Source organism: Pseudomonas sp. TAE6080, from assembly GCF_018732265.1.
Classification (GTDB): Bacteria; Pseudomonadota; Gammaproteobacteria; order Pseudomonadales; family Pseudomonadaceae; genus Aquipseudomonas; species Aquipseudomonas brenneri.
This window is the reverse complement of the sequence record NZ_JAHIDY010000025.1, coordinates 1-57,671: the sequence shown is the minus strand read 5'-3', so window position 1 is coordinate 57,671 and position 57,671 is coordinate 1. Positions and strand designations below refer to the sequence as shown.

General features: G+C 61.3%; 54 protein-coding genes (1 of these 54 running past the window's edge). 33 read left to right on the top strand and 21 right to left on the bottom strand.

The window, feature by feature from the left end:
* From KL786_RS18740 to KL786_RS18730, 3 genes are all read right to left on the bottom strand, one after another.
* A protein-coding gene (locus KL786_RS18740; protein WP_215518570.1) for a nitrate reductase subunit alpha crosses the window boundary here: on the bottom strand, positions 1-3,678 show its 5' portion. Its footprint begins 96 nt before the window's first position; only the first 3,678 of its 3,774 coding nucleotides appear in the window; it begins with the start codon at positions 3,676-3,678; the stop codon falls past the left edge of the window.
* A gap of 69 nt (positions 3,679-3,747) precedes the next feature.
* Positions 3,748-5,145 (bottom strand): NarK family nitrate/nitrite MFS transporter, encoded by a 1,398-nt coding sequence (locus KL786_RS18735; RefSeq protein ID WP_215518569.1) that lies wholly within the window; start codon positions 5,143-5,145, stop codon positions 3,748-3,750.
* Positions 5,142-6,407 carry an MFS transporter gene (locus KL786_RS18730; protein WP_215518568.1) on the bottom strand — a complete coding sequence of 422 codons (1,266 nt, stop codon included), beginning with the start codon at positions 6,405-6,407 and terminating at the stop codon, positions 5,142-5,144. Before KL786_RS18730 ends, KL786_RS18735 begins: the two co-directional genes overlap by 4 nt.
* A 310-nt stretch (positions 6,408-6,717) precedes the next feature.
* On the opposite strand from KL786_RS18730, the gene KL786_RS18725 reads away from it, so the two are divergent.
* From KL786_RS18725 to KL786_RS18705, 5 genes are all read left to right on the top strand, one after another.
* On the top strand, positions 6,718-8,523 hold the full coding sequence (locus tag KL786_RS18725; RefSeq protein WP_215518567.1) for a HAMP domain-containing protein: 1,806 nt from the start codon (positions 6,718-6,720) through the stop codon (positions 8,521-8,523).
* A complete protein-coding gene (gene narL, locus KL786_RS18720; protein ID WP_215518566.1) occupies positions 8,520-9,167 on the top strand; it encodes a two-component system response regulator NarL in 648 nt (215 codons plus the stop codon). The genes KL786_RS18725 and narL overlap by 4 nt, the downstream gene beginning before the upstream one ends.
* Before the next feature lie 126 nt (positions 9,168-9,293).
* Entirely contained in the window at positions 9,294-10,313 is a 1,020-nt protein-coding gene (locus KL786_RS18715; protein WP_215518565.1) for a family 2 encapsulin nanocompartment cargo protein terpene cyclase, read from the top strand.
* A 219-nt stretch (positions 10,314-10,532) separates the two neighbouring features.
* A complete protein-coding gene (locus KL786_RS18710) occupies positions 10,533-11,213 on the top strand; it encodes a Crp/Fnr family transcriptional regulator (protein ID WP_215518564.1) in 681 nt (226 codons plus the stop codon).
* 49 nt (positions 11,214-11,262) lie between these two features.
* On the top strand, positions 11,263-12,411 hold the full coding sequence (locus tag KL786_RS18705) for a MalY/PatB family protein (RefSeq protein WP_215518563.1): 1,149 nt from the start codon (positions 11,263-11,265) through the stop codon (positions 12,409-12,411).
* 124 nt (positions 12,412-12,535) lie between these two features.
* Here the strand turns inward: KL786_RS18705 and KL786_RS18700 are convergent, their stop codons facing one another.
* The 5 genes from KL786_RS18700 to KL786_RS18680 all read right to left on the bottom strand — a co-directional run bounded on the left by KL786_RS18700 (position 12,536) and on the right by KL786_RS18680 (position 17,955).
* A complete protein-coding gene (locus tag KL786_RS18700) occupies positions 12,536-12,751 on the bottom strand; it encodes a TOBE domain-containing protein (RefSeq protein ID WP_003173733.1) in 216 nt (71 codons plus the stop codon).
* A 117-nt stretch (positions 12,752-12,868) separates the two neighbouring features.
* Positions 12,869-15,259, bottom strand: a complete 2,391-nt coding sequence (locus tag KL786_RS18695; protein ID WP_215518562.1) for a TonB-dependent receptor — start codon at positions 15,257-15,259, stop codon at positions 12,869-12,871.
* A gap of 193 nt (positions 15,260-15,452) precedes the next feature.
* Entirely contained in the window at positions 15,453-16,388 is a 936-nt protein-coding gene (locus KL786_RS18690; protein ID WP_215518561.1) for a FecR domain-containing protein, read from the bottom strand.
* A complete protein-coding gene (locus KL786_RS18685; protein WP_032861279.1) occupies positions 16,385-16,903 on the bottom strand; it encodes a sigma-70 family RNA polymerase sigma factor in 519 nt (172 codons plus the stop codon). The genes KL786_RS18690 and KL786_RS18685 overlap by 4 nt, the downstream gene beginning before the upstream one ends.
* A gap of 107 nt (positions 16,904-17,010) precedes the next feature.
* Positions 17,011-17,955 (bottom strand): LysR family transcriptional regulator, encoded by a 945-nt coding sequence (locus tag KL786_RS18680; RefSeq protein WP_215518560.1) that lies wholly within the window; start codon positions 17,953-17,955, stop codon positions 17,011-17,013.
* Positions 17,956-18,077: 122 nt separating this feature from the next.
* On the opposite strand from KL786_RS18680, the gene KL786_RS18675 reads away from it, so the two are divergent.
* The 9 genes from KL786_RS18675 (at position 18,078) to KL786_RS18635 (ending at position 27,571) form a co-directional block, all read left to right on the top strand.
* On the top strand, positions 18,078-19,373 hold the full coding sequence (locus tag KL786_RS18675; RefSeq protein WP_215518559.1) for an MFS transporter: 1,296 nt from the start codon (positions 18,078-18,080) through the stop codon (positions 19,371-19,373).
* Between the two features lie 16 nt (positions 19,374-19,389).
* Entirely contained in the window at positions 19,390-20,574 is a 1,185-nt protein-coding gene (gene rhmD, locus KL786_RS18670; RefSeq protein ID WP_215518558.1) for an L-rhamnonate dehydratase, read from the top strand.
* Positions 20,575-20,585: 11 nt separating this feature from the next.
* Entirely contained in the window at positions 20,586-21,386 is an 801-nt protein-coding gene (locus tag KL786_RS18665) for an aldolase/citrate lyase family protein (protein WP_215518557.1), read from the top strand.
* A gap of 10 nt (positions 21,387-21,396) precedes the next feature.
* Entirely contained in the window at positions 21,397-22,830 is a 1,434-nt protein-coding gene (gene aldA, locus KL786_RS18660) for an aldehyde dehydrogenase (protein WP_215518556.1), read from the top strand.
* 68 nt (positions 22,831-22,898) lie between these two features.
* A complete protein-coding gene (locus KL786_RS18655; protein ID WP_215518555.1) occupies positions 22,899-23,783 on the top strand; it encodes an amidohydrolase family protein in 885 nt (294 codons plus the stop codon).
* Entirely contained in the window at positions 23,783-24,103 is a 321-nt protein-coding gene (gene rhaM, locus KL786_RS18650) for an L-rhamnose mutarotase (protein ID WP_174553283.1), read from the top strand. Before KL786_RS18655 ends, rhaM begins: the two co-directional genes overlap by 1 nt.
* Before the next feature lie 43 nt (positions 24,104-24,146).
* Positions 24,147-25,205 carry an L-rhamnose/proton symporter RhaT gene (gene rhaT, locus KL786_RS18645; RefSeq protein WP_215518554.1) on the top strand — a complete coding sequence of 353 codons (1,059 nt, stop codon included), beginning with the start codon at positions 24,147-24,149 and terminating at the stop codon, positions 25,203-25,205.
* A 147-nt stretch (positions 25,206-25,352) separates the two neighbouring features.
* Positions 25,353-26,123 (top strand): L-rhamnose 1-dehydrogenase Lra1, encoded by a 771-nt coding sequence (gene lra1, locus KL786_RS18640; RefSeq protein ID WP_215518553.1) that lies wholly within the window; start codon positions 25,353-25,355, stop codon positions 26,121-26,123.
* Between the two features lie 125 nt (positions 26,124-26,248).
* The gene (locus tag KL786_RS18635; RefSeq protein ID WP_215518552.1) at positions 26,249-27,571 is read left to right on the top strand and encodes a carbohydrate porin; all 1,323 of its coding nucleotides are present in this window, start codon (positions 26,249-26,251) and stop codon (positions 27,569-27,571) included.
* Between the two features lie 88 nt (positions 27,572-27,659).
* Here KL786_RS18635 and KL786_RS18630 read toward each other — a convergent pair whose 3' ends face one another.
* From KL786_RS18630 to KL786_RS18620, 3 genes are read right to left on the bottom strand one after another with little or no spacing between them, the layout of a single operon-like run.
* A complete protein-coding gene (locus tag KL786_RS18630) occupies positions 27,660-27,857 on the bottom strand; it encodes a cytochrome C oxidase subunit IV family protein (RefSeq protein ID WP_275656696.1) in 198 nt (65 codons plus the stop codon).
* A gap of 20 nt (positions 27,858-27,877) precedes the next feature.
* On the bottom strand, positions 27,878-28,444 hold the full coding sequence (locus KL786_RS18625) for a cytochrome c oxidase subunit 3 (RefSeq protein ID WP_215518551.1): 567 nt from the start codon (positions 28,442-28,444) through the stop codon (positions 27,878-27,880).
* The gene (locus tag KL786_RS18620; protein WP_032861292.1) at positions 28,428-29,204 is read right to left on the bottom strand and encodes a CbbQ/NirQ/NorQ/GpvN family protein; all 777 of its coding nucleotides are present in this window, start codon (positions 29,202-29,204) and stop codon (positions 28,428-28,430) included. The genes KL786_RS18625 and KL786_RS18620 overlap by 17 nt, the downstream gene beginning before the upstream one ends.
* A 188-nt stretch (positions 29,205-29,392) precedes the next feature.
* Between KL786_RS18620 and KL786_RS18615 the strand changes: the two genes are divergently transcribed.
* The 11 genes from KL786_RS18615 to KL786_RS18565 all read left to right on the top strand — a co-directional run bounded on the left by KL786_RS18615 (position 29,393) and on the right by KL786_RS18565 (position 38,460).
* On the top strand, positions 29,393-31,075 hold the full coding sequence (locus tag KL786_RS18615) for a cytochrome D1 domain-containing protein (protein ID WP_215518550.1): 1,683 nt from the start codon (positions 29,393-29,395) through the stop codon (positions 31,073-31,075).
* A gap of 24 nt (positions 31,076-31,099) precedes the next feature.
* Positions 31,100-31,414 carry a c-type cytochrome gene (locus tag KL786_RS18610; RefSeq protein WP_032861294.1) on the top strand — a complete coding sequence of 105 codons (315 nt, stop codon included), beginning with the start codon at positions 31,100-31,102 and terminating at the stop codon, positions 31,412-31,414.
* 16 nt (positions 31,415-31,430) lie between these two features.
* Positions 31,431-31,757 (top strand): c-type cytochrome, encoded by a 327-nt coding sequence (locus KL786_RS18605; RefSeq protein WP_215518549.1) that lies wholly within the window; start codon positions 31,431-31,433, stop codon positions 31,755-31,757.
* Positions 31,754-32,926, top strand: coding sequence for a cytochrome D1 domain-containing protein (locus KL786_RS18600; protein WP_215518548.1), 1,173 nt, complete (start codon positions 31,754-31,756; stop codon positions 32,924-32,926). Before KL786_RS18605 ends, KL786_RS18600 begins: the two co-directional genes overlap by 4 nt.
* A 1-nt stretch (position 32,927) precedes the next feature.
* Positions 32,928-33,386: an Lrp/AsnC family transcriptional regulator gene (locus tag KL786_RS18595; RefSeq protein ID WP_215518547.1), complete on the top strand. Its 459-nt coding sequence runs from the start codon at positions 32,928-32,930 to the stop codon at positions 33,384-33,386.
* Complete coding sequence (gene ahbB, locus KL786_RS18590; protein WP_215518546.1) at positions 33,383-33,898, top strand: siroheme decarboxylase subunit beta; 516 nt, start codon at positions 33,383-33,385, stop codon at positions 33,896-33,898. Before KL786_RS18595 ends, ahbB (KL786_RS18590) begins: the two co-directional genes overlap by 4 nt.
* On the top strand, positions 33,891-34,334 hold the full coding sequence (locus KL786_RS18585; protein ID WP_215518545.1) for an Lrp/AsnC family transcriptional regulator: 444 nt from the start codon (positions 33,891-33,893) through the stop codon (positions 34,332-34,334). The genes ahbB (KL786_RS18590) and KL786_RS18585 overlap by 8 nt, the downstream gene beginning before the upstream one ends.
* Complete coding sequence (gene ahbB / locus KL786_RS18580; RefSeq protein WP_215518544.1) at positions 34,309-34,815, top strand: siroheme decarboxylase subunit beta; 507 nt, start codon at positions 34,309-34,311, stop codon at positions 34,813-34,815. The genes KL786_RS18585 and ahbB (KL786_RS18580) overlap by 26 nt, the downstream gene beginning before the upstream one ends.
* A 109-nt stretch (positions 34,816-34,924) precedes the next feature.
* Entirely contained in the window at positions 34,925-36,103 is a 1,179-nt protein-coding gene (nirJ, locus tag KL786_RS18575; protein WP_215518543.1) for a heme d1 biosynthesis radical SAM protein NirJ, read from the top strand.
* 66 nt (positions 36,104-36,169) lie between these two features.
* Positions 36,170-37,003, top strand: coding sequence for a uroporphyrinogen-III C-methyltransferase (cobA, locus tag KL786_RS18570; protein ID WP_215518542.1), 834 nt, complete (start codon positions 36,170-36,172; stop codon positions 37,001-37,003).
* Positions 37,000-38,460 (top strand): cytochrome D1 domain-containing protein, encoded by a 1,461-nt coding sequence (locus KL786_RS18565; protein WP_215518541.1) that lies wholly within the window; start codon positions 37,000-37,002, stop codon positions 38,458-38,460. Before cobA ends, KL786_RS18565 begins: the two co-directional genes overlap by 4 nt.
* Positions 38,461-38,604: 144 nt before the next feature.
* On the opposite strand, the gene KL786_RS18560 is transcribed toward KL786_RS18565, so the two are convergent.
* From KL786_RS18560 to KL786_RS18550, 3 genes are all read right to left on the bottom strand, one after another.
* Positions 38,605-40,047, bottom strand: a complete 1,443-nt coding sequence (locus tag KL786_RS18560; RefSeq protein WP_215518540.1) for an outer membrane protein transport protein — start codon at positions 40,045-40,047, stop codon at positions 38,605-38,607.
* A gap of 100 nt (positions 40,048-40,147) precedes the next feature.
* A complete protein-coding gene (praB, locus tag KL786_RS29620) occupies positions 40,148-40,657 on the bottom strand; it encodes an alkane oxidation protein activator PraB (RefSeq protein WP_252193769.1) in 510 nt (169 codons plus the stop codon).
* 729 nt (positions 40,658-41,386) lie between these two features.
* Positions 41,387-43,489, bottom strand: a complete 2,103-nt coding sequence (locus KL786_RS18550; protein WP_215518538.1) for a PTS sugar transporter subunit IIC/EAL domain-containing protein — start codon at positions 43,487-43,489, stop codon at positions 41,387-41,389.
* Between the two features lie 390 nt (positions 43,490-43,879).
* Between KL786_RS18550 and KL786_RS18545 the strand changes: the two genes are divergently transcribed.
* The gene (locus KL786_RS18545; protein WP_215518537.1) at positions 43,880-44,140 is read left to right on the top strand and encodes a hypothetical protein; all 261 of its coding nucleotides are present in this window, start codon (positions 43,880-43,882) and stop codon (positions 44,138-44,140) included.
* Between the two features lie 32 nt (positions 44,141-44,172).
* Positions 44,173-44,511 (top strand): DUF6388 family protein, encoded by a 339-nt coding sequence (locus tag KL786_RS18540; protein ID WP_215518536.1) that lies wholly within the window; start codon positions 44,173-44,175, stop codon positions 44,509-44,511.
* 96 nt (positions 44,512-44,607) lie between these two features.
* On the opposite strand, the gene KL786_RS18535 is transcribed toward KL786_RS18540, so the two are convergent.
* Positions 44,608-45,633, bottom strand: a complete 1,026-nt coding sequence (locus KL786_RS18535; RefSeq protein WP_215518535.1) for an AraC family transcriptional regulator — start codon at positions 45,631-45,633, stop codon at positions 44,608-44,610.
* A 217-nt stretch (positions 45,634-45,850) separates the two neighbouring features.
* Between KL786_RS18535 and KL786_RS18530 the strand changes: the two genes are divergently transcribed.
* Entirely contained in the window at positions 45,851-46,789 is a 939-nt protein-coding gene (locus KL786_RS18530; RefSeq protein WP_215518534.1) for a SphA family protein, read from the top strand.
* Between the two features lie 112 nt (positions 46,790-46,901).
* Here KL786_RS18530 and KL786_RS18525 read toward each other — a convergent pair whose 3' ends face one another.
* The 4 genes from KL786_RS18525 to KL786_RS18510 all read right to left on the bottom strand — a co-directional run bounded on the left by KL786_RS18525 (position 46,902) and on the right by KL786_RS18510 (position 50,935).
* On the bottom strand, positions 46,902-48,113 hold the full coding sequence (locus KL786_RS18525; RefSeq protein WP_215518595.1) for a DSD1 family PLP-dependent enzyme: 1,212 nt from the start codon (positions 48,111-48,113) through the stop codon (positions 46,902-46,904).
* A 68-nt stretch (positions 48,114-48,181) separates the two neighbouring features.
* Positions 48,182-49,510 carry a D-arabinono-1,4-lactone oxidase gene (locus KL786_RS18520; RefSeq protein ID WP_215518594.1) on the bottom strand — a complete coding sequence of 443 codons (1,329 nt, stop codon included), beginning with the start codon at positions 49,508-49,510 and terminating at the stop codon, positions 48,182-48,184.
* A 77-nt stretch (positions 49,511-49,587) separates the two neighbouring features.
* The gene (locus KL786_RS18515) at positions 49,588-49,956 is read right to left on the bottom strand and encodes a c-type cytochrome (RefSeq protein ID WP_215518533.1); all 369 of its coding nucleotides are present in this window, start codon (positions 49,954-49,956) and stop codon (positions 49,588-49,590) included.
* A 145-nt stretch (positions 49,957-50,101) separates the two neighbouring features.
* Entirely contained in the window at positions 50,102-50,935 is an 834-nt protein-coding gene (locus KL786_RS18510; RefSeq protein ID WP_215518532.1) for an arylamine N-acetyltransferase family protein, read from the bottom strand.
* Between the two features lie 161 nt (positions 50,936-51,096).
* Between KL786_RS18510 and KL786_RS18505 the strand changes: the two genes are divergently transcribed.
* Positions 51,097-51,339: a DUF6555 family protein gene (locus KL786_RS18505; RefSeq protein WP_032861322.1), complete on the top strand. Its 243-nt coding sequence runs from the start codon at positions 51,097-51,099 to the stop codon at positions 51,337-51,339.
* A 154-nt stretch (positions 51,340-51,493) separates the two neighbouring features.
* Complete coding sequence (locus tag KL786_RS18500; protein WP_065943113.1) at positions 51,494-52,015, top strand: DUF3087 family protein; 522 nt, start codon at positions 51,494-51,496, stop codon at positions 52,013-52,015.
* Positions 52,016-52,053: 38 nt separating this feature from the next.
* Here the strand turns inward: KL786_RS18500 and KL786_RS18495 are convergent, their stop codons facing one another.
* Positions 52,054-52,920, bottom strand: coding sequence for a Dyp-type peroxidase (locus tag KL786_RS18495; protein ID WP_215518531.1), 867 nt, complete (start codon positions 52,918-52,920; stop codon positions 52,054-52,056).
* A gap of 140 nt (positions 52,921-53,060) precedes the next feature.
* Between KL786_RS18495 and KL786_RS18490 the strand changes: the two genes are divergently transcribed.
* Positions 53,061-54,686 carry an NADP-dependent glyceraldehyde-3-phosphate dehydrogenase gene (locus tag KL786_RS18490; protein ID WP_215518530.1) on the top strand — a complete coding sequence of 542 codons (1,626 nt, stop codon included), beginning with the start codon at positions 53,061-53,063 and terminating at the stop codon, positions 54,684-54,686.
* 103 nt (positions 54,687-54,789) lie between these two features.
* Positions 54,790-55,854: an FUSC family protein gene (locus tag KL786_RS18485; RefSeq protein WP_215518529.1), complete on the top strand. Its 1,065-nt coding sequence runs from the start codon at positions 54,790-54,792 to the stop codon at positions 55,852-55,854.
* A gap of 202 nt (positions 55,855-56,056) precedes the next feature.
* Here KL786_RS18485 and KL786_RS18480 read toward each other — a convergent pair whose 3' ends face one another.
* Positions 56,057-56,812: a TetR/AcrR family transcriptional regulator gene (locus tag KL786_RS18480; RefSeq protein WP_215518528.1), complete on the bottom strand. Its 756-nt coding sequence runs from the start codon at positions 56,810-56,812 to the stop codon at positions 56,057-56,059.
* Positions 56,813-57,165: 353 nt separating this feature from the next.
* Here KL786_RS18480 and KL786_RS18475 point away from each other — a divergent pair.
* A partial coding sequence (locus KL786_RS18475; protein WP_215518527.1) for an ABC transporter ATP-binding protein occupies positions 57,166-57,671 on the top strand: 506 nt, incomplete at its 3' end.

Below are 57,671 nucleotides of genomic sequence, written 5' to 3'. Positions count from 1 at the left end.
GAATTCATCGCGGTTGCAGCCGACCGTGCCGTAATAGTTGAAACCGTAGGCCTGCTGGGCATAGCCGCCGATCATGTGCGTCGGCTTGAGCACCACGCGGGTCACCGAGTTGTGGTGGCCGCCACGGGTCTTGGTGGTCTCCGAGCCGGGCACGTTCACGATGCGTTCCTGGGCGTGGTACATCATCACCATGCCTTCCTTGACCCGCTGGCTGACCACCGCACGGGCGGTCAGGGCGCCGTTGACGTTGAAGCACTCGATCCAGTCGTTGTCCTCGATCCCGGCGCGCTTGGCGTCGATTTCCGAGAGCCACACAATCGGGCCGCCACGGCTCAGGGTGAGCATCAGCAGGTTGTCGCTGTAGGTGCTGTGGATCCCCCACTTCTGGTGCGGGGTGATCCAGTTCAGGACGATTTCGGTCTCGCCATTGCTGCGTTTGTCCTTCACGCCTTCGATGGTGCGGGTGTTGACCGGTGGCCGGTAGCTCATCAATTGCTCACCGAACGCCTGCATCCACGGGTGATCCTGGTAGAACTGCTGGCGGCCGGTGATGGTGCGCCATGGGATGTTTTCATGGACGTTGGTGTAGCCGGCGTTGTAGCTCACGTGCTCGTCTTCGAGGCCCGACCAGGTGGGGCTGGAGATGATCTTGCGCGGCTGCGCCTGGATATCGCGGAAGCGGATCGCTTCGTGGGCCTTGGAAATCGCCAGGTGGCTGTGGTCGATACCGGTGAACTCCGACAGCGCAGCCCAGGCTTTCAAGGCCACCTTGCCGTTGGTTTCCGGGGCCAGGGACAGGATCACTTCGGCGGCGTCGATGGCTGTGTCGATCTTTGGCCGGCCATGGCTGATGCCGGCATCGCCTTCGTGGTGGTTGAGTTCACCGAGGAACTCGACCTCTTCATCGGTGTTCCAGTTGATGCCCTTGCCGCCGTTGCCGAGTTTTTCCAGCAACGGGCCGAGGGACGAGAACTTCTTGTAGATGTTCGGGTAATCGCGCTCCACCACCGCCATGTTTGGCGCGTTCTTGCCCGGTATCGGCGCCACACCGGCGCTTTTCCAGTCGGTGCCGCCAAACGGCTGGGCCAGTTCGCCGACGCTGTCATGCATCAACGGCACGGTGACCAGGTCTTGTTCCACACCCAAGTGGCCGACCGACATGGCAGAAAACGCCTTGGCGATGCCTTTGTAGATTTCCCAGTCCGAACGCGACTCCCACGCCGGATCGATCGCCGCCGACAGCGGGTGAATGAACGGGTGCATGTCCGAGGTGTTCATGTCGTCTTTTTCGTACCAGGTTGCGGTTGGCAACACGATGTCGGAATAGACGCAGGTGGAGGACATGCGGAAGTCCAGGGTGGTCACCAGGTCCAGCTTGCCGATGGCGCCGTCTTCGACCCACTCGGCCTCGGTCGGCTTGCATTCGCTGCTGTGGCCGATGTCTTCGTTCATCACCCCGTTCTTGGTGCCCAGCAGGTACTTGAGCATGTACTCATGGCCCTTGCCCGACGAACCCAGCAGGTTGGAACGCCAGATAAACATGTTGCGCGGGAAGTTCACCGGGCTGTCCGGCTGCTCGCAGGCAAAGCGCAAGCTGCCGTCCTGCCAGGACTTGACCACGTAGTCTTTCGGGTCCATGCCAGCGGCCGCGGCGTCACGGCAGATATGCAGCGGGTTGGTATTGAGTTGTGGCGCGCTGGGCAACCAGCCGGCGCGTTCGGCGCGGATGTTGTAGTCCAGGGCATGCTCGGGGAACTGCGACTTGTCGGCCAGCGGCGAGAGGATGTCGTGCATGCTCATCTTCTCGTGGCGCCATTGCGAGCTGTGGCCATAGAAGAAGCTGGTGCCGTTCATTTGGCGTGGCGGACGATTCCAGTCCAGGCCGAACGCCAGGGGCAGCCAGCCACATTGCGGGCGCAGTTTTTCCTGGCCCACGTAGTGCGCCCAACCGCCACCGGTCTGGCCGACGCAACCGCAGAGCATGAGCATATTGATCAGCCCGCGGTAGTTCATGTCCATGTGGTACCAGTGGTTCATCGCCGCGCCGACGATGATCATCGAGCGTCCACGGGTCTTGTCGGCGTTGTCGGCAAACTCGCGGGCGATCTGGATCGCCTTCTCACGGCTGACGCCGGTGATTGCCTCCTGCCAGGCCGGTGTACCCGGCACGCTGGCGTCGTTGTAGTCCTTGGCCACGTTGCTGCCGCCCAGGCCACGGTCGATGGCGAGGTTGGCGGCGGACAGGTCGAATACTGTCGCCACTTTGGCCACCGTGCCATCGGCCAGGGTCACGCTGTGCACCGGCACCCGCCGGAACTGCACGGCATCGCCAGCCACGTGCTGGAAATAGTCGTGGGCTTCACCGGCAAAGTACGGGAACGCCACTTCGGCGACGTCATCGCCGATCAGGCTCAGTTTCAGGTCGATCTCGCGGCCTTCACCGCCTTCTTTGGCGAGGATGTTCCACTTGCCCTTCTCGCCCCAGCGATAGCCGATGGCGCCTTGTGGCGAGACCAGTTCGCCGCTCTCGTCAAGGGCGATGGTTTTCCATTCCGGGTTGTTGTCCTGGCCCAGATTGTCGACCAGGTCCGACGCGCGCAGAAAGCGGTCGGGCTGGAAGCCTGCGCCCGGGGCAAAGCCGGTCATGGGCTTGAGCATCACCAGCACCGGCAAGTCGGTGTAGCGCTTGGCATAGTCGGTGAAGTACGCGCTGGGCTTGTCCAGATGAAATTCTTTGAAGATCACATGGTTGAACGCCTGGGCCAGCGCGGCGTCGGTGCCCTGCTTGGGGTTGAGCCACAGGTCGGTGAGCTTGGCCACTTCCGAATAGTCGGGAGTGATGGCCACGGTCTTGGTGCCCTTGTAGCGCACCTCGGTGAAGAAGTGCGCGTCCGGGGTACGGGTCTGCGGAACGTTGGAGCCCCAGGCAATGATGTAGTTGGAGTTGTACCAGTCGGCCGATTCCGGCACGTCGGTCTGCTCGCCCCAGACCATCGGCGAGGCCGGTGGCAGGTCGCAGTACCAGTCGTAGAAGCTCAGGCACACGCCGCCGATCAGCGACAGGTAACGCGAACCTGCGGCGTAGCTGACCATGGACATGGCCGGGATCGGCGAGAAACCGACGATGCGGTCCGGACCATATTGCTTGATGGTGTAGACGTTGGACGCGGCGATGATCTCGTTGACTTCATCCCAGTTGGAACGGATGAAGCCGCCCATACCGCGTTTGCTTTTATAGGAGTCGGCCTTGACCTTGTCCTCGACAATGCTCGCCCAGGCTTCGACCGGCGACAGGGTCAGGCGCGCCTCGCGCCACAGTTTGAGCAATGGCTTGCGGATCTTCGGGTATTTCAGGCGGTTGGCGCTGTAGATGTACCAGCTGTAACTCGCGCCACGGGGGCAGCCGCGCGGCTCATGGTTGGGCAAGTCGTTGCGGGTGCGCGGGTAATCGGTCTGCTGGGTTTCCCAGGTGATCAGGCCGTTCTTCACGTAGATCTTCCACGAGCACGAGCCGGTGCAGTTCACCCCGTGGGTGGAGCGCACGATCTTGTCGTACTGCCAGCGCGAACGGTAGACGTTTTCCCAGTCGCGGGACTCTTTGCGGGTCTCGCCGTGACCGTCAGAAAACTCGTCTTGCTTGCGATTGAAGAACCGCAGTTGATCCAGTAAATGACTCATGGTGCTTTCCTCAGAGGCTTGCTGCGGGGTTCTGTGCCCCGCCCACGCAAGGTTTGAATGGGGGTCGACTCAGCAGGGGGTCTCGGCGCCTTTGCGCGCATACCACCACCACGTCACGACGATGCAGCTCAGGTAGAAGCCGACAAACATGTAGAAGGCCAATGCCGGGCTGCCGGTGTAGGCCATGGACGAGCCAAAGGTCTTGGGAATGAAGAACGCACCGAAGGCGCCCATGGCCGAGCTGAAGCCCAGGACTGCCGCTGATTCCTTGCTGGCATCCTTGAGGGCTTGCTCACGCACGGCGGCGGGTTTGCCGGCGCTGGCTTTTTCATGCTGGGTGCGGAAGATCACCGGGATCATGCGGAAGGTGGAGCCGTTGCCAATGCCGGTGGTGATGAACAGCAGCATGAACATGCCGAGGAAACCGTAGAAGCTACCGCCCTCGCCGTTCAGTGGCAGAAAGTGCAAGACGCCAAACACCATCACGATCATCAGCACGAAGTTCCACAGGGTCACCCGCGCACCGCCCAGTTTGTCGGCCAGCCAGCCGCCCAATGGGCGTACCAGTGCGCCTACCAGTGGGCCGAGGAAGGCGAATTTCAAGGCGTTGACGTCGGGGAACGAGGTCTTGATCAGCATCGGGAAGGCGGCCGAGAAGCCAATGAAGGAGCCGAAGGTCGCCAGGTATAGCCAGCACATCAGCCAGTTGTGCTTGCGCTTGAAGATCACCGCCTGCTCGCTGAACGAAGCGCGGGCGCTGGACAGGTCGTTCATGCCGAACCAGGCGAACAGGGTCACGGTGATGATGAACGGTACCCAGATGAAGCCGGCGTTCTGCAGCCACAACTGGCTGCCATCTTCCAGGGTCTGCGGCTGGCCACCGAGCAGGCCGAACACGCCGAAAGTAATCACCAGCGGTACGCAGAACTGCATCACCGACACCCCCAGGTTACCCAGGCCGGCGTTCAGGCCCAAGGCCGTGCCTTGCTGGGACTTGGGGTAGAAGAAGCTGATGTTGGACATGCTGGAGGCGAAGTTGCCGCCACCAAAACCGCAGAGCAGCGCGATCAAAACAAACACGCTGTAGGAGGTACTCGGGTCTTGCACCGCAAAACCCATCCACAGTGATGGAATCAGCAGCGACGCGGTGCTCAGGGCGGTCCAGCGACGACCACCGAAGATTGGCACCATGAACGAATAGAACACGCGCAAAGTGGCGCCGGACAAGCCAGGCAAGGCCGCCAGCCAGAACAGCTGGTCAGTGGTAAAGCTGAAGCCGATGGCATTCAGGCGCACGATCACCGTGCTCCACACCATCCATACAGCGAAGGCCAACAGCAGTGCCGGAATCGAGATCCACAGGTTACGGGTCGCGGTCTGCTTGCCGCTGGCGCCCCAGAACGCCGGGTCTTCAGGGCGCCAGTCGTGGATCACCGGGCCCGAGTTGGGCTTTTGCGCGATAGTCATGCGGATTCTCCTTGGAGAGGCTGGGCCGCTGCTTTACCGAGCAGCGGTTGCTTGCGGATTTCGCTGAAGTACATCCAGGTCAGGGATACCCAGACCACGCCGTACATCAACATGAAGCAGGAGGAGCGCACGCCGGTGAGATCCACCAGGGCGCCGAACATGATCGGCAGCACGAAGCCACCCAGGCCGCCCGCCAGGCCGACGATGCCGGACACCGCGCCCATGTTTTGCGGGTAGTCATTGGCGATGTACTTGAACACCGAGGCCTTGCCGAAAGCGAAGGCGATGCCCATCACAAACAGCAGGATGGTGAAGACGGTGGCGTTGAGGCCGATATGGAAATCCAGCGGGCCATTGACGGTCTGCACCTGCAATTGGGTCTGCGGGTAGCTGAGCAGGAACAGGCAGATCCAGCTCACCCACAGCACCCACCAGGTCACGCTCTGTGCGCCCCAGCGGTCGGACATCCAGCCGCCCACGGCGCGCAGCACCCCGCCCGGCAGGGAAAAACAGGCGGCCAGCAGCGCGGCGCTTTGCAAGCTGAAGCCGTATTCCTGCACGTAGTACTTGGTCGCCCACAGCGCCAGGGCTACGTAGCCACCGAACACAATCGAGTAGTACTGGCAGTAGCGCCACACGGCCGGGTCCTTGAGGCACAGCAACTGCTCACGAAAGGTCGCGCCACTGGCATTGCGGTGGGCCTTGTTTTCGCTGGTGAGGAACCAGAACAGCAGCGCGGTGATAAACAGGATCGCGCTGAACACCTTGGGCACCAAGTGCCAGGTGCCCAGGGCAATCAAGGCCGGCGCGAGGAACTTGGTGACTGCCGCCCCCGCGTTACCGGCACCGAACACGCCCATGGCAAAGCCCTGGTTGTCCTTGTCGAACCATTTGGCGACATAGGCGATGCCCACCGAGAACGAGCCGCCAGCCAGGCCGACAAACAGCCCCAGCACCAGGAACTGCCAGAAGGCGGTGGCGTAGGTAATCAGGTACAGCGGTAGCACGCAGGTGAGCATCAGCACAAAGAACACGATGCGCCCGCCGAAGCGGTCGGTCAGCAGGCCCAGGGGCAGGCGCACCAGAGAGCCGGTCAACACCGGGGTGGCAGCCAGCAGGCCGAACTGGGTTTCGTTGAGTTGCAGCAGCTCTTTGATCGGCACACCGAGCACGGCGAACATCATCCAGACCATAAAGCACACGGTGAAGGCCAGCGTACTCATGCCCAGCACCAGGCCTTGTCTTACACGGGGTTGAGTCACGTTTTGCGCTCCCAGAAATGAATCCATGAGCGCAGGTTAGGGGCGACGTCCTCGCAGAACTTGACCCAGATCAACGTCCACCTGGGGGGTATTGGCCTATGCTTGGCCCGTCTACCTCTAAGGAGGTAGGTCAAATAACAAGAGAAAGTCTTTATTTATCAATGGATTGATCTCTTGTGCCGGCTTTTTCCCGTGGGAGGGTGCGCCGGCAACTCTTTAGAGGTAGTGCGCCAGGGAATGCAGAATTCAATACTGTTTCCTATGCCAGGTGCCGCCATGCTGCTGTCCTTACCCCTTCGATTACGCCGTGATGTTTAACTGGCTGCGCAGCTCCCTGCCCGCGCGGGCCGGTGTCGCGGTGATCCTGATTGCAATCCTGGCCCTGGCCAGCTCCCTGAGCGCCGGTTTGATTGCCTGGTTCAGCCAGGGCGACGGCGCGGCCATCAACACCGCAGGCTCGGTGCGCATGGAGACCTACCACCTCAGTTGGAAGCTCGCCGACCATGCCCCGATTGATGAAATCCAGGCCATCACCCAAAGCCTGCAACGGCGCCTGGATAGCCAGTCGTTGAAAGCCGTGCTCGAAGACGGCCCGCACAGCGCCCTGCAACAGAGCTATCGGCAGATCCAGCAACACTGGAACCAGGACCTGCTCCCCGCCATCGAACGTGGCGACGGCACCTTCTTCCGTGAACGCGCGCCGGCCTTTGTCGAGCAACTCAACCAGTTCGTCAGCCTGTTGCAGCAACAGAGCGAGCACAAACAAGGCTGGCAACAGTTGATCCAGGGCCTGGCGCTGTTCAGCACGCTGATCATCCTGTTGATTGGGCTCTATGAGTTGCAGTACGGCGTGGTCACGCCGCTGAAGGAACTGGTGGACGCCACCCGGCGCTTTCGCGATGGCGACTACACGGCGCGGGTCAACCACCGCTCCCAGGACGAATTGGGGCAACTGGCCCTGAGCTTCAACACCCTGGCCGAAACCATCGAACAGTCCCACCGCACCCTGGAAAGCCAGGTGCAGCACAAGACCCTCAACCTGCAACAGGCCAACGCCGCCCTGGAATTGCTCTATGAGAGCAGCCGCAGCCTGGCCTCGCGCCTGGCCAATGCCGAAGGCCTTGACGAGCTGATCCGCCGCTTCCAGAACCGCCTGCCGGGCCTGCGCCTGTCACTGTGCCTGCAAGGGCACTTCCTCGCCCCGGCGCAACAGATGCTCGCGCTGCATGGCGAAAACAGCCGCAACGTCTGCGCCATCGGTGATTGTGCGACCTGCGAGCGACATCACGTCGCCCCGCCACAGGTGTTCAGCATCAGCAACCAGGGCGCGGAACTGGGCGAGCTCAAGGCACACTTTGTCGACGGCCATGCGCCCCAGGACTGGGAGCAGCAATTGATCCAGGCCTTGGCCAACCTGATCGGCACCTCGCTGTCACTCAAGCGCCAGCGTGAGCAGGACCACCGCCTGCTGCTGCTGGACGAACGCACCATCATCGCCCGCGAGCTGCATGACTCCCTGGCCCAGGCCTTGTCCTATATGAAGCTGCAAGTCAGCCGCATGCAGACCCTGCTGCGCCGCGACGAGCCCAAGGCCACCCTGGAAACCGTCACCGGCGAACTGCGCGAAGGCTTGAACAACGCCTACCGGCAATTGCGCGAGTTGCTCACCACGTTCCGCCTGCAAATCCACGACGCAGGGCTGGTACAGGAACTCAAGGACACGGCCGAGGAGTTCTCCCGGCGTGGCGAGTTCCAGGTGCATTTGCATGTAGATGCGCTGGCCTTCCAGCTGTCGGCCAGTGAGCAGATCCACCTGCTGCAAGTCACCCGTGAAGCGCTGTCCAACTGCCTGCGCCACGCCCATGCGCAGAATGCCTGGCTGCAACTGCGCCAACACGGCGAAACCGTGAGCCTGTGCATTGAAGACGACGGCCGCGGTTTCAGCGAAGTGGTGGACCAACGCGAACACCACGGCCTGACGATCATGGACGAACGCGCCCGCAGCCTGCACGGCCAGCTCGACATCTCTTCCCGCGAGCCCCAGGGCACGCGGGTGCACTTGCTGTTTCGCCCGGAATTCCTCGGGCACTCTTTACCAGAAGGTAGCTTGTCATGAACACCTCACTGCGCCACGGCATCCTGCTCGTCGACGACCACCCGATGATGCGCCACGGCATGCGCCAGATGCTTGAACTGGAAGACGACCTGCACGTAGTGGGCGAGGCGGGCAATGGTGAGGAAGCGCTGGGCTTGATCGAGTCACTGCAACCGGATCTGGTGCTGCTGGACAACAACATGCCGCAGATGAACGGCCTGGAAACCCTGCGCCGCCTGCGAGCGATGCAGTACGCCGGCAAGGTATTGCTGTTTACCGTGTCCGATGCCGAAGACGACATCCGCGATGCCCTGCGCCTGGATGCCAATGGTTATCTGCTCAAGGACATGGAGCCTGAGTTGTTGATCCAGTACATCCGCGATGCACTGCACGGTGTGCTGGTAATCAGCCCCGGCCTGACGCGCGTACTGGCCCAGGCACTACGCTCGCCCCAGCCCCATGCGGCGGTGGAATTGACCGAGCGCGAGCGACAGGTGTTGAAGACCATTGCCGGGGGCTACAGCAACAAGGTGATCGGGCACAAGCTGGGGATTACCGAGGGCACGGTGAAAGTGCATGTGAAGAATCTGCTGCACAAGCTGGGGTTGCGCTCGCGGGTGGAGGCTGCGGTATGGGCGATGGAGCATTTGCGCCAGGCTGGGTAGCATTGAAGCCAGCTCGGTTATCGCAAAAAACTATAAACCACTGTGAGAGTTGACAGTAGCAACGTCCGAGCATGCTTCCTAACATTGAAACCGGAACAGGCTTATTGGACACCGGGCTCTTGAACAGTGGAGGCCACTGACCATGAAGATCGCAATAACGTGAACCCGCACAACAGCTCTGCTGGCCGCCTGGTAATCCCCCCCATCTACTGCCCGCCTCCCGTGCGCATTGATGAGGCCTTGGGCAACCTGGTCAATGACCTGTTATTGCCATGGGTTGAACGCATGGGGATTTTTCCCGGCCAGCTGGAACGGGTTCGCGCCTCGAACTTCGGTCGGTTCGCCATGCTGTGTCACGCTGATACCGATAACCCGGACCGACTGTTGTTGTCGGCAACCTGTATCGCTGCGTTATTCGCGGTGGACGACCACTATTGTGACGATGAGCGCTGCGGCTCCAACCCCAGACTGCTTGGGCCACGCCTGTCGTTGGCACTGGCCGCCCTTGAGCCGGCCCACTTGACGCCTGCGTATGCTCAGGAACTTGCGCAAGCACTGGAGAAGGACCCCGTACTCAGGGGACTACGCGGATACATGCAGCATCTGGCCAGATATGCCACGCCCGCACAAATGGCCCGCGCCCGACAGGAAGTGGTCGCGATGTTCGTCACCATGGGCGCCGAGGCCACATGGCGTATTGAACATGCAGGCCCCATGCTATGGGAGTATCTGGCCCATCGACAGGTCAACAGCTTTCTGCCTTGCATGGCGCTGATTGACGTAGTCGGCGGGTATGAGCTGGATGCCAACGTTTATTCTTGTCCATCCGTGCGACGGGTCACCTGCCTGGCTGCCAGCGCGACCATCATCGCCAACGACCTGTATTCGGCGCCCAAGGAGAGCGTGCCCGAGATTGGCGACTTCAACCTGCCATTGCTACTGGCCAAGGAACACACATGCACACTCCAAGAAGCCATGTGGCTGACCGCAGCCGTCCACGATGACATCGTGCGTGCCTATGAGGCCGAGGAGCATCAGCTGCTTCAAGAAGCTACACCGGTGCTCAAGCGCTTTCTGGCCGGGGTCAAGGCCTGGCTGGGTGGCAGCAACGAATGGCATCGGCATAGCGGTCGTTACCAGAACTGACGTATCAGGAACGCCTGAAGAGACGCGCCCCGACAGTCCCGGCGCATACACCACACGCATCGACAACCTGCTTTACTGGCATGCCAACGCAGGCTGCCATCCGGCGCGGGACGCATTTTCGGCACTGCTGCAGGGCCACTGCCTCCACGGGGTTACCTCCAACGAGGCATAGGCCCCACCGGCCTCACGCTCTACCATGGACGGGAGCGGAGGTACGCCATGCTGACCCATCCATCCATCGTTTTAACCCTGCGCCGGCATCATCTGTTCAGCCCGTTGCCGGAGAAGATTTTCCAGGACGTCTGCACCCTGGCCAATCTCAAGCGCCTGCCCGGGCACGCGACCTTGATGCATCAGGGCGATCCTGCCGACCGGTTTTTCCTGCTGGTCAGTGGCCAGGTCAAGTTGCACCGGGTCACCGGCGAAGGCCAGGAGCACCTGGTGGAAGTCATCCGCCCCGGCCAGACCTTTGCCGAAGCCCTGCTGTTCAGCCAGGCCAAGGCGTATCCGGTGAGTGCCACGGCGCTCAAGGACAGCGTGCTGGTGAGCATCGAGGGGCATCACTACCGCAAGGCCCTGGAGGACCAGCCGCAGATCTGCCTGGCGATCCTCGGCACCATGAGCCTGCACCTGCATCAACGCCTCAAGGACATCGACACCCTGACCCTGGCCAATGCCAGCCGCCGGGTCATCAACTTTCTGATCCAGGAACGCGATACCATCAGCGGCGACGTGGTGCTGCAGGTGCCCAAGCGTCTGGTGGCGTCAAAACTGGGGATTCAGCCGGAGACGTTTTCGCGGATCCTGCACCGGTTGGTGGACGCCGGCTTGATCGAGGTGCAACGGCGTACGATCCGGATCCTGTGCGAGGAGCAATTGATGACCTATCAGGCCGGCTGACTTAGAATCGACGCCATTCCTCGCCCGCCTTCCTGACACGAGCGCCCCCATGAGCTTTGATTTCGACACGATCCACCCTCGACTCGGCACCGGCAGTACCAAGTGGAGCCGCTACCCAGAAGACGTCTTGCCGATGTGGATTGCCGACATGGATATAGCCGCCCCGCCGGCGATCCTCAAGGCCCTGCACGCGCGCCTGGACCAGCAGATGCTTGGCTACAGCGTCGCCCGCCCGCAAGTGCGCGAAGCGATCATCCGCGACCTGTGGGACAAGTACGCCTGGCGCGTGCAACCCGATGAATTGCTGTTCCTGCCGGGCGTCGAGCCGGGTTTCAACATGGCCTTGCACGCCTTTGTGCAACCGGGCCAGCCAGTGGTCTTGCAAACCCCCAACTACGCACCGCTGCGCCATGCGGCGGGCAACTGGAACCTGCCGAAGATCGAAGTGGCGTTTGAGCTGAGCGACCAGGGCGAATACCTCACCCCCCTGCCCGCTTTGCGCCAGGCCTTGCAGGGCGCTGGCGCACTGCTGTTGAGCAACCCCCACAACCCGCTGGGCAAGGTATTCGCCCGCGAAGAGTTGCTGGCCGTGGCCAACGCGTGCCTGGATACCGGTGCGCTGATCATCTCCGATGAAATCCATGCCGAGCTGTGCTTTGACGGGCGCCGGCATATCCCCACCGCCTCGCTGAGTGCAGAGATCGCCCGACGCACCATTACCCTGATGTCCGCCAGCAAGGCCTACAACGTCGCCGGCCTGAAGACCTGCTTTGCGATTGTCCAGGACCCACTCATCCGCGAGCGCTTCAACAAGGCACGCTGCGGCATGGTCGACAGCGTCAGCCCGTTGGGCCTGGAAGCCACCTGGGCGGCGTATAGCCAATGTGGTGAATGGTTGGAAGCGTTGGTCACGTACCTGCAAGGCAACCGCGACTACCTGCTGGACGCGGTGCAAAAACGCCTGCCCGGCGTGGTCATGCAGGCCCCTCAAGGCACCTACCTGGCGTGGCTCGATTGCAGCGCCCTGGGCCTGGATGATCCGCAGCGGTTCTTCCTGGAGCAGGCCAAGGTCGGCTTGAGTGCCGGCATTGAATTTGGCGATGACAGCCAGCAGTTCGTACGCTTGAACTTCGGCTGCCCGCGGGCATTGCTGGAAGAAGGTATTTCACGCCTGGAACGCAGCCTGCAAAACCGCTGAACACTTTGTAGGAGCTGGCTTGCCAGCGAAAATCGCCAACGATGAAGCGAGTTATCTGATACCCCGCAGCGTTCTCAGGCTTTTCGCCGGCAAGCCGGCTCCTACAAAGGTGTGCGGCTTGGTATCAGAGCTTGGCGATGGACACTTCGGTGGATTTGACGAAGGCAATCACTTCGCTGCCCACCTTCAATTCCAGGTCGCGCACCGAGCGGGTGGTGATCACCGAGGTGACAATCCCGGAGGCGGTTTGTACGTCGATCTCGGACACCACTTCGCCCAGCAGGATCTCCTTGATCACGCCCTTGAACTGGTTGCGCACATTGATCGCTTTGATGGTCATGTCGGCTTTCCTTTCACTGTTGGGTCAATCCGCACGAATGCGCAGGCCCTCAAAATGCGCCATTCACACAGACAACAAAAGGAATAAATAACTATTTATTTATTCCTTAATTGCATATCAAAATCCAACTGTTGCCGACACCAGCCACGTACGCGGCGTAGACAAGGTCAAGCCTGGCGCACTGTCGCTGGAGGTCGCAGCCGATGCCCAATACGTGGTGTCCAACACGTTCTCCACGGTGGCCCGCAGGGTTACGGGATTGTCCTTGACCTTGAAGGTGTAGCGCGCGCCCAGGTCATAGCGTTCCCAATTGTCGATCTTCTGTTGGTTGGCGGCATCCAGGTACTGCGCACCGGTATGGATCGCGCGGGCGGTCAGGGTCAGGCCTTGCAGGCGTGGGATATCCCATTCGGCGCCCAGATTGACGTTGGCAATCGGCGCGCCAGTACCGCGCTTGCCGTCCGTGAGCCCCTGGGCAGTCTTGGTCTGCTCGCTGTCGAGCAGCATCACCCCGCCAAGCAGGCGTACACCCGATACAGGCTCGCCAAACACGTTCAATTCCACACCCTGGTTACGCAACTCACCATTGGGTTTGAAGAAGCCCTGGGTGTCTATACCGTAGGACGGCTGCTTGATCCGAAACAGGCTGGCAGTCATGCCAAAGCTGCCCATGTCGTATTTGGCACCGACTTCCACCTGCTTGCTCTTGGTCGGCGGGAAGATCGCGTTTTCGTTGCGCACTCCGCTGGAAGGCGCGGTTTCGCCCTGGCTCAAACCTTCCATGTAGTTGGTGTACAGGGACAACTGATCAGTCACCTTGACCACCAGGCCGAGGGCCGGCGATGTGGCTTGCTCGTCGTACTCAGGCTGGTCTTTCACGCCATTGCTCCATGACGTCACCTGGACCTTTTGCAGGCGTGCGCCCAAGGTCAACAGCACTCGTTCATCGAAAAAGCCGAGGGTGTCAGCCAGCGCCAGGCTGGTGAAGCGGTTCTCGGTGTGGGTGCTGGTATCCCAGCGCACGGCCTTGCCTGGGCGGGGCAAGACCACCGGGTTGTAGAGGTTGCTCTTGCCCGGCGTGTAGCGCTCGCCGGCGTTGTCGAAATCCATATTGAACTGATTGAGGCTGACGTTGAGGGTGTGCCCCGCCGGGCCGGTATCGAACCAACTGCGAGCGCCGACGGTGACGGTCTTCACGTCTTCGTCACGGCGAAAACTGCGCGGCACCACGGTGAAGTCGCCATTGCTCTGAGTCGCCTGTACGCCATGGCGCAGGAAGTCATAGTTGCCTTTGCGTGCACCGACAGCGGCGTAGACCATCAACGAATCGCTGACATCAAACTCACCGCGCACGGCACCAAAGGTGTCCTTGGTATGGGAGTAAGTCCAGGACTGGGCGAAATTGTCGCGGATATCCCGGGCCTTGGGCATCACGCTGCCCCTGGCGACTTCCACGCGCTCCTGGGGAGCATCGGCGGTGCGCTCCTGGCGACCGAGATCAAGAGACAGGCGCACCCGCTCCTTGCGATAGTCGAGCCCGATCACCGTCATTTCACGGTCGACCTCCTGGTGATCCCACTCGGTATCACCGGACTGCTTCACCCCATTGAAGCGCACGCCAAACTGCTGCTCGTCGCCAAAGCGCCGACCGATATCCACCGCACCACCGAACTGCCCGGCCGAGGCGTAGCTGCCGGTGAACTCGGTGAGCGGTATGTCCGCAGCGCGCTTGGGCTCGATATTGATCCCGCCGCCCACACTGCCCCGAGGTGCGATACCGCCAAGCAAGGCGCCGGGGCCCTTGAGGATATCGACGCGCTCGACCATTTCCATGTCGATGGCGTAGGTCGGCAACACGCCATACAGGCCGCCGTAGGACACGTCGCTGTTGAACAGGCTGAAGCCGCGCACCGAAAACTGCTCGAAGCGCCCGCCGGAAGGGTTGGTGATGCGCACCGAGGGGTCGCTGGCGACCATTTCGCCGAGAGTCCGGGCCTGGAGGTTTTTCACTGCCTTGGCGGTGTAGGACGTGAGGTTGAATGGCGTGTCCATAAAGTCGTTATCGCCCAACAGGCCCTGGGCGCCTTTGCGCGTGACCTGATCACCGGCGTAAGTGTCTGCGACAGGTGTGGCCGCACCCCCCAGGATCGAGGTGGCCGGCAGTTGGTAGGCACCGCCCTGTGGCGCGGGGATCAGGGTGTAGGCGCCTTCCCCCACCGCCTGCAATTGCAGGCCCGAGCCTTGCAGCAGGCGCGCGAAGCCTTCTTCGACGGCAAACTCGCCGGAAATCCCGGCGCTTTGTCGGCCGCCAACCAGGGCCGGGTCTACCGACAGGTTGACCCCGGCCAGCCCGGCAAAGCGCGTCAAGGCACTGCCCAGGCTGCCGGCGGGCACCTGATAACTGCGCCGGGCCGCGTCCTCGGCCCAGCTCACAGGAATAAACAACGGGCTGGCACTCAGGCTCAGCACCAGACTCAGGCGCAGCAACGATGGCGGGACGACGGGCATTAAAAGGCTCTCTGTTTTCGTTCACTTGCCTTGGATGACAGGCGAGCCGAAAAAAAGGGACAGAGAAAAAATGCTGGTTTTTTGTAGGAGCGAGCTTGCTCGCGAAAAACTTGAGAACGCCGCGATAAACCTGAAGTACTGCGTCATCGTTGACGTCCTTCGCGAGCAAGCTCGCTCCTACAATGGACCGACTTCAACTGAGGGTTTTGCGCGGTGCCAGCGTGACCCAATAACGCGTGCGCAACTGCACCTGCAGCCCATGGGTGGAGGCCAGCAGGCTGAGGATGCGATCGGTGTCGTCCAGGCGGAAACTGCCGGTGACCCGCAAGGCTTCCAGGCTCGGGTCCCAGCGCAGGACACCCGGGCGATAGCGATCAAGCTCGCGCAAAAAATCGCCCAACAACTGGTTCTGCGCCGTCAACACACCGTCACGCCAGCCCAACTGCAAGACGTCGAAAGGACTCGGTGCAGCAAGCCCCAAGGCTTCTAGCCGTGCCTGTTGCCCAGCGTGCATCACGGTGATTCGACCGTGCATGTCGAGCACCTGTACCTGGCCCTTGAGCACCGATACCCGACAAGCGTCCGCCAACTGACGCACACAGACCTCGGCCTGGCTGGCAATGACCTGGCCATAACGTGTGTGGACGGTCAGCACAGCCGCCCCTGGCACGCTCAGTGCCATTTCCCCATCGAGCAGGGTCAGGCGCCGCCGAGCAAGATCCACATCCACCGCGCTGGCAGTGTTCAGTTGCAGGGCGCTGCCATCGGCCAGCGGCAGCTGTTTGCGCTCGCCCGTAGCGGTGTGCAGGTCGGCGCGCCACACGTCGATGGGTAACTGGCGACTGAGCAACCATGCCGCCGGCACCAGTGCTGCCACGCCCAGGGCGCGCTTGAGCACGGCACGCCGACCCGGTTGCGGGCGATCAAGGCTGGCCATGGCCAGGGAGGATGGCAACTCGGCAAAACGCTGGCGCAGCAACTGCGCTTTTTGCCAGGCCTGCTCATGCTGGGGATGACTGTCGCGCCATTGCTGCAAGCCGGTGTGGTCGCGCTCGCCGGCAGTGCCGGATTCCAGCAGCGCCAACCATTGCGCCGCCGCCCGCGCCACATCCGGTGCGGTGCGGCTCACAGTTCCACCAGCAGGCAATGTTCATAGGCCTGGGCCATATAGCGTTTGACCGTGCGTTCCGAGACCTTGAGCCTTTCGGCAATCTCCCGGTAGCCCAGGCCTTCGAGCTGGCTCCAGAGAAACGCCCGGCGCACCACCGGCAGTAAGCCGTCGAGCAGTTCATCCAGGGCCTGCAGGGTTTCCAGCAGCAACCAGCGCTGCTCCGGCGAGGGCACGCAGTCTTCGGGCAAGCGCGCCAGGGCATTGAGGTAGGCCTGCTCCAGACTGCGCCGCTGATGAAAGTTGACCAGCAAGCGCTTGCCCACCGTCACCAGGTAGGCCCGTGGTTCCTGCAGTTGCGCCACTGGCTGGGCACTGGCCAGCACCCGCAGGAACGTATCCTGGCTCAGGTCGGCGGCATCCCAGGCATTGCCCAGGCGCCGGCGCAACCAGCTTTCCAGCCAACTGCGGTGGTCGCGGTACAAGGTTTTCAGGCTGGGTTCGGAGGTGGTCGTTGGCAGTACTGCATCATTCATGGCAAGCGAACCCTGGGCGGCGCGAGTGAGTCTCAAATGAGATTCATTCTATTTAATATCCCTGAGACACACCATGTTCTTTTTGTCAGGTAGACGGGCGGAGGTTGTCAATCAAGTGCCCTGGCCTTCTGCCGCAGCAAATCGATAAACAACCCCAACTCCCGGCTCACCGGTTCGCCCTTGCGCAGCAAGATGCCAAATGGCGCAAGCGTCACCTCCAGCTCCACCGGCAACTCCACCACCAGGCCCATTTTCAGGTAATCGCGCAGCGCGCTTTCGGAGAGGACCATGATCGCGTCAGTCAGTTGAATCAACTGCTGCATGGAATACACCGAACTGCATTCGATGATGTCCGCCGGCAGGGGCAAGGCCTGGTGTTGCAACGCTTCGTCAAAGCCTATGCGAGCGGGGCTGCTTTGCGGTTGCAGGATCCACGGCCAGTCGCTGACCAGTTCGGCCAACGGCAAGCATGCGCGCTGCGCCAGCGGGTGCCCGGCATGCACCACTACCAACAAGCGCTCGTTGCCCAGCGGCTCGAAGCTGTAGTGCTCGCTGTCGGTTGCGGCGTTACGTCGAGCGATCGCCAGGTCGATGCGTCCTTGCTCCAGCAGTTGGATCACCTGGTCGCTGGTGTCGCCCATGATGCGGATGCGCAGTTGCGGGTTAAGGGATTTGATCTGCGCAATCGAGTCCATCACCAGGTCCGGCGCAGCGCCCATGATGGTACCGATTGCCAGGTAGCCATAACCGCCCTGCTGGCGCGCCATCAGGTCTTCGGCGCAGCGGTCCAGGCCGCTGAGGGCCGATTCGGCAAAACGGATCAACTCCTTGCCCAGCGCCGTGGGGCGCATGCCACGGGGCAGGCGCTCGAACAGGTCGCAGGCAAACATATCCTCGATCTCTCGCAGCATGCGGGTGGCCGCCGGTTGCGACATGTTCAGGGCCTGGGAGGCGCGGTGCAGGTTCTGGCTGGAACTCAAGGCCACCAACATATGCAGATGCTTGTAGCGCAGGCGGTTGAACAGGCTGCGGGAGATCAGCGAACTACTCATTTTCTTCCTTGTTATTGATACCTTGAAGGTATCGGTTGTAAGCGAGATTCGATTTGTAGCGTATTGCTCGGTCGCCGTACAGTCCGGCCCATAAGAACAAAGCCTTACAAAAGGATTTACAGATGACCACACTGCCCGCGCCCCTGCTCGCCAAGATTTCCTGGCGACTGCTGCCCTTCCTGCTGCTGATGTACATCATGGCCTTCCTCGACCGCGCCAACGTCGGGTTCGCCAAACAAGCCTTCCAGGCCGACACTGGCCTGAGCGATGCCGCCTTCGCCTTTGGCGCCGGGGTGTTTTTCGTCGGCTATGCGTTGCTGGAAGTGCCAAGCAACCTGATCTTGCATCGCGTCGGCGCCCGTCTGTGGATGTGCCGGATCATGGTCAGTTGGGGCCTGGTTTCAGCGGCAATGGTGTTTGCCCATAACGAAACCAGCTTCTACATCCTGCGCTTTCTGCTGGGCGTGGCCGAAGCCGGGTTCTTCCCCGGCGTGATTCTTTACCTCACCTATTGGTTTCCCCAGGCCGCGCGTGGCAAGGCCATGGGATTCTTCTACTTTGGCGCCCCCCTGGCCTTTATTTTCGGTAGTCCGCTGTCTGGCCTGCTCCTGGAAATGGACGGCTTTGTCGGCCTGCATGGCTGGCAATGGCTGTTCGCCGTGGAAGGCCTGATGGCTTCGGCAGTAGGCATCTGGGCCTATTGGTACCTCGACAATCGCCCAGCCGACGCCCAGTGGCTGAGCGTTGAAGAGCGCCGCCAGATCCAGGACCTGCTCGATGCCGAAGACCAGCACAAAGGCTCCCATGGCCGCAGCCTGCTCAGCGTGCTGTGCCAGCCGTCGGTGCTGTATCTGTGCCTGGTCTACCTGCTGATCCAGGCCAGTGTCTACGGCGTGGTGTTTTACCTGCCAACCCAGGTCGGTGGCCTGCTCGGCACCAAGGTCGGGCTGATGGTCGGGCTGGTCTCGGCGATTCCCTGGGTGTGCGCGCTGTTCGCCGCATGGTGGATCCCCGGCTACTCCGACCGTACCGGCGAGCGTCACCGCACCGCGTCGCTGACCTTACTGATGGCCGCCATCGGCATCGCCTGCTCCGTGACCTTCGCCAACCCGTGGTTGGGCATGCTCGCCCTGTGCTTCGCCGCCTCCGGGTTTATTGCCGTGCAGCCGGTATTCTGGACCTTCCCCTCCAGCTACCTGGCGGGCAGCGCGGCGGCGGCCGGCATCGCCTTGATCAACTCCTTTGGCGCACTCGGCGGGTTTATCGCGCCGGTCCTGAAGAACTGGGCGGAAACCGCCTTCCACTCCCCGGCAGCCGGCCTGTACCTGCTGTCCGCCACCACGGTACTGGCTGCGTTGCTGGTGCTGGGTATCCATTCTCCCGGCCAAAAAGCGTCGAACACGCCGGCCACTGTTTAACTCCAGGAGTTACACCATGGGCAACATCACCATCAAACACGTGCGCGCTTTTGTCTTGCGTGGCGGCGGCGCGGATTACCACGACCAAGCTGACGGTCACTGGATCGACGACCACATCGCCACGCCCATGAGCAAGTACCCCGAGTACCGCCAGAGCCGCCGCAGCTTCGGGATCAATGTGCTCGGCACCCTGGTGGTAGAAATTGAAGCCAGCGACGGCACCGTCGGTTTTGCCGTCACCACCGGAGGCGAGCCGGCTGCCTATATCGTCGAGAAACACTTGGCGCGCTTCCTTGAAGGTGCACGAGTCACCGATATCGAGAAGATCTGGGACCAGATGTACCAGTCCACCCTGTATTACGGGCGCAAGGGTTTGGTGATCAACACCATTTCCGGGGTGGACCTGGCGCTGTGGGACCTGCTCGGCAAGATCCGCCAGGAACCGGTGCACCAATTGCTCGGCGGTGCGGTGCGCGATGAGTTGCAGTTCTACGCCACCGGCGCGCGCCCGGACCTGGCGCAAAAGATGGGCTTTATCGGCGGCAAGATGCCCCTGCACCACGGCCCCGCCGAAGGTGAAGAAGGCTTGCGCAAGAACCTTGAAGCGCTGGCGACCATGCGTGAACGGGTCGGCCCGGACTTCTGGCTGATGCTTGATTGCTGGATGAGCCTGGACCTTAACTACGCCACCAAATTGGCGATTGGCGCCCATGAACACGGCTTGAAATGGATTGAAGAAGCACTGTCCCCCGATGATTACTGGGGTTACGCAGCCCTGCGCAACAACGTACCCAAAGGCATGCTGGTCACCACCGGCGAACACGAAGCCACTCGCTGGGGTTTCCGTATGCTCCTGGAAATGGGCTGCTGCGACATTATCCAGCCGGATGTCGGCTGGTGCGGCGGCTTGACCGAACTGGTGAAAATCTCCGCCTTGGCCGACGCCCACAACACGATGGTGGTGCCCCACGGTTCGTCGGTCTACAGCTACCACTTCGTCGCCACCCGGCAGAACAGCCCATTTGCCGAATTCCTGATGATGGCGCCCAAGGCCGACGAAGTGGTGCCGATGTTCCACCCGCAACTGCTGGGCGAGCCGGTACCGGTCAATGGTCGCATGCGCCTGTCAGTGCTGGACAAGCCAGGCTTCGGCGTGGACCTGAACCCCGATTGCCAACTGCATCGTCCGTATAACCGCTAAGGAATCTCGCCATGCAAATGCCTCATAACGCGTTCAAGGCCGGCCTGCGCCAGGGCGCCAGCCAATACGGGATCTGGGCCGGCTTCGCCACCGGCTACGGTGCGGAAATCGTCGCCAGCACCGGTTACGACTGGATGTTGATCGACGGCGAGCACGCACCCAATACCGTGCCCAGTGTGCTCAACCAATTGCAGGCGGTGGCGCCCTATAGCACCGCGCCCGTGGTGCGCGCGGTCAGCGGCGACACCAATCTGATAAAGCAACTGCTGGATATCGGTGCGCAGACCCTGATGATCCCCATGGTCGAAACCGCCGAGCAGGCCCAGGCCCTGGTGCGCGCCATGCGTTATCCACCCCATGGTATCCGTGGCGTGGGTGGCGGCCTGACCCGCGCCACGCGCTGGGATGGCGTAGACAACTATCTCAATACGGCCCATCAAGAACTGTGCCTGATCGTGCAGGTGGAGTCGCGCCTGGGTGTGGACAACGTCGAGGCCATTGCCGCCGTCGAAGGGGTGGACGCGGTCTTTATCGGCCCCGCCGACCTGTCCATCGGACTCGGCCATGCGGGCAACCCCAGCCACCCCGAAGTGCAGGAGCGTATCCAGCACGCGGTCAACGCCACCCTCGCGGCGGGTAAGGCTTGCGGCATCCTCGCACCCAATGAAGAGGATGCGCGCCGCTACCAGGCCTGGGGCTGCCGCTTCATTGCGGTGGCGATTGATATCAGCCTGCTGCGCCAGAGCGCCCTGAGCACCCTCGCCCGCTACCGCCCTGCCGCCGACGCGAAAGCGCCGTCGCGCACTTACTGAGGCACCTGCCATGTCATCCGCTCCGGTTTACCAGAACTTCATCAACGGCCGCTTCACCCCAAGCAGTGCCCATATCGACGTGCTCAACCCGGCCACTGGTGCACTGCTGTCCAAGGTGCCGGCCGCCACCGCCGAGGATGTCGACCAAGCCCTGGCCGCCGCCCGTGCCGCGCAACAGGGCTGGGCACGCAAGCCGGCCATCGAGCGCGCCGGGCACTTGCGCCGGATCGCCGCCAAACTGCGGGAAAACGTCGCTCACCTGGCCCGCACCATTACCTTGGAACAGGGCAAGATCAGCAGCCTGGCCGAGGTTGAAGTCAACTTCACCGCCGACTACCTCGACTACATGGCCGAATGGGCGCGCCGCATCGAAGGCGAAATCATCACCAGCGACCGGCCCAACGAAAACATCTTCCTGTTCCGCAAGCCCCTGGGCGTGGTGGCCGGTATCCTGCCGTGGAATTTCCCGTTCTTCCTGATCGCACGCAAGATGGCCCCGGCACTGTTGACCGGCAATACCATCGTGATCAAGCCCAGCGAAGAAACGCCGAACAACTGCTTTGAATTCGCCCGCCTGGTGGCCGAGACCGACTTGCCGGCCGGGGTGTTCAACGTGGTCTGCGGCGACGGCCAGGTCGGCGCTGCCCTCACCGCCCACAAGGGTGTGGACATGATCAGCTTCACCGGCAGTGTCGCGACCGGCTCGCGGATCATGACGGCGGCGGCACCGAATATCACCAAGCTCAACCTGGAACTGGGCGGCAAGGCGCCGGCGATTGTCCTGGCCGATGCCGACCTTGCGCTGGCGGTCAAGGCCATCCGTGATTCGCGGATCATCAACAGCGGCCAGGTGTGCAACTGCGCCGAGCGGGTGTATGTGCAACGCAGCGTCGCCGACCAGTTTATCGAGCGCATCAGCGCGGCGATGGCCGCCACCCGCTACGGCGACCCACTGGCCCAGTCCGATGTGGAGATGGGCCCGCTGATCAACCGCCAGGGCCTGGACAATGTCAACCGCAAGGTGCGCACCGCCCTCGCCCAGGGCGCAAGCCTGGTCACGGGCGGGCAGATTGCCGACCTCGGCGCAGGCTTTCACTTCCAGCCCACGGTATTGGCCGGTGGTCGCGCCGACATGGATATCATGCGTGAAGAAATTTTCGGCCCGGTGCTGCCGATCCAGATTATCGACGACCTCGACGAAGCCATCGCCCTGGCCAACGACTGCGACTATGGCCTGACCTCCTCGATCTATACCCGCGACCTGAGCAAGGCCATGCATGCGGTACGCGAGCTCGACTTTGGCGAAACCTACGTCAACCGCGAAAACTTCGAGGCGATGCAGGGCTTTCATGCCGGCGTGCGCAAGTCCGGGATCGGCGGTGCCGATGGCAAGCACGGCCTGTACGAGTACACCCATACCCACGTGGTGTACCTGCAGGGCTGAAGTGGTGCAACGGGCGCTGGCACGCGAGTGCCGGCCCTTACAACAACCCTGCCAACAAGGATTGCGCAATGAGCATTGCCAAGCTCTACAACGGCCCGATCATCGACAGCCACCTGCACCTGTTCGACCCACACCGCCCCCAGGGCATCCCGTGGCCCGAGCCGGGCAACCGCCTGTATGCCGCGCATTTGCCCCAGGATTACTGGGCATTGGCAGCCGAACACCAGGTGATCGGCGCGATTGCCGTGGAAGCCAGCCCGTGGTGCGACGACAACCATTGGTTGCTGGAAACCCTGCGCAGCGATGCGCGCATGCTCGGTTTTGTCGGCAATCTCGACCCGTTGCACCCGCAGTTTGCCGTCGACCTTGCAGCGCTCGCCTACGAACCGCTGTTCCTTGGGTTGCGCTACGGTAACCTGTGGCAGCGTGATTTGCTGGAGGACCAAACGCGCCCCGGGTTTATCGACGGCCTGCGCCAGCTCGCCGATTGTGGCCGCTGCCTGGACAGCGCCAACCCCGACCCACGGCTGGTCAAGGGTCTACTGCACCTGAGCGATGCCCTGCCCGAGTTGCGCATCATTGTCGATCACCTGCCCAACGCCCAGGTCCCTGCGGGCCGGGAAGCGGCCTACCACGCCGACCTGTTGCGCCTGGCTGAACGGCCCAATGTGTTCGCCAAGCTGGCAGAAATCCCGCAGCACGGACCCGCCGGTTTGATCGTTGACACCGCATTCTACAACGACCGCCTGGCCGTGCTGTGGGAGGCCTTTGGCGAAGACCGCTGCTTCTTTGGCAGCGACTGGCCCAACAGCGATCACCTCGCCGATTTCGCCACCACCCTGGGCCTGGTCAAACGCTGCATGACTGATCAGCCACAGGCCGTCCAGGAAAAATTCTTCCTGCACAACGCCGTGCGCATCTACAGCCCGACACTGCCCCCTGGAGGCCTCTGATGCCGACCCGTGCCTTTCGCATGAACCTCAACCCCGGCATGGCCGCCGAGTACCGCCGGCGCCATGCACAGATCTGGCCGGAACTGGCCCAGGCCCTGCGCGATGCCGGCGTGCTGGACTATCGGATCTTCCTCGACGAGTCCACCCATGCGCTGTTCGCCGTGTTGACCCATACAGACAAGCACGGCCTGGATGCCCTGCCCGGCACCGCGCTGATGCAACGCTGGTGGCAGTACATGCAAGACATCATGCCCAGCCACCCGGATAACTCGCCGGTCAGCGTGGATCTTGAACCGATGTTCAGCCTCACGCCCGACTGAGCCATTGGCTCCTTCACCACAACAATAAAAAGGATTCGAACACGTGGAAATCATTCTCCTCGGTGTGATTCTGCATTTCATCGGGGGCTTCGCCTCCGGCAGTTTCTACATCCCCTACAAAAAGGTCGGTGGCTGGGCCTGGGAAAGCTACTGGATCACCGGCGGCCTGGTGTCATGGTTAATCGTGCCGTTGATTGCCGCGCAACTGACCGTGCCCGGCTGGGTCGAGATCCTGCGCAACGCCGACACCAGCACCCTGCTCTGGACCTATCTGTTCGGTGTGCTGTGGGGCATTGGCGGGCTGACGTTCGGCCTGACCATGCGCTACCTGGGGCTGTCCCTGGGCATGTCGCTGATCATGGGCCTGACCTCAGCCCTCGGCGCCTTGATGCCAGCCTTGTACCGCGACCTGTTCACCAACGAGACAGAGGGCACCCTGACTTCGATGCTCGCATCACAAGGCGGGCATTGGGTGCTATGGGGTGTGGCGGTGTCGCTGATCGGTATCGCGGTGTGCGGCAAGGCCGGGTTGATCAAGGAACGGGAAGTGTCCCAGGCAGTGAAGTTCGCCAGCGTCAGCGAGTTCGCCCTGGGCAAGGGCATGCTGGTGGCGGTGATTTCCGGGGTATTGAGCGCCTGCTTCAGCTACGGTATTTCCGCCGGGCGTCCACTGGCCGCAGCAGCGGTGGAACATGGCGCCAACAGCCTGTTCCAGAACAACGTGACATTCATGGTGATCATGTGGGGTGGCCTGACCACCAACGGCATCTGGTGCCTGTGGCTGAACTGGCGCAACCGCACGTTCCATAACTACACCGACCGCAGCACCCCGCTGTTGCGCAATTACCTGCTGGTGGCGTGCGCCGGGACCCTGTGGTTCCTGCAATTTTTCTTCTACGGCATGGGCGAAAGCCGCCTGCAGAACGACGCCAGTTCGTGGGTACTGCACATGTCCTTCATCATCATTGTGTCCAATTGCTGGGGCCTGTATTTGCGCGAATGGCACGGCACCAGCCCGGCCAACAAAGGCGTGCTGGTGGCCGGGATCGCGGTGATTCTCGGCGCCATCGCGATGGTTGGCTACGGTAATTACCTCGGCTGAGGCCGCAATGCTTTTTGGTAGGAGCGAGCTTGCTCGCGAAGAACCTGAGGGCGCCGCGTTTAGCCGCTAAGCCCGCGTTATCGTTGACGTTTTTCGCGAGCAAGCTCGCTCCTACAACAGCGTTACATTTTCTTCAGGAGATTTCCCATGTTGCTAGCAGATAAAACCGTAATCATCACCGGCGCCTCCCGTGGCATCGGCCGCGCCGCCGCCCGCGAGTGTGCACGCCAGGGCGCCCGGGTGGTGATCGGCCATAGCGCCAGCGCACAAGGCACCCAGGCCGCTCTGTCGTTGATAGAAGAGATCCGCGCCTTCGGCGGCCAAGCCGTTGAAGTGGGTGGCGATGCTGCCGACCCGGACACCGGCGACAAACTGGTGGCGAGGGCGGTCGAAGCCTTTGGCAGTGTCGATGTATTCGTCAACAACGCCGGGATTTGCCCGTTCCACTCGTTCCTCGATATGCCGCGCGAGGTGTACCTGAAGACGGTCAATACCAACCTCAATGGCGCGTACTTCGCCGTGCAGGCAGCCGCCAACCAGATGAAGAACCAGGGCCGTGGCGGTGCAATCATTGCCGTCAGTTCCATCAGCGCCCTGGTGGGCGGCGGCATGCAGACCCACTACACCCCGACCAAGGCCGGCCTGCATTCGTTGATGCAATCCTGCGCCATCGCCCTGGGGCCGTATGGCATTCGCTGCAACTCGGTATTGCCGGGCACCATCGCTACCGATATCAACAAGGAAGATCTGGCTGACGAGGAAAAGCTCACCTACATGACCTCGCGCACGCCACTGGGCCGCCTGGGCGAGCCGGACGACGTCGCCGGGCCGATCGTGTTCCTGGCCTCGGACATGGCGCGCTATGTAACCGGCGCGTCGTTGCTGGTGGACGGCGGGTTGTTCGTCAACTTGCAGTAACTGCTGCCCGCCCATACGCCACAGATCCAGTGTGGGAGCGGCTTGCTCGCTCCCACAAGGGGTCTCTGTGTGCCTGAAATTTGTGTTTTCCCCCTGATAAAAACAATAAGACCCAAGGAGCACCCATGCGCATCAACCTCCCCCTGGCCCTGCTGTGCAGCACGGTTTCCACCTGCACCCTGAGCGCCGGCCTGCTCGGCCCCAACTCCCCCGCCATGCTCGGCGACTGGAACGGCCTACGCCCGCAACTTGCCGAGCAAGGCTATGACTTCACCCTCAAATACGTCGGCGAAGTGGGCTCCAACCTCGGCGGCGGCTACGACTCTCATATGACCGCCCGCTGGAGCGATCAGTTGATCCTCGGCGTAACCATGGACCTGCAAAAACTCTGGGGCTGGCAGGATGCGAGCTTTCGCATCGGTATCGGCGAACGCTATGGCAAAGACATCACCAACGACCGCGTGCATCACCCCGACGCCACCGGCCTGACTTCTACCATGGAGGTGTTCGGCGGCGGCAATGCCTGGCGCCTGTCGCAGTTCTGGTACGAGCAGAAGTTCTTCGAGCGCAAGCTGGCCGTGAAACTAGGGCGCTTCGGCCATGGCGAAGACTTTGACCAGTTCCCTTGCGAGTTCCAGAACGTCACCCTGTGCGGCTCCCAGGAGGGCAACTGGAATGGCGTGTGGAACAGTTTCCCCATCAGCCAGTGGGCGGTGCGCGCCAAGTATCAGTTCACCGATGAGTTCGCAATGCAGGTGGGGGCCTATGACAAAAACCCTGGAAACGCCGAGGCGAGCAATGGTTTCAAGCCGTTTATCAGCGGCTCCCAAGGTACCAGTTTCCCCATCGAAGCCATCTGGAAGGGACGGATCGGCGGCCTGAGTTCGGAGTACCACGCCGGTTACTACTACGCCAATGCCGACACCAAGGACATGCTCAAGGACGCCGACGGCAACTACGCGGCCAGCAGCCAGAAACCCTACCGGATGTATTCGAGCAATGCCGGCTGGTGGTTGTCGGGCCAACAGCAACTGACCACGGTCGATGGCAACAACAAACGCGGGCTTAACGTGTTTGCCAACCTGACCATGAACGATCCAGACAAGAGCGTGATCAAGAGCCTGATCCAAGTGGGCATGATCTACCGGGGGCCCTTTGACGTACGGCCGGATGACACCTTTGGCATCGGTGCATCGAAGTTGCAGGTCAGCGACCGCTACACCGACAACACCCAGGCGCTAAACGCGCGCAATGGTGTGGCTGGCATGGATGATCCGCTGTATGTACCTGAGCAACGGCGCGAATACAGCTACGAGATCAACTACGGCGTACAGGCCACAAAATGGCTGATGGTGCGGCCCAACCTGCAATACGTGAAATACCCCGGTGGCCTAACTCAAACCAGTGGCGCAGTGGTGGGCGGTGTGCAGTTTATTGCGGACTTCTGAGCCCGCTCAGAACGTGGTGCCCGGCCAGCTGTGCTCAAGCATTTTGCGCTCCGCTGGCAGGCCTCTCCAGGTTGGGGAATTCGGACCATCAACGCATTGCCACAATCGTTCCCACCAATACCACCGGCCACGCCAACATCGCCGCACGCCATCCCCAGGGCGCGTGCCGCAGTTCCATAAACCCATCGGCAATCACCCAGGCCTTAGCCACCGCTGCCAACACCACCACCCACCACCATCCCGCAGCGCCGGACATGACGGTGCCCACACTCAGCAGTAGCAGCACGGCCCAGCACGCCAGCAGCCTCACAACACGTACACCAACGGAAACAGCACCACCCACACCAAATCCACCATATGCCAATACAACGCCCCGGACTCAAACCCCGACTGACGCCCCGGACCATAGGCCCGCCGCCAGCAGCGCAACGCCAGCCACGCCAGAATCAGCATGCCCAACAGCACATGCAAAAAATGAAATCCGGTCAAAATCCAGTACAAGGTAAAGAACGTGCTGTGCTCCAGGCCCAGCCCGGCCGCAGCCAAGTGCCCGTACTCGTTGAGTTTGATCCATACATAAACCACCGCCACCAGCAGTCCCAACGCCAATAACCCACTTGCACGCCGTGGGCGACCTGCAACTACCTGCTGCTGTGCCAATGCGGCCAGTAGGCCGGCCGTCAGCAAGCTCAGGGTCATCGCCAGGCCGGTGGAGGTGTCCAGCTGTGCGCGGCCCTCGGCAAAGACCTCGGGCCGTAGCGTCTGGGTCACGGCAAAGGCAAGGATCAGAATCGCAAACACCGAGAGTTCGGCGAGGATAAAGAACCACATCGCCAGGTCACCCGGTAGGCGCCGCTCAACTGAAGTGAACATCGACCACGTCCATCAGGGCCGCGACGGTTTGCGGGTCATCGCTCAGCGCTTCTGCCAGGCAGGCCATGCACGCCTCACGGGGCGGCATGCCGGCGGCGATCAGGCGGGCGGTGAAGATCAGCAGGCGCGTAGAGGCCACCTCCTCCAGGTCATGCTGGTCAAGCCGGCGCAAGGCTTGCCCCAGGCGCACCACCTGGGCCGCCAGGGCGCTGTCGACCTGGGCTTCGCGGGCGACGATGCGCTCTTCTTCCACTGTTGATGGATAACCAAAGCGCATCGCCACAAAACGCTGGCGGGTGCTGGGTTTCATGCCCTTGAGCAGGTTCTGGTAACCGGGGTTGTAGGACACCACCAACATGAACGACGGCGGCGCCTTGAGGACTTCGCCGGTGCGCTCCAGGAACAACTCGCGACGGTCATCGGCCACCGGGTGCAAGACCACGGCAGTGTCTTGCCGTGCCTCGACCACTTCATCCAGGTAGCAAATGCCCCCTTCACGCACCGCCCGGGTCAACGGGCCGTCCTGCCACCAGGTGCCCTGGGCGCCGATCAGGTGGCGGCCAATCAGGTCGGCGGCGCTGAGGTCGTCGTGGCAGGCCACGGTGTACAGCGGCAATTGCAGACGGTGGGCCATGTGCTGGACGAAACGGGTCTTGCCGCAACCGGTGGGGCCCTTGATCAGCACCGGCATGCGGTGGCGCCAGGCGTGTTCGAACAACTCGTGTTCGTTGTTGACGGCTTGGTAGAAGGGTTCAGTCATGGCACACCTTGCATGGACAGCGGGTTTGACCGTCACGCTACGGGGGCCTGCGACAACCTGGCAAGCCGTACCCAAGGCAAACTTGATCGCCGTCAAGCGGGCATTCACCCACCCCGACATAGTCTCTGCTGGCACTAAGAACCTGCGCTCTACCCGGATCGCAAAGGTCTTGCCTGAGGAGATATGGAATGCTGACTCGCAATAAAACACCCTTCGTACTGACGCTGGCCAGGCTCAGCTGCGCGCTGGCCCTGGCCCTCTCAACCCAGGCCTTCGCGGCTGCACCCGCACCGGCTACAGCCATGCTCAAAAGCCCCGGCGCGCCCGACTTGAGCCAAGCCGAGTTCGATGCCTCGAAGCAGATCTACTTCGAGCGCTGTGCCGGTTGCCACGGTGTGTTGCGCAAGGGCGCCACCGGCAAGCCACTGACCCCGGACATCACCCAGGCCCGGGGCCAGGCGTATCTGGAGGCCTTGATCACCTATGGCTCCCCCGCCGGCATGCCGAACTGGGGCACCTCCAATGCGCTGACCAAGGCGCAGATCACCAGCATGGCGACCTTCATCCAGCACACCGCGCCAACGCCGCCGGAATGGGGCATGGCCGAAACCCTCAAGACCTGGAAGGTACTGGTCAAGCCCGAAGACCGTCCGAAGAAGCAACTGAACACGCTCAACCTGGAAAACCTGTTCTCCGTCACCCTGCGTGACGACGGCAAAATCGCCTTGATCGACGGCGACAGCAAGAAAATCGTCAAGCTCATCGACACCGGCTATGCCGTGCATATCTCGCGGATTTCCGCTTCGGGCCGCTACCTACTGGTGATCGGCCGTGACGCCAAGATCGACATGATCGACCTGTGGCCCGCCGAGCCGACCAAAGTCGCCGAGATCAAGGTGGGCATCGAAGCCCGCTCGGTCGAGACCTCCAAGTTCAAGGGCTATGAAGACAAGTACGCAATCGCCGGTTCCTACTGGCCGCCGCAGTTCACCATCATGGACGGCGAGACCCTGGAGCCCAAGCAGATCGTGTCCACCCGTGGCATGACCGTGGACAAGCAGGAGTATCACCCGGAGCCGCGTGTGGCGGCGATCATTGCTTCCCACGAATGGCCGGAGTTCATCGTCAACGTCAAGGAAACCGGCAAGGTCATGCTGGTCAACTACCAGGACATCAAGAACCTCACCATCACCACCATCGACGCCGCACCGTTCCTGCATGACGGCGGCTGGGACAGCACCCACCGCTACTTCATGACAGCGGCGAACAACTCCAACAAGGTCGCGGTCATCGACTCCAAGGAGCGCAAGCTCACCGCCCTGGTGGATGTGGGCAAAACCCCGCACCCCGGCCGTGGCGCCAACTTTGTACACCCGCAATACGGTCCGGTGTGGGCCACCAGTCACTTGGGTGACGGCGGTATTTCGGTGATTGGTACTGACCCGGTCAAGCATCCGCAGTACGCCTGGAAGCAAGTGGAATCGCTCAACGGCCAGGGCGGTGGCTCGCTGTTTATCAAGACCCACCCCAACTCGCGGCACCTGTACGTCGACACCACCCTCAACCCCGACACCAAGCTCAGCCAGTCGGTAGCCGTGTTCAACATCGACAAGCTCGACGCCGGCTACACCGTGCTGCCGATTGCCCAGTGGTCGGGCATCAAGCAAGGCGCCCTGCGCGTGGTGCAGCCGGAATACAACAAGGCCGGTGATGAAGTGTGGTTCTCGGTGTGGAACGGCCAGGAAGAGGAATCCGCGCTGGTGGTGGTCGATGACAAGACCCTCAAGCTCAAGAACGTGATCAAGGACAAGCGCCTGATTACCCCGACCGGCAAGTTCAATGTCTACAACACCCAATTCGACATTTATTGAGCTTCATCAACAAGAGGCAACCGAATGAAAAATATCCTGCTCGCACTGATCGCCCTGGGCTCGGCATTGAGCCTGTCCAGCGCCATCGCCGACGACGGCGCTGCGCTGTTCAAGAGCAAACCCTGCGCCGCCTGCCACACCATCGACAGCAAGATGGTGGGGCCGGCGCTCAAGGAAGTCGCGGCGAAGAACGCCGGGGTCAAGGACGCAGACAAGACTCTGGCCGACCACATCAAGAACGGCACCCAGGGTAACTGGGGACCGATCCCGATGCCGCCAAACCAAGTCACCGATGCACAAGCCCTGACCCTCGCCCAATGGGTGTTGAGCCTGAAATAAGCACAAGGAGCACGCCATGCAAGTCTCGATGATCGGTTCGGCCATGGCGCTGCTTTTCCTCATTCCTGCGCCGGTACACGGAGCACTGGCGCCTGCGCGTCAGGTCCAGCTGGAACACCTGCTGACCCAGGATTGCGGCGCCTGCCACGGCCTGCACCTGACCGGCGGCCTGGGACCGGCGCTGACCCCGCAAGCCCTGGCCGGGCAGACCCGCGACACCCTGATTGCCACCGTGACGTATGGCCGCCCTGCCCTGGCGATGCCCGGCTGGGCGCCATTGCTCAATGCCGGCGAGATTGCCTGGCTGGTGGACCGCCTCCTGCAAGGAACCCCTGCGCCATGATCCGTCCCCTGCTTGCCTGTATTGCCAGCCTGTTGCTCATGGCCTGTGCCCAACCACCGTTACGGGGTACCGGCGACCTGGGGCTGGTGGTGGAACGTGCCACCGGCAGCCTGTTGATTATCGACAGCAGCCATCAGGCCCGGCTGGGCCGGGTCGAGGGACTGGGTGACTTGTCCCATGCCTCGGCGGTGTTTTCCCGCGACCAGCGCTACGCCTACCTGTTTGGCCGTGACGGCGGGCTGACCAAGGTTGACCTGCTGACCATGCGCATCGACAAACGCCTGATCCAGGGCGGCAATAGCATCGGCGGTGCGATCAGCCAGGATGGGCGTTTGATTGCCGTGTCCAACTACCAGCCTGGCGGGGTCAAGGTGTTCGACGCCGTGACCCTGCGCCAAGTGGCGGACATCCCGGCCACGCCCCTGGCCAATGGCAAGCGCTCGCGGGTGGTGGGACTGGTGGATGCGCCGGGGCAGCGCTTTGTGTTCAGCCTGTTCGATACCGACGAGATCTGGAGCGCTGATTTCAGCCAGGGCAATACCCCGGCCATCACCCGCTTCACCGGCATTGGCCGCCAGCCCTATGACGCGTTGATCACTGCCGATGGCCGTTACTACATGGCCGGGTTGTTTGGCGAGGATGGCATGGCCCAGCTCGACCTGTGGCACCCGGAGCATGGGGTCAAGCGCGTGCTCGCCGACTACGGGCGCGGCCAGGAAAAATTGCCGGTGTACAAGATGCCGCACCTGGAAGGCTGGGCCGTGGCTGACAACCAGGCCTTCGTTCCCGCCGTGGGCCGCCACCAGGTGCTGGTGATGGACGCGCGCACCTGGCAACAGAGCGCTGCCATCGCCGTGGCCGGCCAACCGATTTTTGTCACCGCGCGGCCTGACGGGCGCCAGTTGTGGGTCAACTTTGCCTACCCGGACAACGACCGGGTGCAGGTACTCGACAGTGAAACCCACCGGGTGGTCGCCGACCTGCGCCCCGGCCCCGGTGTGCTGCACATGGAATTCACCGGGCGTGGTGAGCAACTGTGGTTGTCGGTACGCGACGGCCAGCAGGTGCAGGTCTGGGACCCTTATCGCCTGACCTTGCTCAAGACCCTGCCGGCCGACAGCCCCAGCGGCATTTTCTTCAGCAACCGCGCACAAAAAATGGGGTACTGAGATGGAACTTGATGAACTGACCGCCCGCCTGATCGACCGCTATCAACACGGCATGCCACTGTGCGCCGAGCCTTATGTGGAAATGGCGCAAACCCTGGGTTGCAGCGAGCGCGAGCTGATGGCCTGCCTGCAACGCCTGGAACTGGCGGGGGCGCTGTCGCGGATCGGGCCGGTGTTCGATCACTGCCGTGCCGGCGCCAGCACCCTCGCCGCCCTGGCGGTGCCCGCCGAACGCCTGGAGCAGGTGGCGGCGCGCATCAGCCGCTACCCCGAGGTCAATCACAACTACGCCCGCGAGCATCACTACAACCTGTGGTTTGTGCTGACCGGGCCCAATCGTCGCCATCTGGAACAGATTCTCGACGAGTTGGAGAAGGACACCGGCCTGACCCCCCTCGACCTGCCGATGCTCACCGCTTACCGCATTGACCTGGGTTTTGCCCTGGGAGTCCATCCGTGATCGCCCCGCTGAACCATGAACAATTGCTCGACCTGCGCCAGTGCCTGGAGCGCGGGCTGCCGCTCGTTTCGCGCCCCTATGAAAACCTCGCCGAGCAGATCGGCGCCCATCACCGGCAGGTGTTGCAACAGATGCAACAGTGGCAGGAGCAAGGCCTGTTTCGTCGCGTCGGCCTGGTGCTCAACCACCGCGCCCTGGGCTATGTGGCCAATGCGATGCTGGTGCTGGATGTGCCCGACGCACTGATCGATGAAGTCGGCCAGCGCCTGGGCCGCGCACCGGGGGTCACGCTCTGCTATCAGCGGCCACGGCGCCTGCCGCACTGGCGCTACAACCTGTTCTGCATGGTCCACGGCCGTGAGCGCGCAGCGGTACAGGCGCAGATCCAGGCGCTGCTGGAGCAGCATCTGCTCAGCGACCTGCCCCACCACCTGCTATTCAGCACGCGCATGTTCAAGCAATGCGGCGGGCGTTTTGCACCGCCGCCTTCACAGGTATGGGCCCATGGATGAACTCGACCGGCAGTTGATCAACCGCCTGCAACACGGCCTGCCCCTGGTGCGTCACCCATGGCAGGCGGTGGCTACCGAGCTGCACAGCACACCCGACGAGCTGCTCGACCGCCTGCACGTGCTGCTCGAAGACGGCGTGCTCACGCGTTTCGGGCCAATGTTCGATATCGAGCGCCTGGGCGGCGCGTTCACCCTGGCCGCCCTGGCAGTGCCCGAATCACGCTTTGGGCAGGTCGCAGCGCAACTCAACGATCTGCCGCAAGTGGCCCACAACTACCGGCGCGAGCATCACTGGAACATGTGGTTTGTCCTGGCCTGCGCTACCTGCGCGGACCTCGACCAGACCCTGTCGCACATTCACACCATTACCGGGCTTGAGGTGCTTAACCTGCCCAAGGAGCAAACCTACCATGTCGGTCTGTACTTCCCGGTTTGACGAGTCCCTGGCACAGCGCTTGATTCATTTGACCGAGGCCGGCCTGCCCCTGGTGGAAGATCCCTGGACCTGGCTCGCCGAGCAACTGGGCATCAGCGTCGAATCCACCCTCGACCTGCTCAAGCGCTTGCAGGGCGAAGGCGCGATCCGCCGGATTGCCGCCGTGCCTAATCACTATCGCCTGGGCTACCGCCACAACGGCATGACCGTGTGGGATGTGTGCGATGAACAGATGCCGCGCCTGGGTGAGCTGATCGGCGCCCAACCTTTTGTCAGCCACTGCTATCGCCGGCCCCGGCGTGGGGATTGGCCCTACAACCTGTTCGCCATGGTGCATGGCCGCAGTCGTGAAGAAATCGACAGTTACCGTGAACACCTGCGTTTCTTGCTGGGCGATGCCAGCCGGGCGGACGAGATGCTGGTGAGCAGTCGCATCCTGAAAAAAACCGGCTTGCGCCTTAACGCCCCCTCGCGCTTGTAGGAGCTGGCTTGCCGGCGAAGGTCGTAAACGATAACGCGGGCATCCTGGATGAACGTGTCGCCGGGGCGTTTTTCGCGAGCACGCTCGCTCCTACAACAAGGAACATCTTATGCTTAGGATCAGTCATTACCTGCGCACCCTGGCCGGCCAATGCCCACCACCGCGCAGCGCCAAACCGGGCAGCCCGCGCGCGCCGGTGGTGATCTGGAACCTGCTGCGCCGCTGCAACCTGACCTGCAAGCACTGCTATGCCACCAGCGCCGACAGTGTGTTTCGCGATGAGCTGGACACCGAGGCGGCGCTGAAGCTGATCGATGATCTGCACGAGGCCGGGGTCAGGGTGCTGATCCTCTCGGGCGGCGAGCCACTGCTGCGCGAGGACCTGTTTCAACTCAGCGCCTATGCCCGCGCCAAGGGCTTTTTCGTGGCGCTGTCGAGCAATGGCACGCTGATTGATGAAGGCAATATCCAGCAGATCGCCGCCGCACGTTTTGACTATGTGGGCATCAGTATCGATGGCTTGAAGGCGACCCACGATGCCTTCCGCCAGTGCGAGGGCAGCTTCGAGCGCTCGATGCATGCCATCAGCCTGTGCCGCCAGGCTGGGATCCGCGTGGGACTGCGTACCACCCTGACCCAGGAAAACCATGCACAGCTGCCGCAACTGCTGGCCTTGATGCGTGAATACGATGTGCAGAAGTTCTACCTCTCACACCTCAACTACAGCGGGCGCGGCAAGCGCAGCCGGCAACTGGACGCCCATCAGCAGATGAGCCGCGACGCCATGCTGATGATTTTCCAGCAGGCCTGGAGCGACATCCAGAACGGCGTACCCAGCGATTTTGTCAGCGGCAACAACGACGCCGACGCCGTGCTGTTGCTGCAATGGGTGCACCAGCACTTGCCGGAACACTACCCGCAACTCGAACACCTGCTGCATGCCTGGGGCGGCAATGCCTCGGGCAGCGGCATCGCCAATATCGACAACACCGGCGAAGTACACCCGGACACGTACTGGTGGCAACACTCGGTGGGCAATGTGCGCCGCACCTCGTTTCGCGAAATCTGGCTGGAGCGCCCCGATCCACTGCTGCTGCGCCTGCGCCAACACCCTCGCGAGATCGGTGGCCGTTGCACCGAGTGCCGCTGGCTAGGCATCTGCAACGGCAACACGCGCACCCGCGCCTGGGCCGGCGGCGACCTCTGGGGCCCGGACCCCGGTTGCTACCTCAGCGACGCAGAAATCGCCCATTCGCCGCCCACCTTGATTCCTTGCTCGGCACGCTGAACCACCGGCCGCCACCTGGTGAAACAACCGGGGGCCGCCAACCTGATGATGAACCAAGGAAGTCTCATGCACTCATCCCACGCGCTACCCTCCGTGCTGCACAGCCCCTTCCACCCCGGCGAAGTCGCCTTGGTTGGCGCCGGCCCCGGTGACCCACGACTACTGACCCTGCGCGCCTGGAGCCTGCTGATGCAGGCCGATGCCGTGGTGTTCGACCGCCTGATCAGCGCTGAATTGCTGACCCTGATCCCACTGACCTGTGCCCGCCATTACGTGGGCAAGGCCAGTGGTTATCACAGCCTGCCCCAGGATCAGATCAACGAGCTGCTGGCTGAACTGGCCCAACAGGGGCAGCGGGTGGTACGGCTCAAAGGCGGCGATCCATTCGTCTTTGGCCGCGGTGCCGAAGAGCTGGAATACCTGCTGGCGCAAGGTGTGTCGTGCCAGGTGGTGCCGGGCATCACGGCGGCCTCCGGCTGCAGTGCCTATGCGGGTATCCCGCTGACCCACCGTGACCTGGTCAACTCGTGTCGCTTCGTCACCGGGCATTTGCAGCGCGACGGCGAATTGAAGTTGCCATGGGACAGCCTCGCCGACAGCAGCCAGACCCTGGTGTTCTACATGGGCCTGTCGAACCTGGCGATGATCGCCGAGCGCCTGATTGATGCCGGCCTACCCGCCGACACCCCGGCGGCGTTGATCTGCAACGGCGCCCGTGCCGACCAGCAGGTGCATCGCGGCACCCTGCGCCTGCTGCCGGCCCTGGCCTTGATGTGCGAGCCCGGTGTGCCGACCTTGACGGTGATCGGGCATGTGGTCGATCTGTTTGCCGATGCGGCCCTGCACTACCCCGCCAGTCTCGCCCCCGGTCACTTGTCAGTGTCCAGGGTGGCGGTATGAAACGCCTGTGGTTGCTGCCGCTGTTGTGGGCCAGCGCGGCCCACGGTGCACCGGATGCCGCGGCCGATTACCAGCAGCATTGCCAAAGCTGTCACGGCGCCAACCGGGTTGGCAGCAGCGGCCCGGCGTTGTTGCCCGAGAGCCTGGGGCGGATCAAGCCGGCCGAGATTCGCCAGGTGATCGAACAAGGCCGCCCGGCCAGCCAGATGGCCGCATTCGCCCCACTGCTGACGGCGCAACAGATCGACGGCCTGGTGAGTTTCCTGCAACAGCCGCCCGCCACGCCCGCGACCTGGAGTGAGCAGGACATGCGCGGCAGCCACCGCCAGTTAGCCAACCTCAGTCAACTGCCTAACACCCCACAGCATCGTGCCGACCCGCTGAACCTGTTTGTGGTAGTGGAGTCCGGCGACCATCACATCGACATTCTCGACGGTGATCGCTTTGAAGTGCTCGATCGTTTTGCCTCGCACTTTGCCGTACACGGCGGGCCGAAGTTTTCCCCGGACGGGCGCTTTGTGTACTTTGCTTCGCGCGACGGCTGGATCAGCCTGTATGACCTGCACAACCTCAAGCTGATCGCCGAGATCCGCGCCGGCCTCAATACCCGCAACCTGGCGGTGAGCAAGGACGGGCGCTGGGTGCTGGTGGGCAATTACCTGCCGGGCAACCTGGTGGTGCTGGATGCGCGCGACCTGTCACTGGCCAAGACCCTGCCTACGGGCTCGCGGGTCAGCGCGGTGTATACGGCGCCACCGCGCCAGAATTTTATCGTCGCCCTCAAGGATGTGAATGAGGTCTGGGAGTTGTCCTACGCGCCAGCCCGCCCGAACTTCGAGCCCCGGCGCATCCAGGCCCAGGATGTGCTGGATGACTTTTCCTTTTCCCCCGACTACCGCCAACTGCTCGCCACCTCGCGCAAGGCCGGCGGCGGGCAGGTGATCGACCTCGATTCCGGGCAGGTGGTCACCAACATCGCGCTGGCGGGCATGCCCCACCTCGGTTCGGGGACTTACTGGCAACGCAACGGGCAGTGGGTGTTTGCCACGCCGAATATCAGCAAGGGGCAGATTTCGGTACTGGACCTCAAGACCTGGAAGCTGATCAAACAGATCCCCACACTCGGGCCGGGGTTCTTTATGCGCAGCCACAGCAACTCGCGCTATGTGTGGAGTGATGTGTTTTTTGGCCCGGACAATGACGCGATCCACTTGATCGACAAGCAGACCCTGGAAATCGCCCATACGTTGCGGCCCATGCCCGGCAAAACGGCGGCGCACGTGGAGTTCACCCGGGATGGGCGCTATCTGCTGTTGAGTATCTGGGATCGCGACGGTGCGTTGATCGTGTATGACAGCCAGACGTTGCAGGAGGTCAAGCGCATTCCTATGAACAAACCTTCGGGCAAGTACAACGTGGGGAACAAAATCGAATTTGCGGAGGGGACTTCGCATTGATGCAGGCGCTGGCTTGCTGGCGATCGCTGCGTGCCAGCCACCAGAGGTAGTGACTGAACCACCGCTATCGCGAGCAAGCCCGCCCACAGGGGATCTCGGCGAGGCAGAAAACTTTTACCGCGCCACAAAACAATGCAGGATCAATCAGAAGGCGTAGGTCGCCCCCAGGCTGATCACTTCACCCTTGATCTCGGCTTTACCCTCCAGTGACGCTGCGCCAAGACGATCAATGTTCTTGGTCTTGAGCTTGACGGTTTCCACAAACTGTCGCGAATAGGCGCCGTCGATACTCAAGCCTGGAATCGCCCGGATGTTGTAGCCAAAGCCCAGGGACGCAAATACCCGATCACCATCCGGGATCCGCGGGTCACGGGTGGAGTTGGGGGTTGGCGTCTGGTCAAAAGCCACCCCCGTGCGCACGGTCAAGTCATCCGTGAGCTTGTAGTCGCCGCCGAGGGAGTACATCCAGGTGTTCTTGTAGTTATAGGGAATCGACACCAGGGTGCTGCCATCCGACTTCAAGGTCAGCGCCTTGAACGATGACCATTGGGTCCACGTAGCACTCAGGCCCAGAGTCAAGCGGTCAGAGAACTGGTGGACCCAGTCCAGGGACGCATTGGCCGGGATATCCATCTGCGCCGAGGCATTCGCACCGTCGGGATACAGGTGCAGGTCGGGGTAGGCCAGCTCGACCAGGGTCTTGCCATCGAACACCGGGGTGGTCATCAGGTCTCTGGAAAGTGTATCGGCGTGGATAGTGTATTTACCCTCCAGCTTGTTGTTGATTTTGGCGTGGTAGCTCAGGCCGAAGGTGTCTTGCAAGGTAGGCTTCCAGGCCATGCCGGCAAACCAGCCCAGGGAGGTGTTGTCGACCTTGACCCGCATCAAGGCCAAGCCCTGGCCTGCGGGAAATGGAATGTAGCCCAGGTCCGGCGACTGTGCGGCGGCGGCATACAGGTCGACGTTCTGGCTCACGAAACCTTTGGTGTGCTGCACAATGGCACCACCGCCAATGGAAAACTGATCATTGACCTTGAATGACAGCGAGCCGGTCAGGCCCACGGTTTCAACTTTAGTGTCTACCGCAAAGTCACGGCCTTTCCAGTCCTCGTCCCAGGTCGTACGGGCGCCCATGGGCACCACCTGGCTCAGGCCAAAGGCCAAGCGGTCGTTGATCGGCATAACCATGAAGCCCGTTGGTACCCATGCCTCAAACCCGCCCTGGCCACCGTCACCCGTGCGGGGTGTCGAGGTAGGGAGACCGGTATCTGGATCAAGGACCGTACTGGACGCAGGATTGCCTGCGTAGTCATACGCAGCGCCTTTGTACTTGATGTCGATATTTGCGTAATTGAGGGTGAGCTGCGAAACGCTCTTGTCGATAAAGGCCATGGCCGCCGGGTTGTTGAAGGCCGCCGACGGATCGTTCTTGAACATCGAACCACCACCGAACGCCCGGCCCCAGCCAGCGGTATTGGCGGTCGGCGTCATGAACCCGCCGGCCTGGACTGGGCAGGTCGCGACCGTCAGCCCACCCAACACCGCCAGGGCAAGGAATGCCAGGGCCTGCTGCTTATTGTGTCGCATGCTCCACTCCATCTTATTGTTACCCAGCCCGACAGGTGCCTCTAATGAGGCACCTGCCTTTCATGGGTGATCAGCCCTTTGCACTAGGGAGCGGGACAGCTCATGGCGCCACGCTCAGGCTCGGTACTTTGACGGTCAGGGATTGGACGGCGCAGTTGCCGGAAAGAGGCTGGTTTTTACCGGTCAGGGTGCGAGTCGCCTGGTTCCACTCGCCATTGATGGTGCCCGCGCCGCAGTTGGAGGGTGGCAAAGCCACCGTCCAGCCCACGTTTGACACGGTACCGTTGCCGATTCCAGTGCTCGCGTTAAAACTGTTCGCCGTCAGCACCCACCCTGGAGCCGGAACGTTTTTCAGCTTCGGCAAGTTACACAAGCCACCGCCGGTAAGTGTTGCCGATGTGATGGTGGCTACGCCTGCCGAGACATTGCCGCCGAAAGTGATGCCACAGGTAATGGGAAGCCCAGCCGAAGATGGCGACGTTACAACAATGGTGCCTGCCTCAGTGGTAAATGGACCTTCTGGGGTAATCGACACGGCGCTGGCCATGGAAGCCGCACCGAACAACAGAGCAAACGAACTTACACAAACGAGGGCTTTCAAACTTTTCATTATTTTTCCTCACATGTATGGCGAACTATTTCGCCGGGGCAATGGCTTCCAACAGAAGTTCACAACAAAGTTGCGACACCTCTCTCAAGCCAAATATCAACTCAATCAACCGCATTAACCCGCCTATCTACCCGATAGACTTATTGAACTTACAGAAGCCCGAACAGACAAATTTCAGGCGATAAAGGTCTGCGAGCCACATAGACTCCGAAAACCTCCACAACATTAAGATCAAGCCAGGCAGTGCCGTTAACGCAACCCGCCTAATACTTCCAGGCTTCCTGCTGGGTTGGCATTGACTGAAGACCCTTCAAGCAATAGTGCCAAACTTGATTATCCATACGCTGACGCTATTCATAATTGAATATAGACATAGAGCAGCACCTACACTGAGCAAACTTCCAAGCGCGCACTAAGAAACTCACTACGTAATGGCGCCTTGATCAGCGCAGGCAAAACAACCATACGCGTGCAATCCCGCAACTAAAACTTATCCCCTCACAATCCGTATCAAATAATCTACCTGAAAACACCAATTGCGCCAGAGGGTATTATTTCTTTGCGAGAATTCCTACGTAACAGTTTTATATCCACAGGAAAGATAAACAATTAGAAATACTGATCTACTCCAGCAGGAGCGCCAGCACATGGGAAGTAGAGGCTCAATATATAGCGGAATTATTTGAAGGATTTATTTGTAGGAACAATACGATGTCATTATAGAAGTGGCTAAGCACCCGCCTCATCATTCACTTTGACCGCACGTTCACGAACAAACCCTTGCACTGCGTCGCCGGGCAACGCTTTACTGAAATACCAGCCCTGAATGATCAGTTCTGCCCCCGCGTGCCCACGGCCCGATTGAAGAAACGCCAACTGCTCGGCCGTTTCCACGCCCTCCACCACCACCCCCAGGTTCAACGCTTCACAAAAGCGCAGCATGCCGGTCAATACCTGCGCGCCCTTGGGGTCTTGCTGGGCAACCACAAAACTGCGGTCGATCTTGATGAAGTCCACCGGGAACTGGTGCAGATAACTCAGCGCTGAATACCCCGTGCCGAAATCGTCGATATAAACCTTGGCACCAATGGCCTGCAGTTTTTCGATCATCTGCCGTGTCACCTGAATATCGCCTACTAGCGCATCCTCGGTGATCTCCACCGACACATGACCATGGGCCTGGGACAGGATTTGTACCAGTTGCCTGCCGTACGCTGGAGTTGTCAGGGTGGCGCTGGAAACATTGATGGTGATCGGCAACGCAAAACCGGCTTTCTGCCATTTCTGGTGTTGGCGCACAGCCTGGGAAGCGACCCACAAGTCTACGTCCGGCATCAACCGGGCCTGGGCCAGCCACTGGAGGAACTCCCATGGCGAATGCACTTTACCTTCGCCGTCCCGTGCCCGCATCAGTGCCTCGCAGCCCGTGCACAGGCCCGTCAAGGAGGACACCTGGGGTTGGTACTCCAGATAGAACTCGAAGTCGCTGATCTGCTGGATCCTGCTCAATTCAAGGGCCTGTCGTGCCAGCGCCTTGTGCGACGTCAGCACCGGGTCCATTTCCAGCAGACGGCCTTTTTCTTCGAGCCCGCGAAAGGTCATGTCGAACGTCTTGAGGTAAACCGTACCGCCCTCCACAGCCTGCCGGTGGATCGCCCGGACATAGGGTGCATAGATCAGCGTCCCCAACCCCAGTAGCACCAGTTGCAGCGCCACCGCCGCCAAATCACCCTGGGTACTCAGGTAGGCATTGAGCAGTACTGGCGCGGTAAAGGGCACGCTGGCGACCGCCGGCGAGACCCAGCCAGCCTGCACCACAAACAACGCCAGCAGGGTGTTGATCACCGGGACGGCTAAAAACGGAATAAACAAGCGCGGGTTGAGGATGATCGGCAAGCCGAACAGCAACACTTCACTGACGTTGAACAGCGACAGCGGCAGGCTGGCCACCGCCAGCAAGCGCATGGACTGGCTCTTGGAAAACAGCAGAATCGCCAGTAACAGGCACAGGGAACCGCCAGATCCGCCAATAAAGGCAAAGCACCCCAGCAGGCCGGCATTCAACACGTATCGAATGGGCTCTCCCGCCGCCAGCGCCACACCGTTGAGCACCACCGCCTGATCCAATGCGTCAAACAGCGGTTGGATCGCATACACGCCATGAATGCCAAAAAACCACAGCAGCGAATTGATCGCCGTGACAAACATTCCGCTGCCATAAGGCGACTGCAGCGCATCGAGCATCTCAGGGCCCTGGAATTGCACCACATGAGGAACCTGCAACAACAACGACAACGTCACCACCAGCAGCAGTGCAGTAATTGCCCCCGGCACGACCATGTTGATAGTGCCCTTGAGGTTGTGTCCCACCAGGTCCTCGTTGACCAGGCGGGTCCAGCGATACCGATGCAACCAGGCAATCGCCGGGACATTGATCAGCGGCGAAGCGATGGCAATGAACAACACAAAGGTCGCCGACGCACGTGGATAGTCCCGCAGGACAAAAGTGGCGATGACCACGTGCGCCAGGCACAGGAACGCCACTGGCAGCTGTGGCAACCGGTGCTGGATCGCCAGCATATAGCCGATGGAGGCCGCTACCAGCAACGGGATGACAGAACTGATCTTGGCATGCAAGCCCGCCAGGAATGCCACAAGCGGCGACGGAAAATTCAGGATCCGCGCACACTCGGACAACAGCAGGAAACCTGCCGAGACCAGCAGGCACGGCAAGATCCATAACAGGCCTTCACGGATGGCCCGCAACGACTCGGTGCTCGCCAGGGCTGCCAGGCGCTGGGTGAAGAAGAGCTTGAACAGCGTTTGCGCCATGATTGTCTCCCTGCCCCGCGTTTCCTGGCCCTTGGCCGTTGCACCGGAGGGGCGGCGCCTCAACCGGAGTCTTCAACAGGGGTTAACGCTACACGCCCAGACCCAGGGAGTGAAAGTTTTTTGCCCCACCGGGCCTCGATGAATCCCCCTAAAGTACCCGCTGACACGTTGGCGAGGGTGTAATTTCCTGCGCGTTTTGAAACAATAGCGCGCATCGGGGCTGCACTGCCCAGGTGGCGCGCCGCTGGTTTTCGGAACCAACAGCTCCTCACCAAGGTCATGAGTTCAACAGATCTACCAACCCACAGGCCGGTAGATCCGCAGCCCACCGTTACTGCGCAGGTCTCGGCACACCGACTGACCCAGCGTTCTCAGGGAGATGTATTCAACATGCAAGGCAGGCTTTCAAATCGCGCACGACCTTTGGCTTTCACCGCAGTGCTCTGGTTGTGTGGGGTCGCCGTACTGTTCTCTATCAAGGCCGCCGTCGAAGCGGTGCAAGGGCCTATCAGCAAGACGTGGGTCGACTTGACCCTGGTACTCGCCGCCTACCTGTTTTTTTTCCTGCTCGCCCCCCTGCAACAGTGGACTGCCAATCGGCTGCGTAAACGTGCCCGACGCAAAAGCCGTTACGAACAAACCTCATCCTGAGGTCGCGCAACCTGTGCTCTGGGAGTAACCCCTTGTCTGAACCTGGCGAAAACCATCGGCTGGCCCTGGATATCTTCTTGAGCCAGCATCCCGAGTTGCGCGCCGAACTGGACACGCTGAACCCTCTGGCCGCCCAGGCCAAGCGCGAAACCATGGCGCAATACCGTGCCGAACGCCTGCACGAAGCCTTCGAGGCGCAGGCAGAATCCCAGAACCTGTTTGCCTGGGAATTGACGCTGCAACTGATCAGCCAGTCGCCACAGGAGTTCGAGGCCAACCGCCTGGAAGTGCATAAGGAAGTGGCCCAGATGGCAGGCCTGGCGTGGGATGAATACTGTCAGCTCCATGGCCTGTCTGACAGTTCTCCTTAACGGGCACGGCCAGTGGACCTGCGTCCCACTCCCACCACAGAGTGTTCACGCTGTGCAGCTTGTCAGTAGTGATGGTCCATGGCTCGACACTCGGCCTCACCCCACGCTGCGAAACGCACTGGGGCTGAGCCCCGTCCAGCGTTTGAATGCCCGGCGAAAGCTGCGTACGTCACTGTAGCCCACCTCTTGGGTAATACGCTCGATGGACAGGCCAGGGTTACCCAGCAACCCCATGGTCCGGGCGCGACGAGCCTGTTCCAGCAACGCCTCGAATGTCAGCCCGTGGTCGGTCAGGCGCCGGCGCAGTGTGCGCCCGCTCATGTTCAGGTCACTGGCAACCTTTTCCAATTGACTGCCCTGCAAGTCGCGGGAAATAGCGCGCTCTACCGCCTGGATCAGGTCCATTTTCCGGTGTAGCTGGGCACTTTCCAACTCCAGCAGGCCAAGGGCCTGACGCAATGCCAGCGCATGGTGATTCGGCAGGGACACGTCCAGCCAGCGTGCCTCCAGGACCATGCGGTTGTGCAGGCAGCCAAAGTGCACATCGTCACCGAACAAACGTTGATACTCGGCGGCATACAACGGCTGCGCGTGCATGAACTCCATGCGCAATGGCTTGAACTCGCTGCCCACCAGTGTGCGGCCGTAGACCATGAGGCTGGCAAAGAATTCCTCGGCGGCAAACACCTGAACCTCGGCAAAAGGCAACAGACATTCAACCTCGACCATGACCTCCTGCGCGCGTTCATGGGTCCGTGAGGTGGCGATACCGCCGGAGGTGTGTTGGTGCCGCTCGCCCACGGCAAACGCATCGCGCAGGGTCTTGCACAACGAGATGACATGCCCCAGCAGGCCCAGGGTACCCAGCACATTCTGATTGCCGACACACAGGCCCAACCCCTGGTCAGGCAAAACCTTGAGTGCGCGCTGGATCATCGCCACGGCCTGGCGATAGGAAATTCGCAGTGCCGGATCGTCCAGGTCCGCCAGGGTAAACCCCAGGCCACGGCACAGGTGCTCGGCACTGGCGCCCTTTTGTGCGACGACTTGCCCCAGGGTTTGCAGGAGAAACGGTGACACCAGCGCCAATTCGTAGTGTGGATCAACGGTTTTACTGTGCATGGATCTGCGCTTCCCGACGCTATGCCCGGTTATTGTTTTAGAAACATCCTGATAATCATAGGTGCTTGCAAGCTTCGCTGCACTCTGAATGAACAGTGTCCGGCAAAGCCCCCCTATGTGGCCGCCAATACCCTGCCCTCTGGGGCGCCAAGGGCTTATTTCTATGGGCACGGCTCCAATGAGGGCCGGCCCTCTAACAATAATAATGAGCCCAGACATGAACCCGACCCGCGCGCTTGCCGCCCTCCCCCTTGCCCTGGCCCTTATCAGCCTGTCGACCCTGGCCACAGAAGGCGGCGTGGACAATATCGGTACAGGTACCGACGGCTTCTACATCCTGCCACTGGATGTCGATCACCTGCCGGACCACATGTTCGCCTTCAACCTCTACTACAACCACTATGAAGCCACGAAGCTGGATATCAGCTCGCTCGGGGGCAAGGTGCCACAGGTGAAGATCCGCTCGGACGCGATCATTCCGCGCCTGGACTACCTGAGCCCGTTGCGGGTGTTGGGCGGGCGGCTGGGTGGCTACATCGCCCAGCCGTACCTCAAGCAACAAGTGGCGCTGTTTGGCATGTCTGACCAACGTGAAAGCATGGGTGACACAACTATCGCGCCGATTATCCTGTGGGACATGGGCAAAAACCTGACCTTGGCCGCCGCCGTGGAGATCACGGTGCCTACTGGTGAATACGATGCTTCACGCCTGGCCAACACCAGCAACAACTTCTACACCTACAAGCCGCTGGTTTCGGCAACGTGGCTGCCAAACGAGCGCACGGAACTGTCGATCAAGACCACCTACAGTTTCAACAAGGAAAACCACGCTACGGACTACCGCTCCGGGCAGATTTTCCACTTCGATTACTCGGCCAGCTACAAAGTGACCGACAACGTGAGCCTGGGCATCAACGGCTACTACCTCAAGCAGACGACTGACGATAAGCAGTACGGACGCACCGTCACCACTATCTACGGCGAAGCGGTCGACGACGGGGTACGGGGCCAGGTATTTGCGATTGGACCGGCGGTGTACTTCACCTTTCTCAAGTACGCCAGCGGGGAGATCCGTTGGGCCAAGGAGTTTGATGTCGAGAACCGCCCGGAAGGCGACATGTTGTGGGCCAAGCTGACGATTCCGTTTGCATTGTAGGAGCCGGCTTGCCCGCGATGGCCGTTAACGATGACGCTGGGTACCTGACACCCTGCGGTGTTCTAACGGCTGTCATCGCCAGCAAGCCGGCTCCTGCCTGGGATGCGTAACGTTATCCGGTGTATACCGGCCAGCTTTCGACAATTTTGCCGTCACGCACCGCCAGCAGGTCGCCAAACTGCAGGAGCACCGACTCAGTCTGGGTCGGGCGCAAGAACACCTGGTCGTCGACGTTCAAGCCCACCTGCGGCGAGCCATTGACCATCTCCTGGTTGGAACTGCGGCCATACAATCCATTGCTTTGCAGCCCCGAGGGTGACTCGAACTCGGCCATCCAGTTACCGCCATAGATAAAGAACGTGGCGCGCTGGTTGCGATCCCACCAGGACAACAACCGGGACTTGTCGTCCAGTGCAGGAATATTGACCGCCCCCGTGCTTTTGAGGACCGGTGTGGCGATATAGGCCGCTGGCACATGCTCGCTCAGGGATGGCAAATCGTAATGCGTGGGCTTGAGCATGGCTGTGCCCACCGAGACTTCGCTGCTTAATTGCTCCTGCTCATGTATCCGATAGCTGGGACTGCCTGCCGTATTGAGTGTCAGGCCGTCATGCCACAGACCTGCAAACTGCTGGCGGGTAAAGTCGACAAAGGCGTTGTAACGCAGCATGACCTTATCGAACAACGCCTGGGGTGAGCCAAGGATGCCCGGCACGCCCATGCCGACAAACGGGTCATAGCCCATGAAGCCGGCAAACTCCAGGTGCTGCGGGTGCGCCTGGATCAGCCCGAGCATCTGCCCCAGCACCGCGTTATCGCTGATACCGCCGCGATGCAGGCCCACATCCAGCTCGATATTGATCCGCAGCCGTGTCCCCAGCCCCTGGGCCAGCGCCAGGTATTGTTGCAGGCGCTGCGGCGTGTCCAGCAGCCACTGCAATTGCCGGGCAGGATCGAATGGCCCCTGGTGGCGTTGATAGAACAGCTCGGCAGAACGCACCGGCAACGGCTTGCCCAGCAGAATATCGGCGCCTTGAAACACCTGCGCGTCGTGGTTGAGAAAGGGTTGGTGAAAAGACATCAGACGTTGGGTACCCGCACGCTTGGCGATGTAGGCCAGCAAGCCCGGTGCGGGCAGGGATTTTTCCACCAGCCGCAGGTGCTTGCCGCCCCGCCGGACCGATTGCATCACGATGTCGATGTTGTGGTCCAGGCGATCCAGGTCGACCAGCAGCACCGGGCGCATCGGCCCATGGGCTTTGAGCTGCTGGTTCAACTGGCGAAAATACTCACTGTAGGGCGATCCCCGGTCAGTCGGGCGCAGCAACGCTGCGCCCGCCACCAGCAAGGCACCGGCGCCCAGGGTGCCGGCCATGAAGTGTCTGCGATTCATCAGGCAACTCCCAGGATAGATGACAGGTGTGCATTGAGGAATTTGCCATCGGGATCCAGGGCCTGGCGCACCCGAGTGAACTCATTCCAGCGCGGATACAGGGCCTGCAACGTGCGGGCGTTGAGGGTATGCAATTTGCCCCAGTGTGGCCGCCCGGCGTATTTCCAGAAGATCGGCTCGACGGCGGCAAAAAAGTTGTGATGATCCATGGTGTAGTGCTGGTGCACCGAGATAGAGCAACTGTCGCGACCTTCAAACATGCTCAGGGGAATATCGTCAGCCTTGACGTAGCGGTACTCGATGGGAAACCAGGTCCGCAGGTCCTTGTCGCGGATCAGCTTGAGGATTTCCCGCAGGCAGGCCGGGCCGTGCTCAGCAGGCACCGAATACTCCATCTCGTTGAAACGCACATTGCGCACGTTGGCGTAGATTTCGAACGACTCCGCCACCCGCTCCTGGAAACTGGCGAAATAGCGCAGGCTGTTGAGCAACGTACGGCGCGTTTCGGGAAAGTCGCTGGCATATTTGTCGAGGTTTTCGATAATCGATACAAACTCATTGCCACCCTCCTCTGCCGGGTCGATCGGCGGGGTTGGAGCGTCGCTGGTTTCGTTGAGGGCGATGGACAAGGCGTAGTCGGAATGCGTCACCACCAGCATTTCCCAGTGCTGGTTCTCCCGCGTGTTTTTCGCCACGTCCTCCAGCAGCTCTTCAGTCTTGGCGATCCATTGGCGCTCCCGCAGGCGGTAAGGCTCGCGGTTTTGCAGACGCACGCGGGTGGTCACCCCGAGCGCACCCAGTGACACCCGAGCCGCATTGAACAGCTCGCGCTCACGCTCGGCGTCGCAGTCCAGCACCTCGCCCTGGGCCGTGACCAGTTGCAGGCCAGTGACACCGGCGGAATACGAGGTAAACCCAACCCCGGTGCCATGGGTTGAGGTGGCGATGGCACCCGCCAGGGTCTGGTAGTCGATGTCCGCCATGTTCGGCAGCGCCTGGCCGATGGCCTTGAGTGCCGGGCCCATGCGCGACATGGGCGTGCCAGCGGCGAAGGTCGCTTGCAGGGTGCTGGCATCATGGTCGAGCAACCCATTGAAAAAACTCAGCGACAGTAACGTGCCATCTGTCGGCACCAAGGCACTGAACGAATGCCCCGAGCCCACCGGGCGTATCTTGCCCGGAGCCTGGCGAATGACCTGCACCAACTCTGCCAGGTCCTTGGGCGCCAGCCGTTCAAGGGGCAGGCAACTCTGTGCCCCCGACCAGTTGCGCCAGGGTATCAACCGCGGCGCCCGGGCCAACTGGGCCAGTGCCGGGTTACTGCTCATTGCCATGAACGCACCAGCCACGGCCGAGCGCTGTAACAGTTGCCTGCGTGAAAGCACCATCACCTACCCCATTATTCTTATTGGATGTGAACACCGGCCATAAAACTGATCAGCCCCAGGAACTGCTCCTGCGAGCACTGCATGCACAGGCCCATCGGCGGCATACCGTTGTAGCCGTTGAGGGTATGGTCCAGCAGCGTGTCCGCGCCCTGTGCGACACGCGGGCTCCAGGCCTGGCTATCACCCGTCAGCGGCGCACCGGAGGCCGGGTTGGCATGACAGAGCTTGCAACTGCTGTCGTAGAGCTGGGCCAGGGCCGGATCGGAAGGCATCGCGTTGCTCGCTACCGCACGCGGTGGGGGGTGTTGCGATTTGTCGTCACAGGCTGCTAGCAGGCCGAGCAAGGCCAGCAACAGACCCATGCGGCGGGGGGTCGTAGACCACATAGCCACCCTCTCTGTTTTGTGTGTGAAGAGCTGGGTTCACACTAAGTCAGCAGCGGCACGGCGTTGAGGGTATTGGGGGACACAAAGGGGGCTTGGGCGGACAGGATGGGCCCGCCCTTTCATCGAAGGTTCTGGAGCCGCTCCATCAGGTATCGGCCAATAATTGCGCCAGTCGCGGGCGTAGTTGTGGGTGTTCGGGCACGCGCAAGCCAAACGATTCTTGCAGCAGTGCCAACAGTTCCTCGACATCCGTGATCGTGCGCTTGTCGCTGTCACGGCCTAAATGATGAACTGCGTAGTTGCCATTGTTTAACGTGCGCCGTAGGCCAGGCCCGATCAGCGCCACTTTCAACTGTTGGATGAACGGTGAGTCGGGATGAGTCGAGACATACCAGTTGCCGATTTCATAGTCGAAATGCGACTGCGGCTGCAGGTCGAACACGTACAGCCCGCGCCACTCTTGCGCAACCTGCGCCCACAGGGTGTAGCTACCCTCGCTCAAGGTCAGGCGGTAGGGTTCGTGGGTCGTGGCCTGGGGTGCCTGATTGTCCAGTTGCAAGGGGCTGGTCGGCACCATGCCACCAAATGCGACATCGGTGATGTAACGCACACCCTCAAGGGTCACCAGGCTCAGGCGATGGGTACGCGCGGTGTGTGCATCAGGCGGCCCGCCTATCACCACCCGGCCGGTGATTCCCCGCGCATCGAAGCCCAGCTCTTGCAACAACGCGAGGAACATCTGGTTCAGTTCATAGCAATAACCACCCCGCCCCTCGAACAGGATTTTTTCCTCGATCCTGGCCAAATCAAGGGATACCGGCAGCTGCGACAGAACCGAGAGATTTTCGAAAGCGAAGGTCGTGACATGGCGCAATTGCAACTGCGCCAAGGTCTCCAGCGTGGCCGCTGGCGGGGTGTCATACCCCAGGCGTTGCAGGTACAGGCGGCTGTGGGTCAGGCGAGGAGATTCCTGGGACATGGCGCGATCCTTGGGCGCGAGGCGAAGGGGTTCACTAATACCCTTAACCGTGGTCGCTGCCAATACAGATCTGTAGCAACCGAGCGTAGGAATGCGGCACAAACTTTCTGAACCTTTGTGAGCCTGATTGCATCAACTCCATATCAAAACAGGGAGGCGATATGAGCACGGCAACGATCTACACCATCCAATACAGGCTGCATGGCGAACCCAAATCCTTTGTGGTGCGGGCGGAGGTGATGAATAACGCCGAAGCATGGCACTGGGCCAGCTGTGACGCCGGGGTGGCCCACGTCGGGCGTATTGGCCGGCCTGGCCATGAGCGCACCAAGAAAACCACCCGGCCATGGGCGGAAAAGTACGGCATCACCGAGGTTACCTGGATCGCACCCAAGCACTTGTAGCCGGTGAATTGCCAGCGATGGGGTTGTTGAACCTGGCCGATCACCAAGGGCCCCATCTCCGGCATCGTTCAACTTTCCCACGCCCAACCACAAACCATGAGAAGATGCCGCCCCGCGCAATAACCCTACTTGGCTCATGGAGACTGCCCCCCGCATGTTTGAGATCAAACCTGTCGATCCGCAAACCTATCGTCAGCAGACCCGCCGCAGCACATTGATCGTCGCGGTCATCTTCATTGCCCTGGCCATGTTGCTGTCGAGCCTGGCCGTGATGCTGTTTGGCGAGCCCGGCGGCGACAACTTTCGCTTCAATGTCGGTGGTGTGGTGGCTGGCGTCGTGCTGACCATTGCCCTGGTGCGTGGTCCGCTCTGGTCAAAGGCCTGGCTGGCGCCGGCGATCTATGGCTGGCAGCTCAAGCGCAACCTGATGCGGGTGACGAACGTCATGCACAAGGTGACCGAGCGGGCACAGGCCAACGATCCGACAGCGATGAAGCTGCTGCGGTTCTATCACTTGGGACTGACGCAGATGCACGACCTGGATGCCAATTCCAGCGCACAGGTGCAACTGGTCAGCGAGATCGAACAACATAAGGCGCAGATGAAGGCGCTGGGGATCAAGGCAGAACAAACGCGCCTGGACCCGGCGTGGCTGGAGGCCATGAAGGACAGTTGATCTTGTAGGAGCCCGCTTGCGGGCTCCTGCAGGAGGGATCAGACGGCGACGATCACGCTCAGGTCCAGATGCCCATCCTTGAGCGGCGGGCACCAGTAGTAGCCACCGGTCAACGGCGTACTGATGCGGTACAGGCCATCGACAATCCCGTCTTCCAGGCCGCTCATGCGGCGCAATTGGGCCTCAAAGGCGTCGAAAGAGTGACCGAACGCGAGGAACATCAACCCCGCCTGGCCATTTTCCGCCCAAGGCATGGAGCGGCGCACCACAAAGGCTTCGGGGCTGAAGCTCTCCTGGGCGGTGCGCTTGACGTGGGCGGACTCTGGAGCGTCGTCCAGCTCTTCGTTATCGCCATGGCGACGACCGATGATGTGGTCGCGCTCCTGGGCCGGCAGGGCGGCGAAGCCGTCCAGGTCGTGCTGCCATTGCTGGATCGCGGCGAAACTGGCGCCGCTGCCTGCGACTGCGGCTTCGACTGCCGCATCGTCGTGGGGGTTTTCGGTGCCATCTTCGTAGTCGGTCAGGTCGAAGCCGGTCTTGTAGCGGAAACCTTCCGTCATCTGCACCAGGCGAAACGCCGGCGCCAGGGCTTTTTCAAAGGCCCGGCTGCGCAGCAGCAATTCACCCCGGTCTTCACCATGCAGCCAGCACCATAAGGCCTGTTGGGTCGACGGGTTGTTGGCGCCCGGCCCCGAGGTGTGCGGGAAGCTGCGCAGCCCTTCGATGTGCGCGCCGAGTGCCTTGACCAGCGGCTCACCCAAACCCACCACCACTGCCGAGTCGACCAACTGCACCAATGCGTCGAGCGCTGCCGGCACAGCGTCGATGGACTCGACGGTAAAAAACAGATGGCGTGCCTGCAACGGCACCGGTGCGGCAAGAATGCCCGGCTGGTACTGACTCATATGAACTCCTTCAAGAAAGCCGCGTAGTTTACCCGGCACAGCCCCACTGTGCGTAGGGAAATACGTGTAAGCCTTGCAACAGAGCCCTCGGATGGGGGAATCTCTGACCCAAGCTGTGCAACCACTCCAGGGGTAGCGACATGACCACCAATCACCTGCTTGCCAATCTGTTTCCCACCGCCGATGACATTCCCGAACAATTTCGCCTCGCCGCCCCCATCGAGCAACGCGACTACCTGGTCGACGGCCAATTGCATATCTGGGATGGCCCCTTGGCCCAGGTCCGTAGCCCAGTCCAACTGGCGGGCGCTGACGGCGACACTGCGGTGATTATCGGCAGCACGCCGCTACTGGATGCCGAGACCGCTCTGCTCGCCCTCGACGCCGCAGTGCGCGCCTATGACCGTGGCCAGGGCCAATGGCCAACCCTGCGCGTGGTCGAGCGTATCCAGCACGTCGAGGCGTTTTTGCGGCGCATGCGCGAACAGCGCGATGCCGTGGTGAAACTGCTGATGTGGGAAATCGGCAAGAACCTCAAGGACTCCCAGAAAGAATTCGACCGCACCTGCGACTACATCACCGACACCATCAATGCCCTCAAGGAACTGGACCGTCGCTCCAGCCGCTTTGAACTGGAGCAGGACACCCTGGGGCAAATCCGCCGCGTACCCATGGGCGTGGCGCTGTGCATGGGCCCCTACAACTACCCGCTCAATGAAACCTTCACCACGCTGATCCCGGCCCTGATCATGGGCAACACCGTGGTGTTCAAGCCCGCCAAGCTCGGTGTGCTGCTGATCCGTCCATTACTGGAGGCCTTCCGCGACAGCTTCCCGGCCGGTGTCATCAACGTCATCTATGGCAGCGGCCGTGAGACGGTCAGTGCACTGATGGCCAGCGGCAAGGTGGATATCTTTGCGTTTATCGGCACCAACAAGGCCGCCAGCGATTTGAAGAAACTGCACCCGCGCCCACATCGCCTGCGTGCAGCACTGGGGCTGGATGCGAAAAACCCCGGCATTGTACTGCCGGAGGTCGATCTGGATAACGCGGTCAACGAAGCCGTCACCGGCTCGCTGTCCTTCAACGGCCAGCGCTGTACCGCGCTGAAAATCCTGTTTGTGCATGAAGCCGTGGTCGAGCGTTTCATCGAGAAGTTCAACCACAAACTCGCCACCCTCAAACCGGGCATGCCCTGGGAAGACAGTGTGTCGCTGACACCGTTGCCGGAGATAGGCAAGGTCGACTACCTCAACGGCCTGGTGACCGATGCCGCGCAACACGGGGCCAGGGTGGTGAACCCCAATGGCGGTGCCAGCCGTGGCTCGTTCTTCTACCCGGCGGTGCTGTACCCGGTGAACCCGCAGATGCGCGTGTATCACGAGGAACAGTTCGGCCCGGTGGTGCCCATCGTGCCCTACCGCGACCTCGACACGGTGATCGACTACGTCCTGGAATCGGATTTCGGCCAACAACTGAGTATCTTCGGCACCGACCCGGCACAGGTCGGGCGCCTGGTGGACACCTTCGCCAATCAGGTGGGCCGGATCAACATCAACGCCCAATGCCAGCGCGGCCCCGATACGTTCCCGTTCAATGGCCGCAAGAACTCGGCCGAGGGCACACTGTCGGTGCATGACGCCTTGCGGGTGTTTTCAATCCGCACCCTGGTGGCAACCAAGTTCCAGGACAGCAACAAGGCGCTGATCAGCGATATCATTCGTGACCGGGCGTCGAGCTTCCTGACTACCGACTATATTTTCTAACCCCTGTGGGAGCGGGCTTGCCCGCGATGCAGGCACCTCAGTACAGGTGATGTTCTCGCAGGCATGCCTGCTCCCACATCCAGATGAGGCCCTCTTAATCCCGATGAATCTGCCGCCCTTCGCCCGCCGCCTGTTGCGGCCACTGCTCGATCCCTATCGTCGTTATCGTCACGCCAAGCTGATCCACGCCATACGGGTTTCAATCGGCCTGCTCGCAACCATTCTGCTGACCACCGGTATCAACCTGCCCCACGGTGAATGGGCGTCGGTGACCATGCTGGTCGTGATTGGCGGCTTGCAGCATCACGGCAATATCGGCAAAAAAGCCGTGGAGCGGGCCTATGGCACGCTGATCGGTGCCAGCGTTGGCCTGCTGCTGGTGGCGCAGCAGGCTTACCTTGGCCAACCATTGTTGACCTACCTGTTGATGTCAGTGGTATGCGGCTTCTTTTCCTATCACGCCATCGGCAAGGGTGGGTACACCGCGCTGCTATCAGGGATCACCGTGTTTATCGTCGCCGGCCACGGGGATAACCCCCTGTCCGACGGCCTGTGGCGCACCGTCGACATCTTGATCGGCATCGCCCTGGCCCTGGCGTTTTCCTTCGCCCTGCCGCTGTATGCGGTGTATTCCTGGCGCTATAACCTGGCCAGCGCCCTGCGTGATTGCGCCACGCTCTACAGCCGGATCATCAGCGGCCAGTCGGTCACCGATGATGAGCACCTCAAGCTGCTCAATCGCCTGAATGCGGCGATGCTGCAATTGCGTTCGCTGATGCCATCGGTGTCCAAGGAAGTGCGGATCTCCATGACCGAGCTGGACGCGATCCAACGGCATTTGCGCCTGTGCATCAGCACGCTGGAAATTCTCGGCAATACCCGCCCTGATCCACGGGATGAGCAGGCCATGGCGCGCGTGCAGTTGGCGCTCAAGACACAACATCGGCAGATTCGCGTGCAGCTGATCGGGATGGCGCGGGCCCTGCAATCAGGCGCCACACAGCGGTTGGAGCGTACCGGCCAGGCGGTGCCTGATACACAAGCAGCCCTGGAGGCTCCGGTGCACAGTGCGCTGGATGGCTATCGGTTATTGACCGCGCAGTTGGCAGCCAATGTCGACGCGATGCACGCACGATTGGCGAAAAGTGCCAAGGCCTGGAAGATCTGAAGTTTTTAACGCAAAAGTACATTCCTACAATTGTTCTTACATTTTTTTCACGTTTTATTCACATCCCCAGACGTAGTGTGAAGCCTCATCCGTTACAAACGTTGCATATCAAGCCCGCCGCCCCAGCGGGCTTTTTTTTGCGCGCGATTTAATAAGCAGCACGGGAGCTGTCCTGCTCCCGTACTTGCTTGTGTTGAATGGATCAGCGCGCGACTTTACTGCTGGCCGGCATGGTGGACTGTTCGCGAATTGCACGCTGGGTATCGAGTACCCGCGCCAGCGCGGTTTCGGCTTCCGGGCTTTGCTGCGGCACACGAATGGCCGCCGAGACCAGCGTGATCAGCTTGGCCATGACTTCCGCGTCCGTGGCCGGGCGCCCCAGGCTCATGGAGTTCATCAGCAGGCGCAGTTCGGTACCCGCCATCACCCCGGAAATCGCCTTCAGGGCAAATTGCAGACGCACCCCCAGCTCATTGCGCGGCAGGTCGGGCAACGCCAGGGCGAAGGCTTCGAAGAAGCGCTGGAACACTGGCTGGTAGTGGACCTTGAGGTATTCCTGGATGAACGGCGAAGTATCGCTGTAGACCCGGCCGAGGAAGCGGATAAAGGAGCGCCCTTCACCGCTGGCCGGATCACTGCGCTCCAGGCCCATGGCCGGGGCGAACAGAACACCGAGCAAAGTATCGCAATCGAGCGGGCCGTCAGACTCGGCCTCGCAGCGGGCAAGCAACTCCAGGCGCTGCTCGTTGAGCGGCTCCAGGCGCTGCATCAGTAATGTTTTCATCAGGGAGTCCTTGTCCCCGAAATGATAATTTACCGCGGCGAGGTTGACCTGGGCCTTCTCGGTGATTTGCCGCAACAACACGGCGTCGTAGCCGTACTTGATGAAAAGAGCCTCTGTCGCATCCAGCAGTCGAGTCTTGGTTACATTTGGAGCGCTGAGTTTCTTCGCGACCATATAAGTTCCACAGGGGAAATATGTTTTAAAAAAAAATTTGATTTTTTATACCGGGGCGGGTGTGCGAAAGCAAGCAGTGACACTGCACCCTACTATCCAAACGCATTGCTGGTCGCCCTTTAAACGGTTTCCAAAGAGTAGCCCCAGGCGTTTTCCAGCGGTTGGCATCGGCTCTTTCACGCGAAAAACCGCTCTATGTCTGTAGCTGGCGAAGCCGCTGGATCACAGTTACTATTCAAACAATGTTTTTAAAAAAAGAATAAAAACCAGCTGTTGGCAATCGCACCGCAGGCTCTGAAGATGTTACAAATATTTTCAGGATGCGCCGGATTGCCAAAGCGCAAGGCGTAGTCATGATGACAGATACCCCAACGCTCCCAGGCTTTATTTCTCTGCAAGGCATCGGTAAAAGCTATCAATTGGCCGGACAGCACCTGGCCATTCTCAATGACGTCAACCTGTCCATCGCCCGCGGAGAAAGCTGCGGCATCCTCGGCGCCTCCGGTTCCGGCAAAAGTACCCTGCTCAATATCCTCGGCCTGCTGGACCTGCCCGACTGCGGCGCCTATCGCTTCGCCGGCCATGACATTTTCAACGCCACGCCGGATCAACTGGCTGCCATCCGCAACCAGCAGATCGGCTTTGTATTCCAGAGTTTCAACCTGCTGCCACGCCTCAGCGCCCTGGACAATGTCGCCCTGCCCCTGAGTTATCGCGGCGTATCGCGCCAGGAGTCGGTGGCGCGCGCCCTGCATATGCTGGAGCAGGTAGGCCTGGCCGAACGGGCCCATCATCGCCCCGCCGACCTGTCCGGCGGCCAGCGCCAGCGGGTGGCGATTGCCCGGGCCCTGGTGGGCGC

Excerpts from the sequence above, each read along its gene's own strand:
- KL786_RS18680 (WP_215518560.1), bottom strand. The coding sequence starts at position 17,955 with ATGAGTAGTTCGCTGATCTCCCGCAGCCTGTTCAACCGCCTGCGCTAC.
- KL786_RS18700 (WP_003173733.1), bottom strand. The coding sequence starts at position 12,751 with ATGACCATCAAAGCGATCAATGTGCGCAACCAGTTCAAGGGCGTGATC.
- KL786_RS18480 (WP_215518528.1), bottom strand. The coding sequence starts at position 56,812 with ATGGTCGCGAAGAAACTCAGCGCTCCAAATGTAACCAAGACTCGACTG.
- KL786_RS18605 (WP_215518549.1), top strand. The coding sequence starts at position 31,431 with ATGCAAGTCTCGATGATCGGTTCGGCCATGGCGCTGCTTTTCCTCATT.
- KL786_RS18490 (WP_215518530.1), top strand. The coding sequence starts at position 53,061 with ATGACCACCAATCACCTGCTTGCCAATCTGTTTCCCACCGCCGATGAC.
- KL786_RS18485 (WP_215518529.1), top strand. The coding sequence starts at position 54,790 with ATGAATCTGCCGCCCTTCGCCCGCCGCCTGTTGCGGCCACTGCTCGAT.
- KL786_RS18545 (WP_215518537.1), top strand. The coding sequence starts at position 43,880 with ATGCAAGGCAGGCTTTCAAATCGCGCACGACCTTTGGCTTTCACCGCA.
- KL786_RS18585 (WP_215518545.1), top strand. The coding sequence starts at position 33,891 with ATGGATGAACTCGACCGGCAGTTGATCAACCGCCTGCAACACGGCCTG.
- KL786_RS18635 (WP_215518552.1), top strand. The coding sequence starts at position 26,249 with ATGCGCATCAACCTCCCCCTGGCCCTGCTGTGCAGCACGGTTTCCACC.
- KL786_RS18710 (WP_215518564.1), top strand. The coding sequence starts at position 10,533 with ATGCTGACCCATCCATCCATCGTTTTAACCCTGCGCCGGCATCATCTG.
- KL786_RS18500 (WP_065943113.1), top strand. The coding sequence starts at position 51,494 with ATGTTTGAGATCAAACCTGTCGATCCGCAAACCTATCGTCAGCAGACC.
- KL786_RS18505 (WP_032861322.1), top strand. The coding sequence starts at position 51,097 with ATGAGCACGGCAACGATCTACACCATCCAATACAGGCTGCATGGCGAA.
- KL786_RS18495 (WP_215518531.1), bottom strand. The coding sequence starts at position 52,920 with ATGAGTCAGTACCAGCCGGGCATTCTTGCCGCACCGGTGCCGTTGCAG.
- KL786_RS18530 (WP_215518534.1), top strand. The coding sequence starts at position 45,851 with ATGAACCCGACCCGCGCGCTTGCCGCCCTCCCCCTTGCCCTGGCCCTT.
- KL786_RS18665 (WP_215518557.1), top strand. The coding sequence starts at position 20,586 with ATGCAAATGCCTCATAACGCGTTCAAGGCCGGCCTGCGCCAGGGCGCC.
- KL786_RS18600 (WP_215518548.1), top strand. The coding sequence starts at position 31,754 with ATGATCCGTCCCCTGCTTGCCTGTATTGCCAGCCTGTTGCTCATGGCC.
- KL786_RS18705 (WP_215518563.1), top strand. The coding sequence starts at position 11,263 with ATGAGCTTTGATTTCGACACGATCCACCCTCGACTCGGCACCGGCAGT.
- KL786_RS18685 (WP_032861279.1), bottom strand. The coding sequence starts at position 16,903 with ATGAATGATGCAGTACTGCCAACGACCACCTCCGAACCCAGCCTGAAA.
- cobA (WP_215518542.1), top strand. The coding sequence starts at position 36,170 with ATGCACTCATCCCACGCGCTACCCTCCGTGCTGCACAGCCCCTTCCAC.
- KL786_RS18510 (WP_215518532.1), bottom strand. The coding sequence starts at position 50,935 with ATGTCCCAGGAATCTCCTCGCCTGACCCACAGCCGCCTGTACCTGCAA.
- KL786_RS18725 (WP_215518567.1), top strand. The coding sequence starts at position 6,718 with ATGTTTAACTGGCTGCGCAGCTCCCTGCCCGCGCGGGCCGGTGTCGCG.
- KL786_RS18615 (WP_215518550.1), top strand. The coding sequence starts at position 29,393 with ATGCTGACTCGCAATAAAACACCCTTCGTACTGACGCTGGCCAGGCTC.
- KL786_RS18560 (WP_215518540.1), bottom strand. The coding sequence starts at position 40,047 with ATGCGACACAATAAGCAGCAGGCCCTGGCATTCCTTGCCCTGGCGGTG.
- ahbB (WP_215518544.1), top strand. The coding sequence starts at position 34,309 with ATGTCGGTCTGTACTTCCCGGTTTGACGAGTCCCTGGCACAGCGCTTG.
- KL786_RS18735 (WP_215518569.1), bottom strand. The coding sequence starts at position 5,145 with ATGACTATCGCGCAAAAGCCCAACTCGGGCCCGGTGATCCACGACTGG.
- praB (WP_252193769.1), bottom strand. The coding sequence starts at position 40,657 with ATGAAAAGTTTGAAAGCCCTCGTTTGTGTAAGTTCGTTTGCTCTGTTG.
- KL786_RS18595 (WP_215518547.1), top strand. The coding sequence starts at position 32,928 with ATGGAACTTGATGAACTGACCGCCCGCCTGATCGACCGCTATCAACAC.
- rhmD (WP_215518558.1), top strand. The coding sequence starts at position 19,390 with ATGGGCAACATCACCATCAAACACGTGCGCGCTTTTGTCTTGCGTGGC.
- rhaM (WP_174553283.1), top strand. The coding sequence starts at position 23,783 with ATGCCGACCCGTGCCTTTCGCATGAACCTCAACCCCGGCATGGCCGCC.
- KL786_RS18515 (WP_215518533.1), bottom strand. The coding sequence starts at position 49,956 with ATGTGGTCTACGACCCCCCGCCGCATGGGTCTGTTGCTGGCCTTGCTC.
- KL786_RS18675 (WP_215518559.1), top strand. The coding sequence starts at position 18,078 with ATGACCACACTGCCCGCGCCCCTGCTCGCCAAGATTTCCTGGCGACTG.
- nirJ (WP_215518543.1), top strand. The coding sequence starts at position 34,925 with ATGCTTAGGATCAGTCATTACCTGCGCACCCTGGCCGGCCAATGCCCA.
- KL786_RS18535 (WP_215518535.1), bottom strand. The coding sequence starts at position 45,633 with ATGCACAGTAAAACCGTTGATCCACACTACGAATTGGCGCTGGTGTCA.
- KL786_RS18610 (WP_032861294.1), top strand. The coding sequence starts at position 31,100 with ATGAAAAATATCCTGCTCGCACTGATCGCCCTGGGCTCGGCATTGAGC.
- KL786_RS18565 (WP_215518541.1), top strand. The coding sequence starts at position 37,000 with ATGAAACGCCTGTGGTTGCTGCCGCTGTTGTGGGCCAGCGCGGCCCAC.
- lra1 (WP_215518553.1), top strand. The coding sequence starts at position 25,353 with ATGTTGCTAGCAGATAAAACCGTAATCATCACCGGCGCCTCCCGTGGC.
- KL786_RS18620 (WP_032861292.1), bottom strand. The coding sequence starts at position 29,204 with ATGACTGAACCCTTCTACCAAGCCGTCAACAACGAACACGAGTTGTTC.
- KL786_RS18625 (WP_215518551.1), bottom strand. The coding sequence starts at position 28,444 with ATGTTCACTTCAGTTGAGCGGCGCCTACCGGGTGACCTGGCGATGTGG.
- aldA (WP_215518556.1), top strand. The coding sequence starts at position 21,397 with ATGTCATCCGCTCCGGTTTACCAGAACTTCATCAACGGCCGCTTCACC.
- KL786_RS18520 (WP_215518594.1), bottom strand. The coding sequence starts at position 49,510 with ATGAGCAGTAACCCGGCACTGGCCCAGTTGGCCCGGGCGCCGCGGTTG.
- narL (WP_215518566.1), top strand. The coding sequence starts at position 8,520 with ATGAACACCTCACTGCGCCACGGCATCCTGCTCGTCGACGACCACCCG.
- KL786_RS18695 (WP_215518562.1), bottom strand. The coding sequence starts at position 15,259 with ATGCCCGTCGTCCCGCCATCGTTGCTGCGCCTGAGTCTGGTGCTGAGC.
- KL786_RS18550 (WP_215518538.1), bottom strand. The coding sequence starts at position 43,489 with ATGGCGCAAACGCTGTTCAAGCTCTTCTTCACCCAGCGCCTGGCAGCC.
- KL786_RS18655 (WP_215518555.1), top strand. The coding sequence starts at position 22,899 with ATGAGCATTGCCAAGCTCTACAACGGCCCGATCATCGACAGCCACCTG.